Below are 41,541 nucleotides of genomic sequence, written 5' to 3'. Positions count from 1 at the left end.
GAACGGAACGAAATGGGCTGAGACATGCGAAAAAGCATGATCGTACTCGGCGGCGGCCTCCCGCCTAAATGCCAGTTCATCGGTCATCTGCAGCGCCCTGCCGCGATGGCCTAGGATAGGCTCCGCGTCGCCGCAAGTACAGGCGCGGGCCGCAAGCGCCTATTAGCAACACCGAGATACTACGTTCCGTTGGGTTCTTACCATCAGCGCTCTAGGTTGGGATTAGCGGCCTACACCGAATGTTAAGCCTGGCCGGTCCAAATTGCCTGCAACGGGCGCGTTGCGTATCAGCCCGAACATTCTCCATAGCCCTAATGCTTGGAGTTGGCCCTGGCCGAGATCCCTTACACTCTCGGCTGGGGCTTTTTCGTTCGATACAGCCGGTTTTATTTGAAGCATGCTGGCTGTCACGAAGCTAGGGATGTCGGCTTCTGGGAGCGCAAGTATGCATCCCGATTCTTCTTGAAGGTTGCTGCCTTCTCCAGATCCTTCAGGACCTTCTTCTGCGCTGGCACCTGTCGCTGGGCGTATCGAGCACAAAGCCGGGGTAGTGAGAACGGGACTGCAATGTCTGTCCGGTTCTTCTGAATGGCGTCCTGGATGAGCTCAACCTGCTCCCCTGGCACGGGCATCCCACCTTCCTCTCCGAGGAGCAGCAAGAGGTTCATCACGGCTGAAGGCATTGCTCTGATGAGTTCCTTCCCGGGCTTCGCAGCGACGATCTCGAGATACTCGGTCCTTGCGAGCGTGATTGTCATCGCTTGGTCCTTGCTCACGGGTCCATCGGCGAGGTCGGTGAGATAGTCCCGGAAACTCTGCTCCCGCGCACGCGCTGCATCGTCATGGCGGCCGAACCCTGCCTTTTGTCGGATCCACTGCTCGCTCGGACCTTTCGGGCCGACCGCCACGATGGAGGACTTGATCAGGCCCTCGGCGAGGCTCGGGCGGAGTTGCTCTTCCTTCTCAGGGTTGTCGATGATGAAGAATCGCACGTTCGTGTTCGCCACGATGGCCTTGATTTCAGGCAGTACGCTCGGGTCGAAGGTCGTGACGGAAAAAGCCGTCGGCTTCCCTCCAAACGCATAGGGATAGAGATCGGCGAACCGCTGGCGCAGCCGGCAGTAGGCGGCGAGAAGATCGCGCCTTTGTGGGGTGAGTTGGTTGGGCCGGTCCAAAACGACCGAGCGGAGGTCAGGCCGCAGGCTGTGAGCACCCGTTGCCCGCTCGACCAGCCGGACAGCTGCAACATTGAGCAACCTGGCAAGCAGTCCTGCCTTGTCCTTGAGGAGATCGATGGCGGCCGACATCTGGGTCGCGTTGGCCGGTGCTGCAAATCCCGTGAGCCACGGGAGTGCGAGAGGCCGTGCCTGCTGAAGGCTCGTGAGGAACCGGCGTTGCTTGTCCGTGGGGCTGGCGCTCTCATAGTCGCCGTCGTGGCGGATGCCAACGAAGGCCACGTACTTGCGGGCCACATCCTGGGTCTTGCAGAGGAAGGCCTGCTGCGCCCCGGTCCGTTCGTCGTGGGTGGCAACCAGCCAGCGCGGGAGATCCGGGGCAGCTTCCTCGTCAAAAAGCCTGAACTCTTTAAGGTCGCAGAACAGCGCCACGCGGCTGGAGTATCTCTTGGTCTCGGAATCGTACCGACGCATTCCGGTCGCCATGAGACCGGCCGCAAAGGGCTTCGGCACCGGAAGGGTGTCCTCGTCGCCAATCTCCATCGTGGGGTCGAGCGGATCGTCGTACTGCTCGCTATCCCCCTCGCCCATGCGGAGGCGGATCTGACGCTGGCGTTCCTCGATCTGCTCACGAAGGCTGGGATCCTTGTCGAACCATGCCTCGAACTGCTCCCGGATCGGGGCGGCCAGCCCGCGGATCTGACGCCGACAGCGCTCCGGATCGTTCCGGCGCATGGCGTCGATGTCGCTGAAGATGCGCAGGATGGAATTGCCGACGTCGACGAAGACTTGGTGCGTCTTCCCAGACGCCTTATGAGCCCGTTCTCCTCGCCCACTGATCTGCTTCACCGGGCCGATGGATCGCTCCTGACAGGCCAGGATATTGAGGTCGGTCTGTGGAACATCGGTACCGACGCCTAGAGCATTCACGTTGACCAGAATGTCGAAGCCGCCGGCACGGGCCGCATCGAGGAGATCGTCGCGCTTGATCTTGCGACCTGGCTCCTCGCCGTCCTTCAACCCTACCTCGGTGCCGTTGCGCCAGACGCGGATTTCCCCGGCCACGACAAAGGCCACGCGGGGCTTCTCTCCTTCCCTACGATGACCGGAAGGGAGGCATTCTTGAGCCAGATAGCCGGAGAGCTCCTTGGCGAACTCGACGCTGTCGCAATGGATCATCGCCAGGGTGGCACTGGCCGCACGCTTCGCCCAGATCCTGGCGACGGCGGCTACGATGAGGGCAGCAATCGCCTTGTCACCCTCACTCGCACCTTCCTTGAAGAACCGCGAGAACGCCTGCTGGGAGGCTTGATCCACTGACTTGTTCTCGGCCAGCAGTGCGAGGAAGGCGCTCTCGATGAGCCGGACGGCGTCGGTGCCGAGATGAGCCTCGAATTCTCCTGTAGCGATATCGAACCTGGTGGGAACCGTGCGGCCCGTCGCCAGGACCTCGTCATAGGTGGCAACGTCGATCAGGTCGTGCTCGATGCTGGCACCGAAGGCATCCAACGGATCCTTGCCGTCGGTCCGGAATGGTGTGGCGGTCAAAACAATGCCGGAGCCACCAGCATGGGCAACGCGGGAGAGCACCTTTGCGAGCTCATCTGCCGCAGCCTTGTGCCCCTCGTCGATAAGGACCACCCCTCCCCTTTTGCCGAAGCGGTCGAGGGAGCGCAGGAATTCCTCGTCATCGAGCTTGTTGACGAGAGACATGTTGGTGGCGGGGATCACATTTGCGTCGAGTGAATTCCGAATCATCGGACCGTCGCCGATAACCTCATTCTTGGCGACGTAGAACGCGGTCTGGGCCCCTCTGACAGCCGGAACGCTCTGGAATTGGGCATAGTTCTGGCGCAGCAGGGAAACATCGGGATGGAGAACAAGGATCGGCTTCCCCAGATCGATCGCGTCTTCGGCGGCGCCAGCCGCCAGAAGACTCTTGCCGCTGCCAGTAGGTGCAAGCACCGCACCTGAGCGTCCCCGTCGAATGGCCTCACGAACGGATGCTGCGATCCTAGCCTGATAGGGCTCAGCCTGCTTGTCACCGATCCGCCGGCCGGATTCCGAAACGGAGATTTGAGGCAAGGATTCCGCAGGGTTGGAGTTTGGCCGCATCGGTCAAGGATCTGAAAACAATGGAAAACGAGTGAAGTGGCGGACCGAAAATGCGTCATGATTCGCAAATCAAAACGCGGTCTGCCGATTGCAGTGATTATACCCTGAAGGGTTGCGCGGGGCAGCGCTTATTGTCACGTTGGGCGCAGACAAATGCTCCTGGATGAAACGAACGCCCGGATGCCAAGACGGAAGGTTCCACCCGTGTGCAATCTCTATAGCTCGTACGCAACACAGGCCTCGATGCGGCAGGCCTTCGATGTTACCCGCGATAGCGCAGGCAACCTCCCTCCCCTGCCGGCGATCTTCCCGGACCAGATGGCGCCGGTCATCAGAAATCATGGTGGCGAGCGCGAGCTGATCCAGATGCGCTGGGGGTTCCCTCCTCCGCCGAAGGTCGGCAATCATCCGGTGACGAACGTGCGCAATGTTGGCTCGCCGTTCTGGCGTGCCTGGCTCAAGCCGCAGTACCGGGCCCTTGTGCCCCTGACGTCCTTCTCAGAATACAAGGATACCCGTCCCCGTAAGACACCCGTTTGGTTCGCCCTGAATGAAGAGCGCCCCCTTGCCGCATTTGCTGGCATTTGGCGGCCGTGGACCGGCGTACGTGGAACGAAGGCTGATCCTGTCGAAGGTGAACACCTGCTCTATTCATTTCTGACATCGGAGCCGAATGGCGTAGTGGGGCCGATCCATCCGAAAGCGATGCCGGTCATCCTCACCACGCCTAAAGAATATGACATCTGGCTCAATGCTCCGACTGAAGAGGCCCTGAAACTTCAGAGACCGCTCCCCGATGACATGCTGCAAATTGTTGCGGAGGGGGAGAGATCAGACCAAGCGAAGGTGCCGGTTTGAACGGTCACCGTCACAGCCGGAGCGTGGGGCGCTACCATCGCCCTCGGAATTCAGTCCGACGAACAAGCCTATGAGGTAAAATCGCAAGTAGCAGTTTGGCAAACAAACGACACTCTGAACAATGCAATCTAGCCCACGCAACTTTCCTGCAGCGCATTAACCATAAGCTTTGACATTGTTAGTCTTAAGTTTGTGCGGGCGAGATAAGCATTCCTCAACCAATACGCCGTACCTTCCCACGCGCTATTTATCCATTTTCCTGGTATAGCAACAAACTTCACGGCCACTGGCAACAGCGGCCGTTTTTCATATCGGGGTGCTTGAAGCAAAGGTCGGGCCAACAGGGTTGCCGCGCTTACAACCTGAGAGACCCGAATTGACTCTCGCCTGTTATCAGGGAGCTTGTAACGTCAGACATGTCTACCGAGATCGCGCAAGCCGTGTTCGAGGATCTCCGCGCCCGTGGCGTGCACGTCGGCACCGTCACGGTCGGGACCTATGTGAAGCCAAGCTCACCCGAGGCCGTCGCGGCGCTTCAGAACCAGCTGCCCTAGCGCTGGACCTGAGGGACGGCGTACCCCTAGCGCCGCCCGCATCACTTGAAGCGACTGGCCGGTCGCGCTAGGTCTCACGAATGGCTGATACCCGCACGAAACCCAAGTCCATTGACCCGTTCTTCGAGGTAATCGCCGACGGCGAGTGGAACGCGTGCGTTGGCGTTCAAGGCAACGCTCTGAACTATGTCGACGGTTACCTGGAAGCTGCCCGCGAGCTGATCGCCGCGGTCATCGACAAGCGCCTTTTCGCGAGCCGCGACACGCTAGCGATGCCGATCCTCTACAACTGCCGCCACGCGCTGGAGCTGTCGCTCAAGTTCGCGATTGACCGGCTGCACCGGATTGAGATGATCGCGGCCACCCATCCCGTGAACCACGACATCCACTCGCACTGGCAGCACCTGCGCAGTGCAGGCGTCGGCGATGCCCAGCTTGTTCGGATTATTGGCGAGCTCGAGCCGTTCGTGACCAGCCTGGCTGGGATCGACGAGGATGGCCAGGAATTGCGTTACGCGACCAATCGCGACGGCGGAAAAAGCCTGGGCGGCATCGCGATCGTCAACCTGCCGCTGATTCGGCACAGCATCGACGCGATGAGCGCCATACTTGAGCGCCTGAAGAACCGGCTCTTCGATCTCGAGGACGAGCGGCCGACTGGGACGCATACTAAAGAGTGCTCGCGCGCCGATCTCGAGGAGATCGCGCGCGTGCTAGGCGACCACGCGACGTGGTGCGAACCGAGCTTCGATGAGAAGAAGCGGCAGGTCATGGAGCGTTTCGGGCTCGGGAGCCGCAAGTTCTCTGCGGCCGTTGATGCGATCCGCCGGTCGCGCCCGCTCGCCGCCATGGTTGGTCTCGAATCCGAACTGCGCTACCTTAGCGACGACAAGGCGATCGCTGCGCTTGAACTGTGGGCCAAGGCGCACCCCGTGAAGGTCTACGATCCCGAGGATCTCGGCATGGACTACTTCGATCGCGACTGGGACAAGTTTCGAGAGGAGGCGCGGATCGCGCACGAACTATACCAAGCCGTTCTTGAGCTTCTCACGGTCGAAGAGCTCGCTGACCTGCAGGTCCTGTTCTACATCGGCCGCGACCGGATCAAGGGCGAGCACTACGACGACCATCTTGAGCGCACGATTGCGGAGCACCAGGCTGCCAAAACGCTCTGGGAGGGCGTCCATCACCTCATGTCGAAAACCAGCCTGCTCGATGCCGCAGTCGATGGTGCCGCCACTGTTGGACGGCCAAGCTTGGGCGCAAAAATCCGCGCCATTCGCCTGAGATGAGAGTATTGCGCGTCGCTAGGCTCGCACTGCGCCCGGTTATTAGACTTTTTGTCTCGCCCCAGCGCACTTGCGGTAAGCAGTCGTGTGAGGGCACAACTCTGCCCACCGGCAGCCTCTCGGATCAGTTCAAGCCGTGATCACTGGGAGCTATTCTCACCGTGAGCACGGGTGATGGAGCGGTGCCGAGATGAGCGAGAGAAAGTACCTGACAGCTGAAGAAGTGTCCGAGCGTTATCGCGGCGAGATCAGGGTCGGCAACGCTCCGAAATTGGCGCGATGCGTGTCGGTCCTAGCTTTGTGAATCGGGAAAGCGGCGATCTATCCGCTTGACCAGCTCGATGCGTAGGACGAGACGAACTTGGTGGTCTGCCGTGCGTCACGACGACTCACGATGAGCGAGCAGGACTGAGCGTGATGATTACGGGGCAGCACGATCTGCCGATCTCAGCAACCGCTCCCAGCGATATCGCCGATCAAGAGAAACTGATGCTTTCTCAACGCGGTACCTCCTAAGACTGTGCTGTTCCATAATCAGCCTCCGGAAAACTCGGCGCGGTTCATCTGCTGGTGAACGGCGGGGGTGGTGCGGGCTTGGGGATGAAGGGACAGCATCAGATCTTCCACTAGGCACGCGGTGGGCGCCGCGAGCCATCGAAGCGCCAAGTATATTCCTCAGTCGCCCAACGCACCGGTCCCAACAACGTTCCGCCACCAAACAGCTAAACACTTAGCCCGTCGATTGTCCGTCCTCAAGATCTGGGAAGCTCCCGAGGACAGGGGCTTTGAGCCATTCTCCGACGACAGCTTCGTGCGGCGGATGAGGATACGCATGGAGAACGGAGGCTACGACGAGGGAGATCTTCAGGGATTGTTGCGCCGTGACCAGGGGGTTGACTTGGCGACAATGGTCCGGGTTTGGCCGAGACTTACGTCTTCCCGGTCTAACTCACCAAGGAGGAGCATGCCCTGTTGGACGACAAGCACGAGCGGGAGCGGGGTCTCTATTAGGCCCACCGCTCGGCGATCCAGGCAGATGCCGCGTTAAGCGGCCCGCCAACGCCTTAGCGAGCAGGTTATTGCGGATGATGATGCCTGACGTCACGCACCCCAAGGCCCCCACCATGACCAGCAAGGATAAACCTGCCATCGGCGTTGATCGCTTGGCGGCTCAGGTCGGGCAAGCGTCGAGCGGCAGCCGCTCAGTCCATCCGGTAGCACTCGCCAGCAAGCCACAACGAAACCGGCACGCCATGGTCGTCCGCGCTCAGCGAACCGGCCTCGTAGCGCCTCGTCTCGACGTAGGCGAGCCCCGCCCTCACCTGGTCCTGGTTCCCAGTCAACCGCTTCTCAAAGCAGGCCAGCAGGGCACCGACGGACAGTCCCTTACTGGACAGGGGGGAGAGCACGAAGCGGACACCGCCGACAAGTGCAAGGCTCTCCTCGTAGCGCTGCATGGCACCAAGAAGGCTTCGGTACAGCTGGAACGGATTGTCCTCCGTGGCATACAAAATGTCACGGGGATCGACCTCGAAACGCTCGAACAGCTGCTCGCCGACCTCATGCATGATGTTGTCCGCCCGGTGCGGGTCGGCGGTCTGGGCCGGCAGCACAGGGCAGACGTCCTCAGGCACAACATGATCGGCAATTCGCGCAAGGATTTCAGCGTTGCCCTCGCCGAGCACCGGAAACCAGACCGTCGGCCATGCCTCCGTTGCCTCTTCGTCGAGGCGAATGGACAGGTTGTGGATTGGAGCAAGGTCCGGCTCCAGCTCCTTTTTCTGAATGCGGCTGTCGATGCCTGCGGCCTCTGCGTAGACCACATGCAGGTTCGTCGATGCCCCAAGCGGCCATTCGGCGTCCTTGTCGACAAGCCAAGTCAACAGCGTGTTCAAGATCGTCAAGTAGATGATCCGAGGCAGCGAACTGATGTCGAGAACGATGTCCGTGTACCCGGAGAAGCTCCGGACGTCCCCGAGCATGAGCGCCGTGTTGCGCGATACGCTGCGTATACCGTCCTGATCGTTCGGCTCCAAGCGCCGGACATCGAGACTTCCGCCTGGGAACAATGCATTGAGGCCGGTTTGGTTGACGTCACGGAATGCCCCTGCCGCCTCGTCGGCGGTGAAGCCGTCTTGGAAATCGATGGCGATACAGTGGCGCTCCGCGTTGGGCTTGGCGGCGACGATCTTCTGCAAGGGGCCGAGGACGCGGGGGTCGAAACCAACCCCTACGATGAACAGAAGCTTGCGCGGTCGCGCGAGATGTTCCGACCAGAAGCCGTCAAATCCCGGCCCCACGAACCGGCTGTAGGGATTCCACCACCTCGTCATCGTGCAAAGCCTCCCGCCTCAGGTCAGGCTGAGACGGCCGACGGCCTGCGGAAGCGAGCCCCGGCACCACTCGGCGAGCCTGCGCAGCGACACGCGCTGCCAGCCTCCCATGTGGTAGACCAGATCGAAGCGGGCGCACAAGGTACGGTTCAGATAGAACACCGTGAACTCGCGGTTGTCATGGCGAATATCCCGCATATCGAACACGTTCTGCGCGACGCATGAGGTCAGCACCGCGGCCAGATCGGTGTAGATCGATAGGGACGGCTTCTTGCCCAAGGCTGCATCAGCCAGCATGATTCGGTCTTCCGCGCTCAAACCGAAGCCCGTGACCCCAGGTGCGTAGGGAGCGTTCGGCTCGTAGGTGCGCTCCCGCGACATCGTGCCAACTGCCTCAACGAGCTTTTGGGCCATCTCGCCGTGACGGACACTCCTGGACAGTTCGGCAAAGCGCCGTTCAGCGAGCTTGCGCACCGCGGCCTCCTGGTCAGCAGCCGAGACGGCCGTGGGGCGTCGGCTGCGGACCACCCGCGAAGCGTGGATAAGGTCGTAGAGCGCCGCGCAGATCTGCAGAAACTCCTCGACATTGTACGAGGCGAGGCGAACGATGCGCTCGATGCCGTAATAGTATGGCACTCCAAACCGCTGCGCCACAAAACGCTCTGCGGCCTGCGCGACGCCAGACGCGTTCAGGTCGCTGTCCGGGAGCGGCTCCAGGTCGAACGATCGTTGCGGCTTGTTGCGGTCACGGGCGATCAGGATGCCCACGCGTGCCCAGTCGATCGCCTCCTGCGCCGAGGTCGCGTGATCGCTTTCCGCAACCATGCGCACCCAGTAATCATACCGGTTCGTCGCCGCCGCCCGTTCTGACATCTCCTTGCGCAGTTCCTTCACAGCGGCGGTGATGCGGGCCTGGATCTTCTGGTCGGAGAGGTCACTCGCCAAGGAGGCCGCGAATTGGAGATCGTCGCCGACCTGGCGCAGGCGGCGGTCGGCGATCGCGGTCGCGAAGGCCTGGAACCGCTTCGACTTGTCGCTCCAGGCCCTCTCAAGCTGGATGACACGGTAGTCCCTGTTACTGCGGCTTGCGCTCAGCACCTCCTGTGGATCAAGCGCCTTGGTCTGTTCGGCCAGCCAAACCATGACGGCCGTGCGGTGCTCCATGCACTCCGCGAACAGGATCTCGCGCTGCCATGGCCGCAAACGCTGGACATCGTCGAACATCAGGAGGGGACGGTGGGCCAGCGGGGCGCCGTCCAGGCAGAAGCGGGATTGGGCAAGCCACCGAATCGCGTCGATGCCCGGGTGCGCCGGAAGGCCCCCGCGCGGCTCGCCCACGCTGAGAGTGTCGAGGTGCCGCAGGCAGAGAGCCTCGGTCTGCTCGGCCCACGCCCGCAGATCGGTGGCGGACGCCTCCTGGGGCACCGCCCCTTGATCGAACAGTCCCGGCTCCGTCTCGATTTGCAGACGTCCAAGGCCGCTCGGGTAGTCAAGGTCGGACAAGGCGCAGACCGCGCGTAAGGTCCGCAGCACGATGCGGGCGTTGAGAAGGGCGCGGAACAGGCCACGGGAGAGCTCCTCCGGCAGAGGCGGCCCGATCTCCGCGTAGCCGCTGCTGGACGACAGATAAATGCCAAGGATCCCAGGACCAGTCCTGTCGAAGGTGCCCAGCGCGTCGAGCTGGCTGTAGATCTCGTCGTATGGAGGATTCTTCCGGTTGCGGGCGACCTGCAGCAGAGGCCCGGGCGTGAACATCCGCAGCAGCGACGTCTTGCCCCCTCCAGGGGCACTCCTGATGACCAGGGCTCCCGGCACGAAGACATCGTCCGGCAGGATCTGAAGCGCATCCGCGGCAAAATAGCGGGTGAAGGTATCGTCCGGCGAGGATTGCTCCGATGTGCGGAGCGCAAAGGCGTTGCGGGTCACGTCAGATGTCCTTGTGCCGGGTCACTCGTGGGAACAGGCCATGCACAGCTTCCGGCTCGTTCGCCCACAGGAGATAGACGGAATTGTTTGGCGTATTATGAACGAGAACCACGGGCAATGCGCAGCCCGCGTAACCCAGCCTCATGTCGTCGGTGCGGCCCTTCTTCTCGTGGGAGTCCATTGGCCGCGTCCGATAGTATCCCTCCCCTCTGATGAGGCGTAGGAATTCGGCATCCTCGGGGTGCTGGTCGCTCACCGCCACCTGTCCGGACAGCGTGTACACGGCCGCGGCCTTAGGCACCGGCCCGACCGGGTTCTCGGCGGCGAAGCGGGCCAAGTGATCCCCGATATGGACCAGGGCCCCGGTCGTTGCGATGTACAGGATAATATGGATCTCCCGGTCGGGCGTGACCAGCTCGGACGGGATCTCATTGACCGCCTTCTGGATCTTGCCGGTCCAATTGCCATCGTCCTTCCGAATGTAGCTTGTGCCGCTGGCTGTGAAGTCGTCGATCAGGAAGATGGTTTCGAAGCGCGCATCGGGACCCTCTTCCTTCTGCAGGTCCTTGAGGAAGCGTTTCGCCTTGGGATCGCCAACCTCGTAGGCCTGCCATACCTGCTCATTGCTCAGGCCCGCCGCGCGGCGGAAGATATCCATGCGCGCGCCGTCGCTCAGGCCCAGGAACAGGCTTCGACGCCGGACACTCTGGTACTCGGGGCTGTGCATGACCTTGAGAAGGCGGTGCGGTGCGCAGTTCGGGATCCGCCCAGCCGCCTTCCTGAGCAGAATCGGCTGCACTACGTCAGGGAACGCGGATTCGATCAGCTGGCGCATCTCTTGGGTCGAGATGAACACCAACCGCCTTTTGACCCAGGCGTACGCCGCCTCGCGCTCCTCAAGGGTTTTGAATTGCCACAACCAAAGCCCGAGGCTTTCGATAAATTTGCGCCCCGGCAGGAACTGCTGGTACTCGTCGTACTTGAGCCGCGCCATGCGATCGAGCACAGGCCACTCCTCGCCGAGCCGCCCGACGTCCCACCGCATGACTTCCGCGAGCATCCGCTCGGCGAGCGCCTGTTTCATTGCCTACACACGTGTGCGGGCCGGCCATGACTGCCCTGTGGCAGCGACTCGCCCGGTCTTGCTGACTATGGGAGTTCCGGGCGCATCGCGGCCCGACGGATTTCGGCCACCACTCTAATGATCTGCGCGAGGCGTTCAAGCCCTTCGAGCGTGCCCCCGGACGCGTCACGGAGCAGCCCGCGCAGGGCATCGAGCTCGTCAGCGGAGCCCTCCGCCGGTCTCCGCCGCTCCCGCGTTTTTGCATAAGCCCACAATTTTTGCATAGTGGGGGTCCACGCTGGCCGCGGGCTGGTCAGAGCCCGATGCACGCTGGATTGATTGACTCCCACGAGGGTAGCGAGCCCCTGATCCGAAAGGCGCATTTCTTCCTTCACTGCACGGATACGCGCAACCGCGCGATCCGCCCCTTTCACCTTGCTCCTGGGTCGTCCGGGCCTGCGCCGCACCGCTTGATCCTTTCCAATTTATTGCATATACATTTATTGCACAAATTGAGTTAAGGGCAAGGGGTGTCCCAATGGACGAGATTCGCTTTTACCGGGCCAGCGAGCGGCCGTATGGCGTGTTCAGCAATCTCTATCGACGGACGATGGAGTTCGAGGGCCGGACGTTCCCGACCGCCGAGCACGCTTACCAGTTCGGAAAGGCCCGCCGGCCCGAGGTCCGCGAGTGGCTTATGGCCGCGCCCAGCCCGGCGCTCCTCGCCATGGCCGCGCACGGCCTCTATTATTGGGACGTGGCGCCGAATTGGTCGCGGACCAAGGTGGACCGCATGCGTGCCGTGCTGCGGGCGAAATTCTCACAGCATAGGGACCTCCACGATATTCTTCTCTCGACCGGGGCCGCTCGGCTGATAGAGTCCGCCACCGTTGACTCGCCCGTCAACCGGTTCTGGGGCGAGGTCAACGGCCAAGGCCAGAACACGCTTGGGCGCCTCCTGGAAGAGATCCGGGAGGAGCTGCGTCCGGCCTACAGCACTCCCTCCAGGACCGTGGCAAATGCGTAGATTCCGTGCAGCGAACCGTTTTTGACGCAAAATTGGAAACCCTGCCGCTCACGTGGCGCAAGGCAATGGAGCAGGATGTCTCAAGCCTGAGCCAGGATCTCGCGCTCAGCGGCGTCGCCGATGTCCTGGCGGTAGGATCAGGCGGATCCTACATCACCGCCCTCCTTATCGCCGACGCCGCACGTCGGGTGGGCGGGCGCGCGGCGGAGGCCGTGACCCCCCTTGAGATCGCTGCGATGCCGGAGCGGGCCCAGGGCCGCCATGTCTGGGTTGTCAGCGCCGGCGGGGCCAATGCCGATGTTGCCGCTGCCTTGGAGGCTGCCGCCCAGGTCGAGCCGGCCCGCATCTCGGTCCTCACCAACCGGGCCGGGACCGCCTTGACAGCGCGCGCGGCCGACCTTGCGCGAACCTGCCTGCACCTCTTCGAGCCTTGGGAGCCCAAAGACGGTTTTCTGGCGACGCACAGCCTCCTCATGAACGCTGTGCTCGTTGCCCGCGCCCTTGACCCGGACGCCGTGCCGGGCACCATGGAGGAGATCGTCCCGAAGGCGGGCGTAGACATTCTGCTCCACGACCCGACGGGGGATGCACTACGACGGTCGACGGCCATCATCGCCTACGATCCACTGCTCAAGCCCGCCGCCTCCGTCCTGGAAACAAACCTGTGGGAAGCTGCGCTGTGCAACGCGCAGCTCGTTGACCTGCGGAATTTCGCCCATGGCCGGCATGTGTGGCTTCACCGCCGCGCCGCCGAGACAGTCCTGATCGGCTTTGTGTCGCCTACGGGCGAGCCGCTCTGGACGACGATCGAGGCCGCGGTTCCCGCCGCCATCCCACGGGTGAAGGTGCAGATCGATTCCGCTCGTCCCGGTGGGCCAATCTCGGCCCTCCTCGCGGCCTACGAGCTCACCCGCGGGATCGGACAGGCGCAAGGCGTCGACCCGGGTCGGCCCGGTGTCGCGGAATTTGGACGGGCTCTCTACGACGCACAGGACCTCGCGCGGGTGCGGCCCGCGCTGGAGCCTCCCCCGGTGCGGCGCAAGGCGCAGGCATCCCGGGACGCGGGAGTCCCGGTCGCGACCACGAAGCCCATCGCCGCCGCGGCCGCAGCGTTCATGTCGGCGCTTGCCGACACGCCCATCGATAGCTTGGTTCTCGATTACGACGGAACGTGCGTCTGGACCGGGCATGCGGGCACCCCGCCCGGTCCTGGCATCGTAAACGCCCTCGTCCACCTGCTCGACCGCGGCTTGCGGATCGGCTTCGCAACAGGCCGTGGAGGTTCCATCGCGGAGGAACTCCAGAGCGTCCTGCCCGAACGGCATTGGCCGGCGATCACGATCGGATATTACAATGGCGGCCATATCGGCACGTTGGCGGTTCCGCCCGCCAACGGAAACCTGCCGGCTGATCCATCGCTAGCCGCTTTTGCGCGCGCCCTCGCCGACGATGAGGAAATCGCCCGGTGGTTGGATCGCCTGGGCGAGAAGCCATATCAACTGTCCCTCGTTCCGCGCCGGCCCGTTAGCCCCGTCGCCTTGCGAAGGCTGCTGGCTCAACGAGTCGACGCGGGGAGGCTGCCCAACCGAAGAATGCTGTGCTCGGGTCACACAGTTGATGTGCTCGCCGAGGGGGTCTCGAAACTGAACCTTTTGGCCACGCTGCGAAGCCAAAGGGTGGATCCTCAGGCGCAAAGCCTATGCATCGGCGACTCGGGAGGCTGGCCGGGAAACGACTTTGAGCTTCTGTCCGCTCCGCTCTCCCTCAGTGTGGATCGGGTATCCCCGGACTTGGCGACGTGCTGGAACTTGCTTCCGGGAGGGTGCTCCGGCCCTGACGGTTTGCTGTTTTATCTCGCCGCGCTGTCGCAGAGTGGCGACAGTTGGCGTTTCCAACCGGAATTGCTTCCGTCCCGCTGATCCGCGATCCTGACACTGTCCAAAGCCGGTGCCCGTTATGACACACGCTCGCCATCCCTTGCTGGTTGCCACGGGCTTCGTGGCCCTCGACCGGATCTTCAGCCCGGACGGGAAGCCTGCGTTCAGTGCCCTCGGCGGGAGCAGCGGCAACGTCCTTGCGAACGCGGCCGCCCTTGGCGCGCGCACCCTAGGCCTCTATCGCATCGGAGCCGATGTCCCCGGCCGGCAGGTCCGAGTCGAGATGGAAGGATTGGGCTGCGACGTGTCGATGGTGCGCGCCGACCCCGGCATCGTGACGCCCGTGATCGAGCACCTCGTCGCGCGCGAAGACGGTGGCGCCCCTGGGCATCATGAGTTTCGCCGGGTCGATCCCCTGACCGGAACCTCGTTGGGCCGGTGGTCCAGCATCGAAGCCTCCGACGTCGAGCGCCTCATTCGCTATGCTGTCCCTCCTCAAGTGATGTACTTCGACCGTGTGTCCGCCCCTATTCTCCATGCTGCCACATGGGCTCGCGAACAGGGTACCCTCATCATCTTCGAGCCATCCGCCATCCGGGACCCTGACCTTTTCCGGCAGGCGATGGAACTCGCGCACATTGTGAAAATCTCAGCCGAGCGGATGGCGGAGATCGTCGCAGGTGCCTTGCCGCCGGCGTCAACCATGATCATCACCTTGGGCGCACGCGGCCTGCAGTTCCGGCTATCCCCGGACGATGACTGGATCTCCCTTCCGGCTGTCGACGCTCGGTCAGTGATCGACACGGCGGGAGCGGGCGATATGGTCACAGCAGCGCTGATCTGGCAAATCCTGGATCACGGCTGGCAGGTAGACGGGTCCGTGCTCTCTGGAACACTGCGTCTTGGCCAGGAATTGGCGGCTCTCAATTGCGAGTACATCGGCGCCCGAGGGCTGATTCACGCTCTTGGAGCCGACCCGTTCCGCGCGCTTGCCCAGCGGCTGCGGTCTGCCGGCACCACACACCTCGCCTCTTCGACATAGCAGGGCAGCGCCACGATTTCACCCCGACAACCACGATCACGGCTTAAATAGCACGATGTGGTTGTCAGAGTTGCGGCGCACCACCTCCAGCGCGGGACCGGACCACACATCGAGGCGACGGGCATAGGCCGCCAGGAAGCGCTCGCCCGGAACAGCTTCGTGATCGCGAGGTAGATCCCCATCTCAGTGGTGGCCGGCAAGCCCTCCCTTGGCCAGGCAGCCGTCGCGCACGAGCATACAATCGTGCGCTCCACGATCGCCCGTATAATGGCGCCGAAAATCGCTGTCTGGGGGAGATTCCGACAGGCTTGAGGTTGCAGGTGTTGGCGGTGGAACGCGGAAGGCGACTTCAACGTGGTTGCGGTCGATCTTGGTCCGTCGCACCACAGTTCGGATCAGGGCCTGCTTGCCGGCAAAGCCCAACTCGTCCAACCTGAACGGAGAAATCCAATTGTGCAAACTTCTCCCGCGGAGGCCTCCTTGTATATGGCTGATAGACAGCGCCATCATGGCACAGTGCTGCTGTCGAGGGGGCGTCCACCTCATCGGGGTGCTCAGCGCACCTACGGCACTTCATGATTGGCAGAAGCTCAGAGCTTGCTTTGCTCCTCTCCGGACGCGGCGGGCGCTCGCACGCTTGGACAGCTTGCGCGGGAGGACGAGGCTCCCTTTCAAAAAGCTCGCGCCGTTGCCAGTGCCGGTAACCACAAACCCCATGAAGCAGGGCAGGACTGCCGTATCGATTTCAGCTAAGGCCGCTTATCATGAAACGCAGAGGCTTTGCTGCCCAGCGAAGTAAAGGTAAGCGTGGTGCAGTCTTGTCAGGTCCCGCCTTATTTGCTCAGTGGTAGCTGTGAAGATTGCAGCCATCGCGGATATTCATGGGAAACACGCTGCTTTGGAGGCCGTGCTGGCGCATATCGCTCAGCAAAGCCCTGATCTGATCGTCAATCTTGGAGATACCGTCTTCGGGCCGTTGCAGCCCTCAGCGACGGCCGAACGGCTCATGAGCCTCGGATTGCCGACCGTACGCGGCAATCATGAGCGTCAGCTTCTCACCATATCGCAGGATTAAATGGGGCCCTCGGACCTTTTTGCTGCCCAGAACTTAAGCTCCGAGCAGCGCGCCCGGATGGCCACCCTGCCACAGACCCTTCTCATCGGGGACGATGTACTCCCGGTTCATGGGACCCCAGACAGTGATCTCACCTACTTCCTCGAAACCTTGGAGAATGGAAGCTGCCGTCCGGCAATACGGAATGAGTCGACCACCCGGGCGGGCCAAACCAGCGCCTCCCTGATCCTGTGCGGTCACACTCATATTCCGCGGGTTATGACCCTGGACGACGGTCGGCTCATCGTGAACCCGAGCAGCGTGGGGCTTCAAGCCTTTCACGATGATGCTCCCTTCCCGCATACAATGGCGGCTGGTTCACCGCATGCCCGCTACGCCTTAGCCGAACGCTCCAAAGGTGGATGGCACGTCAAGATGATGGCCGTTGAGCATGATTGGGATGCGGCTGCAATCCTGGCAGAGCAGCGGAGGCGGCCGGACTGGGCCTAAGCGCTCAGAACGGGCAGGCTATGAATTATCCTCGAAGGGTAGGATCGTGATGAGTGTAGCGCATCGCCTCAGCGTCGCAGAGGAATCCGAAAAGCGCTGGCACATCTGCTCGGGTCGACCGCCGCAGAAGAAGTCGTGCTGTTTCGGTGCTCATCCGAAGCCCCTGCCGAGCTGCTAGTCCATTAGCTTAGTGCAGGTCGCCTGCTCGCATGATTTCGCTGACGACGCTATATGGAACTGGGTGATGTGTCATTTGAACGTGTCCAAAAGTTTTGTATAGCGCTGCTGACGAGGAGCCAGTAATGAGTCAGTCTGAGTGGCCCTTCGAGGGAACTCACCGAGGCAAATATCACTTGGCAGTACTGCTCACTGAACACTGGCTAAATTGCGCTCTCAAAGCCGCCGCAGTCTGTGCCACCTCTTCTCGCTGCTGCTGAAAGGCGGCCGATCCTTCCCGCACCGTCGCAATGACAGCAGGGTCAGAACTGCTCGGAGATCCTCCAGGAAATGGTGGTTCGGGATCGTACTCCATGGATAGCTGCACCCGCCGGGCCCGATCTTCACCAAACAGAGCTGCCGCGAGCGTCAGAGCGAAATCGATCCCGGAAGTGACACCCGCCCCGGTCACCCGGTTGCGGTCTACCACAACACGTTCCGCCACAGGCTCGGCTTCAAAATAGGCGAGTTGGTTGAGCGACAGCCAGTGGCAGGTAGCACGATGGCCCGTCAGCAGACCGGCGGCGGCCAATACCAGTGACCCCGTACACACGGAGGTCACGTAAGTAGCGTTTTCAGCCTGGGCCTGGAGAAAGGTGAGAACCTCCCTGTCAGCCATAAGGTTGATCTGCCCAGGCCCGCCAGGACCAAACAGGATGTCCGCCTGCGGACAATCGGCAAAGGTGGTGGTCGGTATCAGGCCCAGCCCACTCCCATCGACGACCGGATCGGAGGACTTCCAGGCCAGATGAAGAGACAATTCCTCGAATCGGGCGAACAGCTCAAAGGGCCCGGTCAGGTCCAGTTGGGTCATACAGGGGTAGGCGAGCATGACAACGTGCATGGGCACTCTCCGAGGAGCTATCGCGGGTGTCTAAGCGAGCGGCGTCTTACAGCTTACGCTCCCCAGTGGTGATCCACCTTGCCTTGCCGGTCACGTGAACACGCAAAGATGAGCTGAGCTCATTAGGGATAGCAAATGGGACATTTTGCCTTTGCTCAGTGCTGACAATTTAACTTTTGCGCCTACACAAGACTTGGCTGGCAACAGGTATTTTGACAAAAAGTCCTTAGCGGGTGTCGGTCATGGACCTGACCGGGAGAATTTTCTCTTCTCAATGGTTCCACGTTGGGAGCCGGTTTGCTGCCTCTCTGGTGAAGCGCTGTCGGAGGCAGCGCTTGGCTGTGAAACTTCGTTTTGGGTGAAGTAGGTATTGATCAGGGCCACAACCTTTCGGCCCAGCGCCCGATCCTCTTCAAGGCTGCCCGTATCGAGGATCTCGAGCCGGATCTCGAAATCGGGGTCGCAAATGAGAATGGCCGGATCCTGCTCGTTACCGTCGCCCGAGCTGTCGAGGAACCAGCCCTCGTCCAGGTTCGGGTCGTCAACAACGAGACCCGCATTCAGGCTCTCGACAAGATATCTCGCCAGACGATCGTTGATCCGTGTGCCATCGTCCTCACCAAAGAGGATCCGGGGCTCGCCCTGAGGATCCCGGATGACGTGCTGCCGCTCTCGTCCAGGGCGGGCGAGGAACAGGGTCCATTGTGACGACGGGCTCATGGGCTACTTCTTGTCCGAAGATTATTGGGGACAGCTTACGCTGGCGCCATGACAAATAGCACTTCTGCCTTCGGATCAGTATCGCCGTCCGAGCATCCAGTCGCCTACCTCATCAAGGGCATCAAAGGCGCGGTTGGTCAGGCGGCGCGGACCGGCCAGCAGCCCCTCCTCCCGCTCCACATTATCAGGCAGCGGACGGGGTGGCATCGCCTCACGGTATCCTCCGAATTCGCCAGCCGGCCCGTCGATAGCCCAGTCCCGCTGAGCCACGGCAGGCGGCGTGCTCGCTGGCGGCGCCGAGTGCCTGTCATTCCTCGCCTCGGCTGAGCGCCGGTTCTCAGGCGGCAGGATGTCCTCGACCCCGCTCAGGGCCACAGACTGCGACTGGGGCAGAGCAACCCTGTAGCCGAGCTCCTGGGCGACACCCGGCAGGTTCCGGACCGCCGCCCGGCCCGCTTCCATGCCATGGCAGATGCTGAAGTACAAGGCATGGAAGTTGGCGTTCTGACGGATGGTCTCGCGGCTCTCCCGGGTGGCGAACGGCGCGAGATAAAACGCCATCGTGCGCCCAGCCTTCTCGGCCACAATCGCTGGCTTGGTTCGCGAACAGTACACATACCCGTTCTCCTCACTGAGTTCCCTGCGTCCGCTTGAGCTGGCATGGAAGGTCTTCACCCGGGTTTGCATGAGTGTGCCCTCCCCTGTCTTGGTCAGAGGAGAAGCCGACAGGATGGCGAACTCGTCGCAGCCATCAGGACGGCAGAGGCCGCGGATGATGTCGGGACGGCTATTGGTCTGAGCGAAGGCTGGGGTCGCGAGCACGAGGGCAAGGGCAACAAGAGGTCTGAGCATTGGTGGCCTTGGGCGAGCTGATGGTTAATGAAGCGTCACCTCCGACGTCGCGCACGAATGTGACGATTTCAGGCCGGTCCACCCATGGTATCTGGCGGCGATAGCCGCGACGCCCCTTCGGCCGCGAAGGGCTCCAAGACGTCCGGAAGTCCTGCCGTGGGCTTGGACAAGTTCGAGTGTTTTTGTCCCGATAAGAACCCGAGCATCAGGAGCGCCTTTCATATCGGGCGATCTGAGCGACCTTTAGCCTGCTCGCGACCGCCGTCACCAGGGACCGTTCCGCAGGTTCCGTGTGCGGACGGGGATGACGTACCCCGGCGATGGACGCCGAGCGTGTCGTTGTTCTCGCCTGGCTGCGAAAACCTGCCGCAAAGTTCTGCAAAACGTGGACCTGTGCGTTCCTCTCCTGCGTAACAGGATTTCGAACTTCTCAGTCGCTTTCTCTTTCCTGTCCACCCGAACGGATCAGACCACGTGAAAGACCTTCTCAAAAAACTCTTTGGACTAGGGCTCTCTAAAGATGCCATCATCGCTCCCCACGGTGCGATCCTCACGCTCGGGGAGGACCGCCGGGGCGTTCCGCACGGCACGACCCGGAACGCGAACACCCTCCTCCTTGGAGCCAGCTCGCGCCAGCGGGTGGAGAGGGTGATCGTCCCGACCCTTCTGCGGGGCACATCGGCGAGCTACATCGTCGACGACCCGACCGGAGAGGTTTACGACCTCACCGCTGCTACCCGGGCCAAACTGGGACCCGTCTCACGCATTCGGTGGCACAGCGGGAGCTCCTACAATCCACTCGCTGACATCAATCTGGGCACCGATCCGGAAACCCGCTCCCGACGGCTGCGCAACATCGCGGAAACGTTCATCACCCAATGGGCAGAACGATACGATCGGATTCCAGAGATCAAAACGAATGATGGCAACGACACCATCGAGCAGGAAGCAATCTCCGCTCTTTGGGGCCTGCTGGAGCTCGCCACCGCTCAGGTCGCGAACATCGGCGGATTGCGTCTGGTCGAGCCGACCTTGATGGGGCTGTGCACGGTCCTCATCGAGCACCATCTTGACGATCAAGCTGCTGATTATGTTGCCGCCGCCGACAGGTCCGGGAGCCCAAGGGCACTATTCGAATTGCGCGCCTACGCGGCTCTTTCCGATGAGCGCCGTCGGGTGATCCATGACGCGATCGTGCAACGGTTGGTGCCCTTTCATACTCCCGAGACGTCCTGGGCTTCCGGCGATCCGCGCGGCCAGTGGGCGGCCCACCGGAACATCAGTACCTCTGAGGGGGTCGAGATCAGCGGCCCGGCAACCGTTTATGTGTGCTGCCCGACCCGACACGGCCCGCATGCCGCGGCCTACAATCTCCTGACCCGCCTCCTGTGGCAGCAGATCATTGACGAAGCGATCCACGGCCGCAGCGAACAGGCGGCTGACAAGCCACAGCGGCCAGCCGTGTTCATCTTCACAAACACCGATCAGGCCGAGCCGATCTCGGGAATGACAGAGCTGGCCGCAGCCGCCAAGAAGACGGATCTTTCAATTCTCGTTTCCGCTGACGATGCGGCGTCTCTTGACCGGCTCTATGGACCGGCCAACGCTGAAGCTCTCAAGGCTGCGATGGACCTGGAACTCGACTTCGATCCAGCCGCTACCCGATTCGTGGTCAAAGGACCTGAAAAGCCCATCTTGCGGCCGTCCCAGGCGATGGGATCCTTCCTCCTACCGGCCCCCAGAGATCTTTAGAAAACCGCGCCAGAGGTTTCAGACGCGGAAATCTCTGGCGCGGTCTGCAACAAGGCCGTTTCTGGCCTCAGCAGGATGATCAGTCAAAGTTTTGGATCAGAGATGAGTTTCTTTCGATCGACTACGACTTCGGGAAACCTGTGGCTCATGGCCGTCCGCCAATTGAGAACCGGCTGCCCGGAGGTGCGTCTATACTGGATCTCGAGAAGTGTGCCACGCTGCCGCGCCCCAATTGAGCCGCTTGTCACCTCCGGCAAATCAGCTCAGTCTGATCTCGGCTGCCTGTCGACGACAGCTATCGACGAGCCCCGGGAGTTGGCACGGATGGACTGCCCTCCCGGGCTCCTCGTCGGACCTGGCGCGATACCAGGTCTGCCGGCTCTCTCAGCAGCAAAGCCCCAAGTCAGCCTGCTCTCCTATAAGTGGCCTTCCGCCGTAGTAGGAACATGTGCATGCCCTTTGGAACGTCCGAGAGTCGTTCGAGTGAGCGCTTCTCCGCGCCCTTGAAAGGGTGGATTGCAGACAAGACGGCTCCGGCACCGATTGAATGCGCCATTTGGGATCTGTCTCAGACCGGAGTGCGTGTTGTGGTGTCTGAGCCAGCCGACATTCCCCGGGAGTTTCAGCTGCAAATTCCAGACCATGGGGCGGTCGCTCGGGTTCGCTTGATCTGGACAGACGGGGTTCATTACGGGGCGACATTTACGGATTGAGGCGAGAACCCGACCAAGTCCAACGATGAGAGGGAGCGAGGGTCCTGGGCTTGGCCGGGAGTACGGTCGGGCAACCGGTGTCCTAAGATGCCGGCTCACCACTGAACCAGTGGTGAACGCGGATCAGCATCCTGTCTGGACTCCATCGAAAGGGGATGCTCACCGCTCCCAGGCGTCACCATGGCGATTGTTGGTTTTGATCGCCGGACTTCCGAGCCAATCACAAAGATCCTCCAACGAGGCGAAGACATGCTCGAGGTCGGTAAAGGGTGCCGGCCTGCGCGCTGGAGGTAAATCCTCGAGGAGTTCCGCTGTCCACGTATAAGGCTGATAGGAGCTGTTGCGCACCACGCTCCCCACGACCTCTCCGTTGAGGAGGAGATCATAGGCGCCGGGCGCCAGCTGGATCAGGCTGTAGGTCATTGTCGGTTCTTGTCAGAGGCGAGTTGCCGATCAATCCATCATCATTTTCGGCCTGGGCGGCAACCATCAATTGTCCTCATCCTCGGCGGATGACCTGTGCCTCCCCTGACACAGACACCCCGAGCTGATCAAGCCGCCAGTGCTTTCCCTGCATGGATCCAGGCAAGGATCCTCTCCGATGCAAGCTCAACTATCTTGACGACAAGATCAGCGTCCCTGTGGCTGCAATGAGCGGGCGAGTTCCCGGATCACGCTGTCTTCGATGTTGAGCCTGTCGAATTCCTGTTCGGCCGCAGGATCTAAGACCGGCTCCGAAGCCTCAGGCGCACGCGCCGCCTGGGATGGCTGCGGCTGGGGCTCGCCAGCGCGATTGTCCAAGATATCGAGCAGGCTGTGGAGGGCTGCGTCCGTGACCTCTATCATTGCAAGGGATGGCAGACCGGCCAGAGCGATGGCGCGGGTTTGATAGTTGGGATCACTGGTGACCTCAGGCCCGAACCAGGCCGGAGGCCGGAACTTTCGCGCTGCCTTGTCGTGCTTGAACACGATGGTGATCAGATCGAGCGGTCCCGGACTGATGAAGCGGTGGACGGCGGCGATGTGGGAGCCGATGTCCACGCTGACATTCTGGAGTTCGACCTGTCCGGCAGTCAGTTCGAGCAGAGCCTCGGCCTGCAGACGGGAGATCGCAGTCAGATCCTCGTGCATCCCGGTGGGATGAGGTGAGACCAGGACGAGGTGCCCTGCTTCGCCTTCCAGCTGGACATGGGTGCTGCGGCTTGGTCCTTCCGGGAAGTAGCCTCGTCGGACAAGCTGACCTCCTCTCTCCCTCTCGATCAATCGAGCCAGGGAGGAGGCGAGCAGAAAGACACGGGTGGTGCTCATCGGGTGTCCGCCTTCCACAAGAGGTGCTGGTCGATCAAATCGATGCAATGTTACATTGCGACGACCGACAGGGCACGACAGTTTGGCGGGATCTGCTTCAAATGCAACCCGGTGGTTAACCCGGCACTCGACCAGCATCTCCTGATCGCGCCCGATGTCTCCGTGGGCACCGAAGGACGGCGATGAGCCGAGATGATCCTCAGCAGAAGGTTGTTGGCGACCACCCTCTCTGGTGAGGTGCTAAGCATTGAGGAACGGGCGATCGCCAGGTCGGAGGTTTTCGTTGGCCCACATGGCGGCTTGGGTGCGATTGGCGGCCCCGATCTTGCGCAGGATCGACTTCACGTGGACCTTGATTGTCGCTTCCGTGATCTCGAGCTTCCGGGCAATGACCTTGTTGGCCTCCCCACCCATCAGCGACTGCAGGATGACCGTCTCGCGAGGCGACAGTTTCTCCACCCGCGGATCAGGAGTGTTGGGCTCGGACGTCGACGGGGTGGGAGCCAAAGCCGAAACCGTGGACGCTTCATCGAGCAGGGACTGGAGCACGCTTCCCGGCAGAATCGGCTCGCCCAGAACTGTCAGCTCAAGAACGTTGATCAGCACCTCACGGTCAACTGTAGCGAGGCAGAAGCTATCCACCCCGGCCGCGACCGCAAGCCGGACCAGGCCAAGATCAAAGCTTGTGGCGATGACTACGATGCGAGCCGAAGGGTGGTGCCGCTTGGCGTCTTCAACAAGCGTGATTGTTTGCTGGGGCGATCCACTGGCGTCAATGACATAGAGAACTGGAACTGGATCAGCCTGACAGGTTGATGCGCTCTCTCCGAGGCATCCTCCGTCGATAACTCTAAAGCAGGTCCCCGTCAGCAGATGCGTGAGCCCGGCCCCTAGCAGCGCGTTGCCGCAGAGCAATGCCGTGACGATCTGCTGATCGGAGCAGCCTGCCTCTCCATTCGAGCCAACCGCACAGCCGTATTGATCGCCATACATCCCCTGCCCCCGTCGTATCGCCCCAAGCCAATCCTGCATGTTCATCAATGATGAAGAATCCTGGCTGGGCAAGGGAATGCGACCCAATCTACTCACTAAGAGGTACGCATTAGTACGTAAGGGCAAGGCACTGTTCAGCTGTGCTTAACGAAGTTGTGGGCGGGCCTCCGTGTCTCAGCCCAGTTGAGGGTAGAGCCCACCATCGGGATCCCTTGCTGCGCCGTGGAATGAGATGGGTTAGCCATCGTCTCACCGCCGCTTGCCCGCGCTAGCGACGGACCTCTATCGGGCAGCTGGGCATGGTTCTTGCTTAGCCCAAGGAACTCTCCTGGTGTGAGGCTCGCATGCTGAACTTTCTCCGCCCCTGGCTCGAAACCCTGAACCACGCCGAGCGCGATCTCAGGCAGCAAGGCTACATTGTCATCTATGGTGGAATGACCTCCATCATCGTGCCGATCGACTCAAGCGAGCGAACGCCACGGTCTCCTGGCAAGCCGCTTCGGCTGTGGGGAGCGGCTCCAGCGGAGTTTGGAATCTGATCAGAACCTCCGTCCTGGTCTGCCATGCGAGAGATTCACTGCGTCGACTGCAACGCAGATCGCTCCATCTGCGCGATGGCGCGCTCCTGGCTCAGGACTTTAGCTCCTCCCTTCCCTCCCCCGCTTTGGCCTCGCCGGATGCCCCGGTCTCCAGCGCGTGAACTCGGGCCTCGATCCACTCGCTCATCTTGTCGACGAACTCCATGGCGTAGCCCCTCAGCCCCTCATCAGCCTCATAGGTCTGCAGGAAGGCTTGCCGCACCTTCTCAACTTCATCCCCGATGTAGGCGGAGCGGTGATCAGGAGGCACGATGACGGCCCGCTCGGCAATTGTCGCAACGATCTTCTCGATCCGAGCGGCTTGCTGTTCTCGATTCATCTTCGCCTCTCGTCCCGGTGCTGCCGATCCTGTTAAGCGCCTCCGGTTTCGCCGATAGCCGCTCTCAGATCCGCCAATGCTGCTTCAAATTTCGAGCCCGGCACATAGGCCTTTAGGAGAAAGTCGATTGGCTTTTCTATCCCTACCTCCGTCAATTTTAGGGCAGGATCCGCTTTTTGGATCGACAGCCACCGGAGCATTCGCGTGAGAGCGAGCAAAAGCCTGTGATCATCCTTAAACTGGCAAGCTGCTACATCGGGCGGCCTCGACTGTCAGACTGCCTGGCCTGGATCCAAAGCGCGATGTCACTTCATTTTGCATGCAGACATCCTGGCTGATGGACCGAGCGACCTTCGCCGAAGCATTTGGATTTCGGAGCTACTCCTGAAAGGAAACAGGGCGTGGTCCAGGACCAAAGACCCACTCCTCTTGCTCAGTTGCGGATGGATGGAGACCCCTTAGCCTATGAGACGTGGCTCAAGTAGTTGCCCCTACGGGAGTTACGGCGCTCCGGCTGAGAGTTAAAGCGAACCTCTCTTGGCTGGAGCGTTTCCTTTTTGGCTCGACCTGGCCGAGCAGCGCTCGATCCTGCCACCTCATTTCGGGCGCCTTGCGTCGGTTGGCCAATTATCTCACGCTCACCGTGGTAGTCTGTCGACGGTAGTCCGCCGCATGAAGGGATCCGAGTTTGAAGCGGAATTCAGGTGGGTTTGGGAGGGCCGCAGGTGACTGCCTGGAGGGCTGCTGCCTGATGCGGCACTCGTCCGTGAGCTTTGCGAGCATCGGCGCCGTCAGCGTAGCGCCGCGTGAGCCTCTGCTGAGGACCCCGCGTTTCCGCTCATATGCCAGGTCGAGATCACCAGCGTAGCGATCAGCACTTGTCGCGAGAGCTCATCCTGACTCCCATCCATGATGATCGTGCGATCACGTCCTGTCCTGGTAAAGAGAAGCGCCTCGTGCGTAGCAGAGGCGCTCCCCTTCCAGGGAGATTCGGACCCCAGCCGTTCCTTCAAGGACGCGACCAATATGCCTGATGGCCAGCGCTTTGGCTGTATCGGAATCAGCACAGGCGCCTAACAATGTGGCCTTAGCGCATCGTGCGGACCCAGCGGGCCGCACCAGCGAAAAGTGAACCCGGTACTCGCTGACGCGGCCCTTCGGGTCGCTTGCGCGGCCCGCTGGGTCCGCCCCGAACGATGCGCTCTTCAAAGAGTGGAGCATCGGACCCACAAGTGGGTCAACTTTTGGGTCCGATGCTCTAGAGCGCGGCTAGCACCAGGCTCAGGCCGATCAGGGCGGCAAAGGAAACGACAAACCGCACGGCGGCTTGTGTGAATGTCGGGGCATGTGTCGGAGCAAAGACAGGCGCTGCAACCTCTGTCGGCGGCATGATGAAGACCTCGATGAATGCGGCAGGTTCTGGAAAATGGTGGGAGGGGCGATCCAATCGTGTCGCTCGGCGACGCTATGTGTCGGATTTCGACGCTGATGTCTGTAGCCGGCAGGTCACACGGCGGGTCTTGATGCGCGTGATCCGCTGGCTTTTGAGAGCCGCATTGCCGCTGGCTCAGGATGACGTACATTCATGCTGTGCGTCATTCCCTTGGCACACCCGCTCCGGTCGAGGTTTCAGACAGCGCCTCCGCCGGGGCGTTTCTCTCTCATGCACCCTGAGACGCGGTGCCTGGGTTGTTGGTCTTCACAGCTGGGTGGCCAAGCCAGGCGCACAACTCCTCCAAGGACGGAAAGCTGTGCTCGACCTCCCGGAACGGTGCGGGCCGCCTGCTCCGCGGCAACTCCTCAAGCAGTTCGGCGGTCCAAGTATAGGGCTGGCGCAGGCCGCTTCTCACCACGCTGGCCACGATGGTGTCGCCGAGGAGAAGGTCATAGGCGCCGGGCGCCAGCTGGATCAGGCTGTAGGTCATTGCGGGCTCTCGTCCGGGGCCAGCTGGTGATCAATCCACTCTCGGGCTTTAGCCAGGACCGTGTCCCGCTCTGGGGCCATGATCAGAGTGGGCTTATGGTCGGGCCGGGTCACGAGGGCCATCCAGTCCAAGCCGCTCGGGCTGAGGCGGATGCGATAGCCGTGATGGTCGACGAGGTCGGCCTCCTGAGAGGGAGAGGAATCGGTCATTATCGGACGGGTTGGTTTGGATGAGCGGGCAGGTCTAAACGGCGTTGGGTCGATATGTGGTGGGCCCGCCCGGACTCGAACCGGGAACCAGACCGTTATGAGCGGCCGGCTCTAACCATTGAGCTACAGGCCCACAGACGCGGACTATGCCGGATCGAAAGTGGCTTGGCTATTGCATGATCACCACTAAGTCATGAACGACGCCGCGGTCCAAGAGAATGGTTGTCTCCTGACTAACACGGCCTTGCCGCACTCCCGGCATCAAGGCCGGGAGTGCTTTGATGAAGCCTATCAGGAGATGGGCCGATCTGCCGTCGAAGACATGATCGTCTGAGTGGCCTCTTGCGCAACCTGGGCCGAGATCTGCGCGAGACGCTGGCTGTTGCCAATCATCTGCTCAACATTCTGACGGATCAGAGAGCTCTGGAGGCTCACGAGATCCGGTATGGAGCGGCAGGCCAATAACTCGTTCATGCCATCAAGGTTTTTGAGCAGGCGCTCCTGTCTGAGGCCGAACCATTCCAGTGCGATCGTGCCGGTTCCGCGGGCCAGGACCCTGTTCGAACGGGCTACGGCTTGCAGATACCGTGGCGCATGATCCAGAAGGTGTGATGTCACTCGACCCTGGACACTGGTGACCTCGATGGCGCGGTCGACGATTTCGGCCGCAACAGGCAGGCTGGCCTGAGCCGTCGCTTGGATCTCCTGCTCTACGTCCTGGATAGCCTCCGGCATAGCCTCAACTGCCGCCAGCAGGTTGCCGCTTGTGCGCGGTGTGCGTTTAGCCCTCGGGCGCCGGACCGGCTGGTCACCGGCCGCCCGCGTGGCCTCGGCGATCTCCTCCTCAACCTTTTCGACGACCGCCTCGACCTCCTCCTCGTTCAGGACCTTCAGCACCACCGGAAGCAGTTCGTTCTTGTCGTTGCGGATGTGCTGCTGGAACACCTTCCTCAGCTCCTCGACCTTCGGCAGAAACGTATCGCTGTCCTTCGGCGTGGCGGCAAGCTCGTCCAGAAGAGCCCTGGTCTGCTGATTGTCATCCCGCGCTTCGCGGACGAGGTCAGCGGTTTCTGGATGGTTCTCCAGCACCGGAAACAGGTGCTGCTCCTGCAGATTGGCCAGAAGATCCAGCTCATGGGCCAGGCTTGCGAGCAGCTGTTCGCGGGTCTCGGCAGCATCATTGGCTGTCCCCAGCAGCTGGGCGAAGAGTTCGTTGGCCTTATCAGGCGGAGTTTGGCCGATGGTTCGGTTGATCATCATTCCTCGCAGACAGGACAGAGGATCCGGCATCATCGACCGTACAGAGCCTGCAGCGGTCGTAAGGCGAGATCCCGCCAAGGGTGAAAGAACGCCAGAGACAGGTACGCACAATTGGGCAGGCAAGCTTGTTGGATTGTGGAACGCAACAACGACACAGCCGCAGTCAACAAGCTCGACCATTCATATGGCAGTGCAGCATGAGGGAGCAAGCCTTCGGGTTAGATTGGCCGTGATGCGCGGCAATATAGCCCAAACCGCGCGATTGTGCGCCGCACAATAAGCCTTGACTTTCATTGTGCGATGCACAATAAGCCAGCAGCCGATATCTTGAGCGGCTGCATCTTACAGCGGGCAAGGCGCCCATTTGGAGAACCATCATGAACCAGCCGTTTGAGACCGTTCAGAAGCTCGGCAAAGACAGCTTTGGCGCGACCGTGAAGGCACTCGAGGTTGCCACCACCGGCACGCAGGCGATCGCTGTCGAGACCGCCGACTATGCCAAGAAGTCGTTTGAGCAGACGGCCTCCACGTTCGAAAAGCTTGTTGGCGTCAAGTCGCTCGACAAGGTGATCGAGATCCAGACCGAATATGCGAAGAGCGCCTACGAAGGCTTCATTGCTCAGTCGACGAGGACCCGTGAGCTCTATGCCAAGCTGGCCCAGGACAGCCTTGCGCCGTTCGGTGCCCTCTACTCTGCTGCGCAGGCGACCTTTGCCCCGGCAAAGTCTACAGCGCGTGCAAAGTAATCACAGGCACCATCAGCCTGTTTAGAGCGTCCGGCTCGCCGTCGGGCGCTCTCGTCTGTTTGCTGCTGTGCATACTTCCTGATTGCATCAAGGGCGCTTGCTTGATCAGCTTAACGGCTCGCCAAGCAATCCGTAGCACTGGAGAAGCAATGATGCTGGGATCCTGGGTCAGGCTTACCCTCGATACAACTCTGCTCGGCCTGGAAGCGCAAAGTGTGATAAGCCTGCGCTTGGCGCAGATTGCAATGGGTCAGGGTACTCCGGCTGAGGCGCAGCTCATGGTGACAGAGAAGATGCTCGCCTTCATGGACGCCGCCATGACAGTTGCAGCCGGTGGGTCGGCTCATCAGGTCGTGCAGAATTACCGAAGGCAAGTCCAGGCGAATGCAAGGCGCCTGAGACTGGCCTGAGGCCAGCATTGCGGGCTAAATTCTTAACGCCACCTCGCTCCTCAAGAGTACGTCAGATCCGATCCGAGATGTCAGGCGGCGTGCATCTCATGCTCGTCAGGAACGGACCGGTTTGATATTTGCCCGATGACACCGACAAGCTGGTGCGGACGGTACGGCGTTCGCAGACAGGGAGCGCCAGTGACCTTCTCGCGCTCCGGGAGCCTGTTGGGAATGCCGCAGGTGTAGACGACCTTGATCTTCGGGTCATCCTTGCGGGCGGCCTTCGCGAGTGCCAAACCCTCGGAGAAGTTCCCCAACTCTACGTTGATGACCAGAACGCTGATGCGCGGGGTTGTGCGCAGAAGCTCAAAAGCCTTCTCAACACTGGCCGCCACCAAGACGTCATACCCATAGCCAAGAAGGCCGTTGCTGGTCAGGATGCCAGTCAGTCGATCCTTGGAAACCAGAAGAACAAGCGGTTGTCGAGCCATATGGCGCCTCTCAGAAGAGAAGGATCCGCCCACATGGTTAACAAGTGCTTACATCAGGGGATCTACTCGGTGACATTTGTGGTCATCCGCACAAAGGTGGGTGAGAACCCAGCGGCTGCAACTGATGTCCCATGTGAGATGCTGGAATGGACGCAACCGGCTCAAGGAGCGGACCATAAGGTTGCAAGACTATTGATGCCCTGGGGATCAATGTCTTTGGTATTCTCGCTGCTGGTATCAGCCGGATCATTCCATTTGTGAATGTCACCGGCTTGCGGCCTGAGACAATCTCGGAGTCAGCACAGCCGTCGCTCTTCGAGCCTGGTGTACTCAACGATGCGTCCAAGGACGATTGACTGATGAGAGCGATTCACCAGGAGCTGAACATCGCTCCGATAGCCATTTTGACAGCCCTTGGCCATCAGGCGCTTGTGTCCAAGACATACACATTGGACAAATTATCCGAAGCAGCACCGCCTCTGCCGCGACGCGATTTCTCTAAGCGGCTGAACTGATATCAAGAACGCCGCACTCGTTTTTGGCGAAGGCTGGCTATTGACTGAGCGCCATTTTTCCCTAGGTCCCGCATTATTCCGCTAGGATCGCTGCAATGCAACTCGCGGGTAACAATCTGCATCGCCATGCGTCGATAGCATGGATCGCCAGAGCACTTCCTTGACTGCGCCAAAACTGATCAGTTTCTCGGCAGACGAGCTGCTTTGTGCGCATAATCTGCTGGGACCCGCTAATGGCTGCATTTTGAGCAGGTCTGCCTTGTTGAACTTTATGGTGCACTGCACAGTTTGTTCGCCATGAAACTCTCACTCCAAGACCTCCTGATCGGCTCTCACCCTGACCACGGCACCCAAGCCGACGCACCTGCCCCAATTCGGCGCCGGGTCATCGCGTCGAAGACCAGCAGGAGACGACTCTCTCTGGCTCTCCAAGGCGGTGGTTCTTTTGGTGCGTTCACCTGGGGCGTCCTTGATCGCCTGCTGGCCGAGGATGATCTGGTGCTGGATGCTGTGAGTGGCGCAAGTGCCGGCGCGGTCAACGCTGTTCTTCTGGCCTCGGGGCTGTCCGAAGGTGGCCGATTGGGTGCGCGACAGAAACTGGAGCGTTTTTGGAGGCGCGCCAGCGATACTGCGCCTCGGACGCAGTCCGGTGCCGCACTGGCCATGGCAACCAGCGTCCTATCCCCGTACCAGTTCAATCCATTTAACGTGAACCCGCTCAAATCGCTGTTGGCCAGCGAAATTGACTTCGATGCCCTGCGGGCGAATCCCAGTGTGCGGCTGCTCATTGGAGCTACCCGCGTACGCGATGGCAAATTGCACATCTTTCGTGAGAAGGCTTTAACGCTCGACGCCATTCTGGCGTCCGCTTGCCTTCCGGTTATTCATCATGCCGTCTCGATTGATGGTGAAGCCTATTGGGATGGCGGGTACTCGGCCAACCCGCCACTGATCCCGCTGGTTTCTGCCTCACGAGCTTCTGAAGCTCTGATTGTGCAAATCATGCCAACGGCTGGCGCAGAGATGCCAACAACATCCTCTGAGATCGCCAAGCGCATGGAGCAGATTACCTTCAACAGCTCACTTCTGCGGGATATGGACGCTCTCGCTGCCATGCGGTCATTGTCTGGCGCTGAGCCGGGAGGATCAGTTCTCTCGCGCAAGCTCCGCAAGCTACATCTCCACCATATCGCGGCTGAGGAGAGCTTTCCGCTGCTGAGCCAATCGAGCGCGCTCAATCTGGATTGGCCGTTCTTGCTTCAGCTTCGTGATGTGGGACAGGCAGCAGCGGATAAATGGTTGTCGGGGGCAACTGACGGACTTTCGAGCTAACCCTTTCCTCAGTGATGAGCTTCGAACGCAACCTCTCCTGTTGATTGCACTGGCTGCGAGTGCCTGCCGGCAACGGAGACCTGCCCTTCCTAGCCGCTTGTCCAGATGCGATGTTTCCGACCATACGCATGAACAGGAGTTTCTGGCCGCCTCGCTGCCGGTGTCCTCTGCTGAGAGCACCTGCTTCAGGGGGAAGACCACTGGCGGAGGCCTGACATCGCATTGCTTAGTCTAATGTGGTAACCGTCACCCGCTGCCCGCAGGAGTATGTTCCATGTCGGTTGCGACGAACCGCCTCGGGGAGCTTCCAGATGCCACTGCTCCAGATGGCTCCGAGGTGCGGGTCCTGTGCAGCACGAGCCGGGGCAGCCTGGCGCATTTCACGCTGCCGCCGCACGCGGTCTCGAGGGCCATGGCGCACCGGAGCGTTGAGGAGGTCTGGTACTTCGTCTCTGGTCGGGGGCAGATGTGGCGCCGCTGGCATGACCGGGAAGAAGTCGTGGACGTGGAGCCTGGGGTCGCCATCTCAATCCCGGTTGGAGCCCGCTTCCAGTTTCGCTCCGTCTCGCCCGAGCCCCTGACGGCGGTGGGAACCACCATGCCGCCGTGGCCGGGCGACGGCGAGGCGTTTGCCGTCGATGGGATCTGGGAACCAACTGTTTGATAGGTTCAGGAGAGTGTCGCGTTAACGCTCCGGGTGCCGAGGTCCAGTGCTATACTTCCTCAAGCCTTAAACCGAGCCGAGCGAAAGATGGAAACTAAGAATTTACATAGGGATGCGATCAATTGCTTCTGAAGAAGCCGCCATTTCCGAATGCTATGACATAAAGGCATAGCACCTCTTCGAGGATGCTGCTCCTCAGGAAAGGCCCGATCCTTCTATGCTGCAGCGCAGCAAGAACAATGATCGCCGGCCACTAAGGCCGGTCACTGCTGGGGGCCTCCATGTTCGTTATCTACATCCTGTCCAAGATCCGTAGCCACAAGTTCTATTGTTAGAACTGATCGATGCCCGCACCCAAAAAGAAGCCGTCTGGCGTCCAGACCTCACTCCGCTTCAATCCTCCCTCCCTGGAAGAGGCGATCTATGCCGCGCAGGGTCTCACCGACGGGGTTGATGGTCAGGCAGAGATTGCCGCAAGGCTGATGGGCTTGTCGGAGGCAGAGGTCAGAGCCGCGATTCTCAAGGCAGCCGCCGCCAGGCCACGCCTCTCCAGCCGGCCACTGACTCAGGCTCGGGTTGCGCCAGGCCGACAACCTGTTGTGGTGGAGCGTAGAGCGCCGCGCGTCTTGACCCGCTGAGGGCAGGCTTTCGTTTCGCCTGATCGCGCCCCGTCGCACGAGGCCGTATCCTGTTATGGATGTTCACCTTCCAGCGTGAAACCCGCCTTGAGCACGACTTGGTAATGGTGAACCTCGCCGTTCTCCACATGTCCCCGGGTTTGCACCACCTCAAACCACCTCAGGTTGCGTAAGGTCTGGTCGGCACGCTTGATTGCCGTTTGGATTGCATCCTCGATGCTGCTCGTCGACGAGCCCACCAGTTCAACGACCTTGTAGACGTGATCGGACATTCTACCCTCCCTGCTTGTATCCAAGGATCATAGGTAGGGCGACCGATTTCGCCTGCGAGGCCGGTGCGCTCAGCCGGCGCGTGGAACGAGGATCAGGAACATTGCGGCTGCTGACGTCGATTGGTGGTCGAGGTATTCCCATAGGTGTGAGGGAGCAGCCGCTCAAAGCTGCTGCGAACAGTGCCGTAGCACTCACAAGAGGTCTGCTCCAGACTGGCGCGGTCGGTCACCGTGATGACACCACGGCCTTGTTTGATGAGACCTGCCTCCTGGAGTGATCGGGTGATGCTGCTGACGGTGGAGCGCTGCACGCCCAGCATGTCGGCCAGGAACTCATGCGTCAGCGGCACGGTGTTCCGATCGAGCCGGTCGTGCATGCTCAGGATCCAGCGGCAGGCGCGGGCTTCGACACTGTGGACGGCATTGCAGGCGACGTTCTGCAGAACCCGGGCCATCATCGCCTCGGCGAACCGCAGCACCAGTTGGCGCACCTTCGGGCGCTGGCCGATCACCGCGTGCAGGCGCTCCAGCTCGATTCGGGAGGCAGTGCCGGAATTCAGCACGATGTAGCGCCCGAAGGAGTGGCTGGCTGTCATCGCACTGACGAGGCCTAGGGCCCCTTCTCGACCATAGACCGCCATCTCGGCCGAGCGGCCGTCCTTCAGCACGGCCACCAGCGACACCACCGTGTCATGAGGAAAGATGGCATGCCTCAGAGGATCCCCCGCCTCGTACAGCACTTGGTCCTGCTGCAGGGAAACCCCGTCCAGGTGCGGCTCCAGTGCCGCGAAGTCGTCCGGCTCCAGGGCCGCCAAAAGGCGATTAGCGCGATGGCTGACCTTGGGAGCTGGAGCGAGGACAGAGTTATCAGCTTTCATACCCCGAGCTAGCCGAAGAGATGCCGGAAGAAAAGTTAGGGATCCTACTTAAGCTAACGGAAGGAGGTTTGGCGGCCTTGCTCATCCGAGCGCCTGCTCCAGATCGGCGATAATGTCGTCCGGATCTTCCAGCCCGACCGAGAAGCGGAACACCCCGTCGCCTGCCCAATCGCGGTAGGAGCGGGCCTCCGCCCCCTCCAAGTGGAACGATGACCGTAGAACGTCGTCTGTAGGAATGTAGAACAGCAGGCTCTTGGTCTTGCCCAGTGAAACCGCATACGAGACCACCCGCAGCTGCTCGGCGAGCTGGCGGGCCAATGCTCCACCTTCTTCCTTGGCCGAAAAAGCCAGCAGGCCGGAGAAGTTGCGCATCTGGCGCTGAGCCAATTCATGCTGCGGATGGCGGGGAGAGCCCGGCCAAAATACCGACCGCACCTTGGGGTGATCGGCCAGGAAAGCCTCGATCCGGCGGGCGTTCACTTCGTGCATCATCATGCGGGGCGCCAGGGTTTCTAGCCCGCGTAGGATCAACCAGGCGGCAAAGGGCGAGAGCGAGCCGCCCAGATGGATGAGGCTACCCTTGCGTAAGGCGGCGATTTGCTCCTGTCGGCCGATCACGGCGCCTCCGAGGGCGTCGCCATGCCCGCCAATATACTTGGTCAGCGAGTGCACCACATAGTCGGCGCCAAGCGCCAGCGGCTTGGTGCCGAGTGGGGTGGAGATGGTTGCATCGACCGAGAGTTCGGCTCCGCCAGCATGGGTGATCTTAGCGATGGCGGCTATATCGGACAGGCGGAGGATCGGATTGGCTGGCGTCTCAACGTGGACGAGCTTGGTGTTTGACCGCATTGCCGCAGCCACAGCCTCAAGGTTCGACGCGTCGACGGCTGTGACGGCGATGCCGTGCTTGGGCAGAATATCATGGGCAAGCTCTGCAACACCTGCGTAACAGACATTGGACAGAACCAGGTGATCACCGCTGCTCAGGCGATCCAGAAACAGGGCGCTGATTGCCGCCATGCCGCTGGTAAAGCTGAGGGCCGCCTCGCCACCTTCGAGTGCAGCCAAGCGAGTTTCCAGCAGCGCGAGGGTCGGATTGCTCCAGCGCGTGTAGAAATGAGGCGCGGCCTCATTCAGATCGTTGGCTGAGAAACCCACCGCGTCTGGATGGGTGAAGAAGCTGGTCGCCATCACTGGAGGGGACGATGCCGGCAATCCGATCTCCCGAGGCCCCGCTCCGGCATGAAGGGTCAGGGTTGCATCATGGCTCACCGACGTCTGATCATTCATTCGGCTGCTCCTTCGTGGTGTTCCTTCCCCGTCCCGGTAGCACTCGCGCCAGCAGGGTGGCAAACGGCGGCAGAACACAGGAACCTCCGCAAGCGTGGGCGCAGGGCTACAGTTCTGGGCCGCAGTATCGGCTTAGGACGGTTATAGTCCAATAAGTGGCAATTCTCTTCCAGCCGCCAAGTTAAGCAGGGGCTCAGGGGTAGGTTTACTGTTATAACTGTAACTAGCCAACTCTCTAATCGACATCTTGAGCGGCTCAGAACGGCGGCGCTGGACGACCGACGATATCCCGCGTGTATCAGGGTGCCATGGGAGCGATACTGAGAAATCATCCGAAGCAGGGCTGTACAAGGCCATCGGTGAGTGCGGTTCGGACAATCCTGGACAGTGGCTCCTGCTTTGAGGAGTAATACTGGGATACGAGAGATCGTCCTCGTGATGGCAAAATCGCACCGCAGGTAATCTCCGTGATGGTTCTGAAGGGACGACCATGCCCAGCCGGCGGAAGCCAGATGTCCGTGTCTTCGATCTTGCGAGCTGGCTGGCTGGCCCTGCTCGCGTGAGCCTCACGCCGGTCGAGATCGTAGCGCAGACCTGCGAGCGGCTGGTGCAGGCCGGCATCCCGCTCTGGCGGGTGCGGCTCGGACAGCGGCTGGCCAATCCTCTCATCGGAGCATGGGGAATCATCTGGGTGCGCGGGGCTGAAGCCCAGGAGTACATCGTTCCGCGCAGCATGCTGGCGACGAGTTCCTATGCCGGCAGCCCTTTCGAGCACGTGATCAAAACCCGTACCCGCTTTCAGCGCTCCTTGCAGCACTTGGACCCGGCCAAGGATCATCCGGTGTTATTCGAACTGGCCGCAGCTGGAAGTACCGACTATCTTGCTCTTCCCTACATCTACGGTGACGGCTCGGTGCAAGGGGCCGCATTCACCACAGACGCCGTCAGTGGCTTCAGCCCGGAGGATGTCGCTTTTATTCAGGAGCTCAGCCCGTTCTTGGCCGCAGCGTTAGAGCCAGCTGCCATGCGGCGTTCAACCGAGAGCCTGCTCCGGACTTACCTCGGCGATGGTCCGGCCAGACGCATCGCAGCCGGTGCCATCCGCCGCGGCGATCAGGTGGAGATCGAAGCGGCCGTGCTGCTCACGGACCTGCGGGGGTACACGGCGCTTGCGGAGCAACTGGCGCCCGACCAGCTCCTGGAGCGCCTCGATCAGTACCTCGAAGTCATCGTCGAGGCTGTTCGCGCAGCGCGAGGGGACGTTCTGAAGTTCATTGGCGACGGCGTGCTGTCGATCTTTCCTGTCGAAGCTGGTGGACGAGAGGAGGCCTGTGCTCGCGCACGCCGTGCCTTGGAGGCAGCCCTGAGGAAGGCCGCTCAGCTGAGTGATCTGCACTTTGTCGGCTGTCTGCACATTGGCCCTGTCACTTACGGCAATATCGGAAGCGCCGATCGCCTGGACTTCACGGTAGTTGGTCCCACAGTCAACCTCATCAGCCGATTGGAAGCAGTCGCCAAGAGCATGAAACAGGTTGCTGTGTGTTCGCGAGAGATGGCAGCGTACTTTCCTGCTGACACAATTCAGCCTCTCGGCAGTTTCGTCCTACAAGGTATTCCGAACGAGCAGATGATTTTCGCTTTGGCGTCGCCCGACTCGGAAACCAGGGAATGATCATCTCATCTGTCAGTGCATGATGTGAGCTGTAGTCAGTTGGTATCTGATCTGCGTCCTGGCTGCCGATTGCCCACGCATGCCGGCCTATGCTCTTCGGAGTTCATGGTGTCGTGTAATCAGTTTTGCCCCTTGCTCATTTCTGATCACGTACAGGAGCATGCCATCCTCTGTGACAGGAAGAACGCGCACTACTTCACACAGACGTCCAGTTCCTCTGACGCGGACAAGCTGACCAACCACGAAGGCAGATTGCATCGCACTCTCCACGCCAAACCGGATCGCTGGCATAGCTCCCGCAGTAACAAGATGGGCTCGTTGTCGAGTAATTTGGTGAACGCGTCAGAAATGATGAAACAGTCCGCGTCTGTGCCGGTCTGGACGATCGAGTCCCCGGATGCGGAACTCCAGTTCATGCAGGTCTGTGGCTGATGCGAGGTGCGCCGCATCGCGCTCTTCATCTGTGGGCTTAAGCTGATGGCGAATCCAAGTCAGATGACGGCCGATGACCAGGGGCAGCGGCAGCCGACCAAAGGCGGCCAGCTTGCAAAGCGTGTATAAGACCATGTCATGGCTCCTCTGATGTGTCTGGAGCCCTCTGGCGCTTCCCCTGCAGGCTGTTTGTTGTTGTACGCTCTTTTCCGGTGCGTGCGCTCTCGTTCGAACGTCTTGAGCGATAGCAAACCGACATGACGGGTCTGTTACGAGGAGGCTCAGGTGGCGCGGAGACCGCGCCGTTTGACAACCACGATCTTGGGCTGCCGTCCTCGGGGAACCCCCGGTCGACTCGGCCTGGTCTGAGCCTGCACCGTCAGCACGCGCCCTCGGACTTCATCTTCCGGCAGGCCGATCAATTGTGCCGCAATGGCAATCTGGCTCTCGACCCGGTGTGTCAGGCCCTGTGCCGCCGCGATGGCCTCATCAAGACCAGGCGGATCATAGCGTGTCCGACGCTGGCCCCACGCGGCAGGAATGCTTTTCTTGTGACCCATGACCCTCTCCCCGGCATCTGACAAGGCAACGAGGGAAGAGGCCATTTGTGCGGCGCACAATTGTCGCAGCCGACGTTCAATGCAATGGCGCGTGAAGTCATGGGCCAAGGGAAAGGCGTGGCAGTCTTCGCATACACATTGTTTACCATGGCTACGGCAAGATGCGTGTACCGGCGCGTGGCGTATCAGCCCTAACAGAGGCTCTGGTGCCGTTGGTCAATGGCGCCGGGGTGGTTGGAGGGCTTCCTCTCCGCTGACGCCCTGGCTGAGGGATTTTGAGGCAGCACCCTCGGCCAGGGCGCTTGGCCGCGCAACCGGCACAGCCGTTGAAGATCAAAACCAAACCGGGGCCAGCGAACAGGAAAGAGTGCCATGGCCCGCTACTATTTTGATGTTCAGAGTGGAAAGCCGCCCGTGCACGATGACGAGGGAGCCGAGTTCGACAGCCTCGAGGCGGCCGTGCAGGCGGCGGCCCGCTCAGCGGCTGAGATCGGCACCAATCGTCTGGCGAAGGGCGATACCAGTGATGTCGTCATCGAGGTGCGAGACGAGCAGAGCCAGCGGGTCTGTACGGTGACCGCGTCAATGCGAATTGACCGGCACGGCCCATCCCATCAGGGGCCGCATTCCTGGAGCGCGTAAGTCACGCGAGGCCCGCGGCAAAGAGAAGCATCCTGCGGTTGACCAATGCCGACTCTGCCTCGCTTGGAAGCCATCCGGGCGAAATGAGATCGACGAGACGGTCGATCAGGAGCGCTGCTGGTCAGCTCTCTCACGCACTTTTCGTAGAACCGACCCGACGTATTCCTGAACGAGAGGTGCCGCCAGGCCAAGTTCCCGTGCGATCGTGTCGACCCCGGCCCCGTCGCCGAGCCGCCGCAACACATTGGCTTCCATGGTGGAAAACCAGCAGACTTCCGGATCGGGCACTTTGATGAGGGTTGCTGTCATGCTTGGCTGTCCAGGAGCGCCGACAGTTCCCTGACGTAGTTCTCCCGCCGCTGCAGGTGCCTGGCCTTGAGCATCGTTAGGGTTCGATCCTTCACATTGCTGTTGGGCAGAGTTCGGCGCAGGTTCTCGCGCTCCCGCTCGTACTCATCATCGATCTCCCGCAGAATGGAACGCAACGATCGCACCAGCGGATGATCCTCAACAGATGCAGCCGAACCTGCGCTGCTCCGGCTGATGATCAAATGGCTCTCGGGCTGGTCGCTCACCTCCGGCCTCCATGACTACTATCCTGCCGACTGCATGGTGGCAGGAATATAGATGCTTTGTCTGTCGGCAAGACGACACATCAGGGCGGATCAGGCCGGCTTGATCGATGTTTCGGCACAAAGCCAAGCGGATGAGCACAATCTGCTTCGGGAAGCAGCGCTGAAGCAGACTGTCACCAGCAACCAGCACTCATGGCGGCTCCTGTCCATAGGGTGGACGCGGAATGCTCTTGTGAGCAGCGCGTAAGGCAGCCGACCAGCGCTCGATCAAGTCATGGAAGTAAGGCTCGCCCGGCTCGATCCGGTGGAGCACTTCGAAGGCGAACGCATCGCGCCGGGCGATTGCCAGATTAATGGGTAGGGCGACTCCGATGTTCGAGCGCATGGTCGAGTCCATCGAGGTCAGGCTGATCTTCAAGGCCTCATACAGGTCCGTGTTGTAGCGAACGGCCCGATCCAGAATGGGCTTGCCGTACTTGCGCTCGCCGATCTGGAGGAAGGGGGCGTCCGGCCCGCAGCGGATGAAATTGCCGGCTGAGTAGACGAGGTAGAGTTCCATTGGCCCGCCGGTCTCCTTACGGCGGAGCCCTTCGGCCGGCAACCCCGAAACAGACTGGGACAAACTTGCCAAGCTGAAGGAACTCCTCTGTTCTGGGGCCAATACGCTGAACGTTCTCCGCCTATGGGAGGAAAGCGCAGCATCCGGGGTGCGCACCCGTCTCCAGCCGGCACTGCGCCGGTAGCCTCCCACGGCGGCATGACTTAATTCCGGCACCTGCTTTTGGCAGGATCAGCACAAACTTGGGTTTGGCAAGCTGGTTGAGTGGTCCGCGGGGGTGTCCACTAAAGCTGAGGTGCATCCAATAAAACGACGGTTTGTTCGATCTGTTGGCCCGACCTCCATTAAATTGGAGGAAAGAAGCGGCCCTGTCAGCGAGATGCGTTGCTGTGGAACCCTGCCAGGCTCATCCTTTTCTTCGACGCAGCGGAAACGCTGGCGAACTTCGGACCAGCAGACGAGAGACAGACAGATGACCAGCTCAGCCGCAATGCCCATGATGGGCAACATGATGCCGGGGATGATGCCGATGATGGGCGGCATGATGCCCAACATGACGCCTCAGATGCAAATGCCCATGATGGGTGGAATGATGCCAGGCATGATGCCCCAGATGCCGATGGGCGGGATGATGCCGATGATGGGTGGCATGATGTCCCCGATGCAGATGGGTGGGATGATGCCGGGCATGATGTGCCGCATGTCCTGCGACATGGCCGCCGACGGCTCCATGACCTGCACCATGATGCCGATGGAAGGCATGTCCGCAGACATGTTCAAGATGTGCTGCGAGAACATGATGAGGATGATGGAAATGGGCATGCCCTGCATGATGATGTGCGGCGGCATGATGCTCGTTGGCATGGGCTCGGCCATGGGCGCGCAGACCAAGCCGATGAAGAAGAGCGCCTGAACAGGCCCTCTCTGAAAGGCGCTGCCGCCCGCAAGGTGCGGCGGCGCCTACTCGGGGCGTAGGATCGAACGATCAAACCGTCTCGACGTAGGACATCACCAGGTACATGATCGCCATCACGTGGCCGGGGTTCCGGTAGATGTGCGGAACGTCGGCCTGGAAAATGATCGAATCGTCCGCGTGAAGACTGTAAACGGAGCCGTTGACCTCGATCTCTACATCACCGACCACGACGGTCAGGTTCTCGATGGTGCCCGCCGCATGCGCAACGGCGTCCTCCTGTGACTGCGCGGCGAGGGTGAGCTTATAGAACTCGACCCGCCGCTCCGCTTCGAACGGAAACAACGCCCTTGAGGTGAAGCTCCCATCCGCTGACGTCAGGATTTTCGCACTCTTCGAACGCATGACAACCGTGCCGCTGCCAGTACTCGGGCTTG

The 41,541-nt window shown here is 61.0% G+C and carries 40 protein-coding genes, 1 tRNA gene and 1 pseudogene; 18 read left to right on the top strand and 24 right to left on the bottom strand.

The genetic code is table 11. The annotated features are described in order from the left end of the window. Positions 1-407: 407 nt before the first annotated feature. A complete protein-coding gene (locus OCW50_RS27205) occupies positions 408-3,290 on the bottom strand; it encodes a DEAD/DEAH box helicase (RefSeq protein ID WP_262267339.1) in 2,883 nt (960 codons plus the stop codon). A gap of 204 nt (positions 3,291-3,494) precedes the next feature. On the opposite strand from OCW50_RS27205, the gene OCW50_RS27200 reads away from it, so the two are divergent. From OCW50_RS27200 to OCW50_RS27190, 3 genes are all read left to right on the top strand, one after another. Continuing rightward, positions 3,495-4,148, top strand: a complete 654-nt coding sequence (locus OCW50_RS27200) for an SOS response-associated peptidase (protein WP_262267340.1) — start codon at positions 3,495-3,497, stop codon at positions 4,146-4,148. Positions 4,149-4,564: 416 nt separating this feature from the next. After that, positions 4,565-4,702, top strand: coding sequence for a hypothetical protein (locus tag OCW50_RS27195; protein WP_262267341.1), 138 nt, complete (start codon positions 4,565-4,567; stop codon positions 4,700-4,702). 80 nt (positions 4,703-4,782) lie between these two features. Further along, the gene (locus OCW50_RS27190; protein WP_262267342.1) at positions 4,783-5,994 is read left to right on the top strand and encodes a DUF3775 domain-containing protein; all 1,212 of its coding nucleotides are present in this window, start codon (positions 4,783-4,785) and stop codon (positions 5,992-5,994) included. 1,199 nt (positions 5,995-7,193) lie between these two features. Here the strand turns inward: OCW50_RS27190 and OCW50_RS27185 are convergent. The 3 genes from OCW50_RS27185 to OCW50_RS27175 are packed head-to-tail and all read right to left on the bottom strand — an operon-like array spanning position 7,194 to position 11,334. Then, complete coding sequence (locus tag OCW50_RS27185) at positions 7,194-8,324, bottom strand: hypothetical protein (protein ID WP_262267343.1); 1,131 nt, start codon at positions 8,322-8,324, stop codon at positions 7,194-7,196. A gap of 18 nt (positions 8,325-8,342) precedes the next feature. Then, positions 8,343-10,250: an ORC-CDC6 family AAA ATPase gene (locus tag OCW50_RS27180; RefSeq protein WP_262267344.1), complete on the bottom strand. Its 1,908-nt coding sequence runs from the start codon at positions 10,248-10,250 to the stop codon at positions 8,343-8,345. A 1-nt stretch (position 10,251) separates the two neighbouring features. Continuing rightward, positions 10,252-11,334 carry a phosphoribosyltransferase-like protein gene (locus tag OCW50_RS27175; protein ID WP_262267345.1) on the bottom strand — a complete coding sequence of 361 codons (1,083 nt, stop codon included), beginning with the start codon at positions 11,332-11,334 and terminating at the stop codon, positions 10,252-10,254. A gap of 517 nt (positions 11,335-11,851) precedes the next feature. Between OCW50_RS27175 and ybiA the strand changes: the two genes are divergently transcribed. From ybiA to OCW50_RS33510, 4 genes are all read left to right on the top strand, one after another. Next, on the top strand, positions 11,852-12,340 hold the full coding sequence (ybiA, locus tag OCW50_RS27170; protein ID WP_262267347.1) for a riboflavin biosynthesis intermediates N-glycosidase: 489 nt from the start codon (positions 11,852-11,854) through the stop codon (positions 12,338-12,340). Positions 12,341-12,372: 32 nt separating this feature from the next. Beyond that, positions 12,373-14,259 (top strand): hypothetical protein, encoded by a 1,887-nt coding sequence (locus tag OCW50_RS27165; protein ID WP_262267348.1) that lies wholly within the window; start codon positions 12,373-12,375, stop codon positions 14,257-14,259. Positions 14,260-14,296: 37 nt separating this feature from the next. After that, complete coding sequence (locus OCW50_RS27160) at positions 14,297-15,259, top strand: PfkB family carbohydrate kinase (protein ID WP_262267349.1); 963 nt, start codon at positions 14,297-14,299, stop codon at positions 15,257-15,259. Positions 15,260-16,112: 853 nt separating this feature from the next. Beyond that, a complete protein-coding gene (locus tag OCW50_RS33510; RefSeq protein ID WP_373371523.1) occupies positions 16,113-16,334 on the top strand; it encodes a metallophosphoesterase family protein in 222 nt (73 codons plus the stop codon). Between the two features lie 838 nt (positions 16,335-17,172). On the opposite strand, the gene OCW50_RS27150 is transcribed toward OCW50_RS33510, so the two are convergent. Beyond that, positions 17,173-17,883 (bottom strand): DJ-1/PfpI family protein, encoded by a 711-nt coding sequence (locus OCW50_RS27150; protein WP_262299741.1) that lies wholly within the window; start codon positions 17,881-17,883, stop codon positions 17,173-17,175. A 354-nt stretch (positions 17,884-18,237) separates the two neighbouring features. Here OCW50_RS27150 and OCW50_RS27145 point away from each other — a divergent pair, with 354 nt between their 5' ends. Next, entirely contained in the window at positions 18,238-18,591 is a 354-nt protein-coding gene (locus OCW50_RS27145; RefSeq protein WP_262267351.1) for a hypothetical protein, read from the top strand. A gap of 87 nt (positions 18,592-18,678) precedes the next feature. Here OCW50_RS27145 and OCW50_RS27140 read toward each other — a convergent pair whose 3' ends face one another. Then, positions 18,679-19,455, bottom strand: a complete 777-nt coding sequence (locus OCW50_RS27140; protein ID WP_262299740.1) for a hypothetical protein — start codon at positions 19,453-19,455, stop codon at positions 18,679-18,681. Between the two features lie 474 nt (positions 19,456-19,929). Here OCW50_RS27140 and OCW50_RS27135 point away from each other — a divergent pair, with 474 nt between their 5' ends. Both OCW50_RS27135 and OCW50_RS33505 read left to right on the top strand, forming a co-directional pair. Further along, entirely contained in the window at positions 19,930-21,207 is a 1,278-nt protein-coding gene (locus OCW50_RS27135) for a type IV secretory system conjugative DNA transfer family protein (RefSeq protein WP_262267353.1), read from the top strand. A 446-nt stretch (positions 21,208-21,653) separates the two neighbouring features. Then, positions 21,654-21,920, top strand: coding sequence for a PilZ domain-containing protein (locus tag OCW50_RS33505; RefSeq protein ID WP_373371522.1), 267 nt, complete (start codon positions 21,654-21,656; stop codon positions 21,918-21,920). Between the two features lie 159 nt (positions 21,921-22,079). Here the strand turns inward: OCW50_RS33505 and OCW50_RS27130 are convergent, their stop codons facing one another. The 3 genes from OCW50_RS27130 to OCW50_RS27120 form a co-directional block, all read right to left on the bottom strand. Beyond that, a complete protein-coding gene (locus OCW50_RS27130) occupies positions 22,080-22,343 on the bottom strand; it encodes a hypothetical protein (protein WP_262299739.1) in 264 nt (87 codons plus the stop codon). Between the two features lie 207 nt (positions 22,344-22,550). Further along, entirely contained in the window at positions 22,551-23,366 is an 816-nt protein-coding gene (locus tag OCW50_RS27125; RefSeq protein ID WP_262299738.1) for a CYTH domain-containing protein, read from the bottom strand. A gap of 102 nt (positions 23,367-23,468) precedes the next feature. Continuing rightward, a complete protein-coding gene (locus OCW50_RS27120; protein WP_262299737.1) occupies positions 23,469-24,266 on the bottom strand; it encodes a LuxR C-terminal-related transcriptional regulator in 798 nt (265 codons plus the stop codon). Between the two features lie 299 nt (positions 24,267-24,565). Between OCW50_RS27120 and OCW50_RS27115 the strand changes: the two genes are divergently transcribed. Further along, positions 24,566-24,760, top strand: coding sequence for a hypothetical protein (locus tag OCW50_RS27115; RefSeq protein ID WP_262299736.1), 195 nt, complete (start codon positions 24,566-24,568; stop codon positions 24,758-24,760). 91 nt (positions 24,761-24,851) lie between these two features. On the opposite strand, the gene OCW50_RS27110 is transcribed toward OCW50_RS27115, so the two are convergent. From OCW50_RS27110 to OCW50_RS27090, 5 genes are all read right to left on the bottom strand, one after another. After that, positions 24,852-25,139, bottom strand: coding sequence for a hypothetical protein (locus tag OCW50_RS27110; protein WP_262299735.1), 288 nt, complete (start codon positions 25,137-25,139; stop codon positions 24,852-24,854). A 1,661-nt stretch (positions 25,140-26,800) separates the two neighbouring features. After that, positions 26,801-27,064, bottom strand: a complete 264-nt coding sequence (locus OCW50_RS27105; protein WP_262299734.1) for a hypothetical protein — start codon at positions 27,062-27,064, stop codon at positions 26,801-26,803. Continuing rightward, a complete protein-coding gene (locus OCW50_RS27100) occupies positions 27,061-27,273 on the bottom strand; it encodes a hypothetical protein (protein ID WP_262299733.1) in 213 nt (70 codons plus the stop codon). The genes OCW50_RS27105 and OCW50_RS27100 overlap by 4 nt, the downstream gene beginning before the upstream one ends. A gap of 57 nt (positions 27,274-27,330) precedes the next feature. After that, positions 27,331-27,406, bottom strand: a tRNA-Ile gene (locus OCW50_RS27095). Positions 27,407-27,564: 158 nt separating this feature from the next. After that, positions 27,565-28,713, bottom strand: a complete 1,149-nt coding sequence (locus tag OCW50_RS27090) for a phasin family protein (protein WP_262299732.1) — start codon at positions 28,711-28,713, stop codon at positions 27,565-27,567. 197 nt (positions 28,714-28,910) lie between these two features. Between OCW50_RS27090 and OCW50_RS27085 the strand changes: the two genes are divergently transcribed. Next, the gene (locus tag OCW50_RS27085) at positions 28,911-29,279 is read left to right on the top strand and encodes a phasin family protein (RefSeq protein WP_262299731.1); all 369 of its coding nucleotides are present in this window, start codon (positions 28,911-28,913) and stop codon (positions 29,277-29,279) included. A 149-nt stretch (positions 29,280-29,428) separates the two neighbouring features. After that, the gene (locus OCW50_RS27080; protein ID WP_373371521.1) at positions 29,429-29,689 is read left to right on the top strand and encodes a hypothetical protein; all 261 of its coding nucleotides are present in this window, start codon (positions 29,429-29,431) and stop codon (positions 29,687-29,689) included. 71 nt (positions 29,690-29,760) lie between these two features. Here OCW50_RS27080 and OCW50_RS27075 read toward each other — a convergent pair whose 3' ends face one another. Then, positions 29,761-30,162, bottom strand: coding sequence for a response regulator (locus tag OCW50_RS27075; protein WP_262299730.1), 402 nt, complete (start codon positions 30,160-30,162; stop codon positions 29,761-29,763). An 812-nt stretch (positions 30,163-30,974) separates the two neighbouring features. Here OCW50_RS27075 and OCW50_RS27070 point away from each other — a divergent pair. Both OCW50_RS27070 and OCW50_RS27065 read left to right on the top strand, forming a co-directional pair. Then, a complete protein-coding gene (locus OCW50_RS27070; protein ID WP_262299729.1) occupies positions 30,975-32,009 on the top strand; it encodes a patatin-like phospholipase family protein in 1,035 nt (344 codons plus the stop codon). 274 nt (positions 32,010-32,283) lie between these two features. Next, entirely contained in the window at positions 32,284-32,673 is a 390-nt protein-coding gene (locus OCW50_RS27065; RefSeq protein ID WP_210808134.1) for a cupin domain-containing protein, read from the top strand. A 691-nt stretch (positions 32,674-33,364) separates the two neighbouring features. Here OCW50_RS27065 and OCW50_RS27060 read toward each other — a convergent pair. From OCW50_RS27060 to OCW50_RS27050, 3 genes are all read right to left on the bottom strand, one after another. Then, on the bottom strand, positions 33,365-33,583 hold the full coding sequence (locus tag OCW50_RS27060) for a dodecin (protein WP_210808132.1): 219 nt from the start codon (positions 33,581-33,583) through the stop codon (positions 33,365-33,367). Positions 33,584-33,675: 92 nt separating this feature from the next. Further along, positions 33,676-34,398 carry a Crp/Fnr family transcriptional regulator gene (locus OCW50_RS27055; protein ID WP_247654377.1) on the bottom strand — a complete coding sequence of 241 codons (723 nt, stop codon included), beginning with the start codon at positions 34,396-34,398 and terminating at the stop codon, positions 33,676-33,678. A 144-nt stretch (positions 34,399-34,542) separates the two neighbouring features. Further along, positions 34,543-35,751 carry a trans-sulfuration enzyme family protein gene (locus OCW50_RS27050; RefSeq protein ID WP_262299728.1) on the bottom strand — a complete coding sequence of 403 codons (1,209 nt, stop codon included), beginning with the start codon at positions 35,749-35,751 and terminating at the stop codon, positions 34,543-34,545. 490 nt (positions 35,752-36,241) lie between these two features. Between OCW50_RS27050 and OCW50_RS27045 the strand changes: the two genes are divergently transcribed. Further along, complete coding sequence (locus OCW50_RS27045; protein WP_210808126.1) at positions 36,242-37,423, top strand: adenylate/guanylate cyclase domain-containing protein; 1,182 nt, start codon at positions 36,242-36,244, stop codon at positions 37,421-37,423. Between the two features lie 342 nt (positions 37,424-37,765). Here OCW50_RS27045 and OCW50_RS27040 read toward each other — a convergent pair whose 3' ends face one another. Together OCW50_RS27040 and OCW50_RS27035 are read right to left on the bottom strand one after the other, a co-directional pair. Further along, entirely contained in the window at positions 37,766-37,990 is a 225-nt protein-coding gene (locus OCW50_RS27040) for a DUF3563 family protein (protein ID WP_210808124.1), read from the bottom strand. Positions 37,991-38,136: 146 nt separating this feature from the next. Further along, positions 38,137-38,415: a glycosyltransferase family protein gene (locus OCW50_RS27035; protein WP_210808122.1), complete on the bottom strand. Its 279-nt coding sequence runs from the start codon at positions 38,413-38,415 to the stop codon at positions 38,137-38,139. 372 nt (positions 38,416-38,787) lie between these two features. On the opposite strand from OCW50_RS27035, the gene OCW50_RS27030 reads away from it, so the two are divergent. Next, positions 38,788-39,057, top strand: coding sequence for a DUF6894 family protein (locus OCW50_RS27030; RefSeq protein ID WP_210808120.1), 270 nt, complete (start codon positions 38,788-38,790; stop codon positions 39,055-39,057). Positions 39,058-39,162: 105 nt separating this feature from the next. Here the strand turns inward: OCW50_RS27030 and OCW50_RS27025 are convergent, their stop codons facing one another. From OCW50_RS27025 to OCW50_RS27015, 3 genes and pseudogenes are all read right to left on the bottom strand, one after another. Further along, positions 39,163-39,366, bottom strand: coding sequence for a helix-turn-helix domain-containing protein (locus OCW50_RS27025; protein WP_210808118.1), 204 nt, complete (start codon positions 39,364-39,366; stop codon positions 39,163-39,165). Continuing rightward, positions 39,363-39,632 (bottom strand): hypothetical protein, encoded by a 270-nt coding sequence (locus tag OCW50_RS27020; protein ID WP_262299727.1) that lies wholly within the window; start codon positions 39,630-39,632, stop codon positions 39,363-39,365. Before OCW50_RS27020 ends, OCW50_RS27025 begins: the two co-directional genes overlap by 4 nt. A gap of 190 nt (positions 39,633-39,822) precedes the next feature. Then, positions 39,823-40,281, bottom strand: a pseudogene (locus tag OCW50_RS27015) (peptidase); the annotation flags it as partial. A 409-nt stretch (positions 40,282-40,690) separates the two neighbouring features. Here OCW50_RS27015 and OCW50_RS27010 point away from each other — a divergent pair. Next, positions 40,691-41,104 (top strand): hypothetical protein, encoded by a 414-nt coding sequence (locus OCW50_RS27010; RefSeq protein WP_262299726.1) that lies wholly within the window; start codon positions 40,691-40,693, stop codon positions 41,102-41,104. A 72-nt stretch (positions 41,105-41,176) separates the two neighbouring features. On the opposite strand, the gene OCW50_RS27005 is transcribed toward OCW50_RS27010, so the two are convergent. Continuing rightward, on the bottom strand, positions 41,177-41,541 hold a 365-nt coding region (locus OCW50_RS27005; RefSeq protein ID WP_262299725.1), incomplete at its 5' end, for a cupin domain-containing protein.

Origin of the sequence: Microvirga sesbaniae (assembly GCF_025460805.1) — a bacterium.
Lineage (GTDB): Bacteria > Pseudomonadota > Alphaproteobacteria > Rhizobiales > Beijerinckiaceae > Microvirga > Microvirga sesbaniae.
This window is presented reverse-complemented; position numbering and strand designations above follow the sequence as displayed.

What these genes read in the sequence shown, in the direction of transcription:
- OCW50_RS27205 (WP_262267339.1), bottom strand. Translation starts at nt 3,290, where the DNA reads ATGCGGCCAAACTCCAACCCTGCGGAATCCTTGCCTCAAATCTCCGTT.
- OCW50_RS27195 (WP_262267341.1), top strand. Translation starts at nt 4,565, where the DNA reads ATGTCTACCGAGATCGCGCAAGCCGTGTTCGAGGATCTCCGCGCCCGT.
- OCW50_RS27190 (WP_262267342.1), top strand. Translation starts at nt 4,783, where the DNA reads ATGGCTGATACCCGCACGAAACCCAAGTCCATTGACCCGTTCTTCGAG.
- OCW50_RS27185 (WP_262267343.1), bottom strand. Translation starts at nt 8,324, where the DNA reads ATGACGAGGTGGTGGAATCCCTACAGCCGGTTCGTGGGGCCGGGATTT.
- OCW50_RS27175 (WP_262267345.1), bottom strand. Translation starts at nt 11,334, where the DNA reads ATGAAACAGGCGCTCGCCGAGCGGATGCTCGCGGAAGTCATGCGGTGG.
- ybiA (WP_262267347.1), top strand. Translation starts at nt 11,852, where the DNA reads ATGGACGAGATTCGCTTTTACCGGGCCAGCGAGCGGCCGTATGGCGTG.
- OCW50_RS27160 (WP_262267349.1), top strand. Translation starts at nt 14,297, where the DNA reads ATGACACACGCTCGCCATCCCTTGCTGGTTGCCACGGGCTTCGTGGCC.
- OCW50_RS27150 (WP_262299741.1), bottom strand. Translation starts at nt 17,883, where the DNA reads ATGCACGTTGTCATGCTCGCCTACCCCTGTATGACCCAACTGGACCTG.
- OCW50_RS27140 (WP_262299740.1), bottom strand. Translation starts at nt 19,455, where the DNA reads ATGCTCAGACCTCTTGTTGCCCTTGCCCTCGTGCTCGCGACCCCAGCC.
- OCW50_RS33505 (WP_373371522.1), top strand. Translation starts at nt 21,654, where the DNA reads ATGTGCATGCCCTTTGGAACGTCCGAGAGTCGTTCGAGTGAGCGCTTC.
- OCW50_RS27130 (WP_262299739.1), bottom strand. Translation starts at nt 22,343, where the DNA reads ATGACCTACAGCCTGATCCAGCTGGCGCCCGGCGCCTATGATCTCCTC.
- OCW50_RS27125 (WP_262299738.1), bottom strand. Translation starts at nt 23,366, where the DNA reads ATGCTGGTCGAGTGCCGGGTTAACCACCGGGTTGCATTTGAAGCAGAT.
- OCW50_RS27120 (WP_262299737.1), bottom strand. Translation starts at nt 24,266, where the DNA reads ATGAACATGCAGGATTGGCTTGGGGCGATACGACGGGGGCAGGGGATG.
- OCW50_RS27115 (WP_262299736.1), top strand. Translation starts at nt 24,566, where the DNA reads ATGCTGAACTTTCTCCGCCCCTGGCTCGAAACCCTGAACCACGCCGAG.
- OCW50_RS27110 (WP_262299735.1), bottom strand. Translation starts at nt 25,139, where the DNA reads ATGAATCGAGAACAGCAAGCCGCTCGGATCGAGAAGATCGTTGCGACA.
- OCW50_RS27105 (WP_262299734.1), bottom strand. Translation starts at nt 27,064, where the DNA reads ATGACCTACAGCCTGATCCAGCTGGCGCCCGGCGCCTATGACCTTCTC.
- OCW50_RS27100 (WP_262299733.1), bottom strand. Translation starts at nt 27,273, where the DNA reads ATGACCGATTCCTCTCCCTCTCAGGAGGCCGACCTCGTCGACCATCAC.
- OCW50_RS27090 (WP_262299732.1), bottom strand. Translation starts at nt 28,713, where the DNA reads ATGGTCGAGCTTGTTGACTGCGGCTGTGTCGTTGTTGCGTTCCACAAT.
- OCW50_RS27085 (WP_262299731.1), top strand. Translation starts at nt 28,911, where the DNA reads ATGAACCAGCCGTTTGAGACCGTTCAGAAGCTCGGCAAAGACAGCTTT.
- OCW50_RS27080 (WP_373371521.1), top strand. Translation starts at nt 29,429, where the DNA reads ATGATGCTGGGATCCTGGGTCAGGCTTACCCTCGATACAACTCTGCTC.
- OCW50_RS27075 (WP_262299730.1), bottom strand. Translation starts at nt 30,162, where the DNA reads ATGGCTCGACAACCGCTTGTTCTTCTGGTTTCCAAGGATCGACTGACT.
- OCW50_RS27070 (WP_262299729.1), top strand. Translation starts at nt 30,975, where the DNA reads ATGAAACTCTCACTCCAAGACCTCCTGATCGGCTCTCACCCTGACCAC.
- OCW50_RS27065 (WP_210808134.1), top strand. Translation starts at nt 32,284, where the DNA reads ATGTCGGTTGCGACGAACCGCCTCGGGGAGCTTCCAGATGCCACTGCT.
- OCW50_RS27060 (WP_210808132.1), bottom strand. Translation starts at nt 33,583, where the DNA reads ATGTCCGATCACGTCTACAAGGTCGTTGAACTGGTGGGCTCGTCGACG.
- OCW50_RS27050 (WP_262299728.1), bottom strand. Translation starts at nt 35,751, where the DNA reads ATGAATGATCAGACGTCGGTGAGCCATGATGCAACCCTGACCCTTCAT.
- OCW50_RS27045 (WP_210808126.1), top strand. Translation starts at nt 36,242, where the DNA reads ATGCCCAGCCGGCGGAAGCCAGATGTCCGTGTCTTCGATCTTGCGAGC.
- OCW50_RS27040 (WP_210808124.1), bottom strand. Translation starts at nt 37,990, where the DNA reads ATGGTCTTATACACGCTTTGCAAGCTGGCCGCCTTTGGTCGGCTGCCG.
- OCW50_RS27035 (WP_210808122.1), bottom strand. Translation starts at nt 38,415, where the DNA reads ATGGGTCACAAGAAAAGCATTCCTGCCGCGTGGGGCCAGCGTCGGACA.
- OCW50_RS27030 (WP_210808120.1), top strand. Translation starts at nt 38,788, where the DNA reads ATGGCCCGCTACTATTTTGATGTTCAGAGTGGAAAGCCGCCCGTGCAC.
- OCW50_RS27025 (WP_210808118.1), bottom strand. Translation starts at nt 39,366, where the DNA reads ATGACAGCAACCCTCATCAAAGTGCCCGATCCGGAAGTCTGCTGGTTT.
- OCW50_RS27010 (WP_262299726.1), top strand. Translation starts at nt 40,691, where the DNA reads ATGGGCAACATGATGCCGGGGATGATGCCGATGATGGGCGGCATGATG.